This is a genomic window from Tenacibaculum pacificus (genome assembly GCF_027941775.1).
GTDB lineage: Bacteria > Bacteroidota > Bacteroidia > Flavobacteriales > Flavobacteriaceae > Polaribacter > Polaribacter pacificus_A.
Window position 1 is genome coordinate 1,315,001 of the sequence record NZ_CP115917.1, and the last position, 57,671, is coordinate 1,372,671.

At 29.8% G+C, this 57,671-nt stretch carries 37 protein-coding genes, 1 rRNA gene and 1 pseudogene (1 of these 39 cut by a window edge); 22 read left to right on the forward strand and 17 right to left on the reverse strand.

Annotation, left to right across the window (positions count from 1 at the left end; genetic code table 11):
* The 8 genes from PG913_RS05985 to PG913_RS06020 form a co-directional block, all read right to left on the reverse strand.
* Positions 1-984: ribosomal RNA gene (locus PG913_RS05985) — 16S ribosomal RNA — on the reverse strand (it extends 534 nt beyond the left edge of the window).
* Positions 985-1,605: 621 nt separating this feature from the next.
* Positions 1,606-3,612: a GTP-binding protein gene (locus PG913_RS05990; protein WP_271232054.1), complete on the reverse strand. Its 2,007-nt coding sequence runs from the start codon at positions 3,610-3,612 to the stop codon at positions 1,606-1,608.
* A 142-nt stretch (positions 3,613-3,754) separates the two neighbouring features.
* Positions 3,755-4,246 carry a tetratricopeptide repeat protein gene (locus tag PG913_RS05995; RefSeq protein WP_271232055.1) on the reverse strand — a complete coding sequence of 164 codons (492 nt, stop codon included), beginning with the start codon at positions 4,244-4,246 and terminating at the stop codon, positions 3,755-3,757.
* A gap of 103 nt (positions 4,247-4,349) precedes the next feature.
* On the reverse strand, positions 4,350-4,736 hold the full coding sequence (locus tag PG913_RS06000; RefSeq protein WP_271232056.1) for a peptide chain release factor-like protein: 387 nt from the start codon (positions 4,734-4,736) through the stop codon (positions 4,350-4,352).
* Positions 4,628-5,011: a hypothetical protein gene (locus PG913_RS06005; RefSeq protein ID WP_271232057.1), complete on the reverse strand. Its 384-nt coding sequence runs from the start codon at positions 5,009-5,011 to the stop codon at positions 4,628-4,630. The genes PG913_RS06000 and PG913_RS06005 overlap by 109 nt, the downstream gene beginning before the upstream one ends.
* 1 nt (position 5,012) lies before the next feature.
* Positions 5,013-6,404, reverse strand: a complete 1,392-nt coding sequence (locus PG913_RS06010; protein ID WP_271232058.1) for an RtcB family protein — start codon at positions 6,402-6,404, stop codon at positions 5,013-5,015.
* 761 nt (positions 6,405-7,165) lie between these two features.
* Positions 7,166-7,462, reverse strand: a complete 297-nt coding sequence (locus PG913_RS06015) for a hypothetical protein (protein ID WP_271232059.1) — start codon at positions 7,460-7,462, stop codon at positions 7,166-7,168.
* 180 nt (positions 7,463-7,642) lie between these two features.
* Positions 7,643-8,980 (reverse strand): RtcB family protein, encoded by a 1,338-nt coding sequence (locus tag PG913_RS06020; RefSeq protein ID WP_271232140.1) that lies wholly within the window; start codon positions 8,978-8,980, stop codon positions 7,643-7,645.
* Between the two features lie 268 nt (positions 8,981-9,248).
* Between PG913_RS06020 and PG913_RS06025 the strand changes: the two genes are divergently transcribed.
* From PG913_RS06025 to PG913_RS06035, 3 genes are all read left to right on the forward strand, one after another.
* Positions 9,249-9,662 carry an HD domain-containing protein gene (locus tag PG913_RS06025; protein ID WP_271232060.1) on the forward strand — a complete coding sequence of 138 codons (414 nt, stop codon included), beginning with the start codon at positions 9,249-9,251 and terminating at the stop codon, positions 9,660-9,662.
* Between the two features lie 205 nt (positions 9,663-9,867).
* Positions 9,868-10,887, forward strand: coding sequence for a helix-turn-helix transcriptional regulator (locus tag PG913_RS06030; protein WP_271232061.1), 1,020 nt, complete (start codon positions 9,868-9,870; stop codon positions 10,885-10,887).
* A gap of 73 nt (positions 10,888-10,960) precedes the next feature.
* Positions 10,961-13,942, forward strand: coding sequence for a DEAD/DEAH box helicase (locus tag PG913_RS06035; RefSeq protein ID WP_271232062.1), 2,982 nt, complete (start codon positions 10,961-10,963; stop codon positions 13,940-13,942).
* Positions 13,943-14,369: 427 nt separating this feature from the next.
* Here PG913_RS06035 and rocD read toward each other — a convergent pair whose 3' ends face one another.
* The gene (rocD, locus tag PG913_RS06040; protein WP_271232063.1) at positions 14,370-15,647 is read right to left on the reverse strand and encodes an ornithine--oxo-acid transaminase; all 1,278 of its coding nucleotides are present in this window, start codon (positions 15,645-15,647) and stop codon (positions 14,370-14,372) included.
* A gap of 336 nt (positions 15,648-15,983) precedes the next feature.
* Here rocD and PG913_RS06045 point away from each other — a divergent pair, with 336 nt between their 5' ends.
* The 10 genes from PG913_RS06045 (at position 15,984) to PG913_RS06090 (ending at position 24,347) form a co-directional block, all read left to right on the forward strand.
* Complete coding sequence (locus tag PG913_RS06045) at positions 15,984-17,144, forward strand: mechanosensitive ion channel (protein WP_271232064.1); 1,161 nt, start codon at positions 15,984-15,986, stop codon at positions 17,142-17,144.
* Between the two features lie 235 nt (positions 17,145-17,379).
* The gene (rlmD, locus tag PG913_RS06050) at positions 17,380-18,831 is read left to right on the forward strand and encodes a 23S rRNA (uracil(1939)-C(5))-methyltransferase RlmD (protein ID WP_271232065.1); all 1,452 of its coding nucleotides are present in this window, start codon (positions 17,380-17,382) and stop codon (positions 18,829-18,831) included.
* 6 nt (positions 18,832-18,837) lie between these two features.
* Positions 18,838-19,314, forward strand: a complete 477-nt coding sequence (locus tag PG913_RS06055; RefSeq protein WP_271232066.1) for a DUF6452 family protein — start codon at positions 18,838-18,840, stop codon at positions 19,312-19,314.
* Positions 19,295-20,014 carry a DUF6048 family protein gene (locus tag PG913_RS06060; RefSeq protein ID WP_271232067.1) on the forward strand — a complete coding sequence of 240 codons (720 nt, stop codon included), beginning with the start codon at positions 19,295-19,297 and terminating at the stop codon, positions 20,012-20,014. The genes PG913_RS06055 and PG913_RS06060 overlap by 20 nt, the downstream gene beginning before the upstream one ends.
* A 59-nt stretch (positions 20,015-20,073) precedes the next feature.
* On the forward strand, positions 20,074-21,021 hold the full coding sequence (locus PG913_RS06065; RefSeq protein ID WP_271232068.1) for an isopenicillin N synthase family dioxygenase: 948 nt from the start codon (positions 20,074-20,076) through the stop codon (positions 21,019-21,021).
* 4 nt (positions 21,022-21,025) lie between these two features.
* Positions 21,026-21,349, forward strand: a complete 324-nt coding sequence (locus tag PG913_RS06070; RefSeq protein ID WP_271232069.1) for a translation initiation factor — start codon at positions 21,026-21,028, stop codon at positions 21,347-21,349.
* Positions 21,350-21,492: 143 nt separating this feature from the next.
* Positions 21,493-22,434: a DUF1835 domain-containing protein gene (locus PG913_RS06075; RefSeq protein ID WP_271232070.1), complete on the forward strand. Its 942-nt coding sequence runs from the start codon at positions 21,493-21,495 to the stop codon at positions 22,432-22,434.
* Positions 22,435-23,304 (forward strand): nucleoside phosphorylase, encoded by an 870-nt coding sequence (locus PG913_RS06080; RefSeq protein ID WP_271232071.1) that lies wholly within the window; start codon positions 22,435-22,437, stop codon positions 23,302-23,304.
* Positions 23,305-24,165: a substrate-binding domain-containing protein gene (locus PG913_RS06085; RefSeq protein ID WP_271232072.1), complete on the forward strand. Its 861-nt coding sequence runs from the start codon at positions 23,305-23,307 to the stop codon at positions 24,163-24,165.
* A gap of 20 nt (positions 24,166-24,185) precedes the next feature.
* On the forward strand, positions 24,186-24,347 hold the full coding sequence (locus PG913_RS06090) for a lipoprotein (protein ID WP_271232073.1): 162 nt from the start codon (positions 24,186-24,188) through the stop codon (positions 24,345-24,347).
* Positions 24,348-24,406: 59 nt separating this feature from the next.
* Here PG913_RS06090 and PG913_RS06095 read toward each other — a convergent pair whose 3' ends face one another.
* Positions 24,407-25,048, reverse strand: a complete 642-nt coding sequence (locus PG913_RS06095; RefSeq protein ID WP_271232074.1) for a protein-L-isoaspartate(D-aspartate) O-methyltransferase — start codon at positions 25,046-25,048, stop codon at positions 24,407-24,409.
* Between the two features lie 268 nt (positions 25,049-25,316).
* On the opposite strand from PG913_RS06095, the gene PG913_RS06100 reads away from it, so the two are divergent.
* The 3 genes from PG913_RS06100 to PG913_RS06110 are packed head-to-tail and all read left to right on the forward strand — an operon-like array spanning position 25,317 to position 29,048.
* Entirely contained in the window at positions 25,317-26,282 is a 966-nt protein-coding gene (locus PG913_RS06100; protein WP_271232075.1) for a Gfo/Idh/MocA family protein, read from the forward strand.
* An 18-nt stretch (positions 26,283-26,300) separates the two neighbouring features.
* On the forward strand, positions 26,301-28,133 hold the full coding sequence (locus PG913_RS06105) for a fibronectin type III domain-containing protein (RefSeq protein WP_271232076.1): 1,833 nt from the start codon (positions 26,301-26,303) through the stop codon (positions 28,131-28,133).
* 27 nt (positions 28,134-28,160) lie between these two features.
* A complete protein-coding gene (locus PG913_RS06110; protein WP_271232077.1) occupies positions 28,161-29,048 on the forward strand; it encodes a 3-hydroxyacyl-CoA dehydrogenase family protein in 888 nt (295 codons plus the stop codon).
* A gap of 78 nt (positions 29,049-29,126) precedes the next feature.
* Here PG913_RS06110 and PG913_RS06115 read toward each other — a convergent pair whose 3' ends face one another.
* The 4 genes and pseudogenes from PG913_RS06115 to PG913_RS06130 all read right to left on the reverse strand — a co-directional run bounded on the left by PG913_RS06115 (position 29,127) and on the right by PG913_RS06130 (position 38,808).
* Positions 29,127-29,552, reverse strand: a complete 426-nt coding sequence (locus PG913_RS06115) for a hypothetical protein (RefSeq protein WP_271232078.1) — start codon at positions 29,550-29,552, stop codon at positions 29,127-29,129.
* Positions 29,553-29,760: 208 nt separating this feature from the next.
* Positions 29,761-31,226 (reverse strand): annotated as a pseudogene (locus PG913_RS06120) (FAD-dependent oxidoreductase).
* Between the two features lie 124 nt (positions 31,227-31,350).
* Positions 31,351-33,132: a chondroitinase-B domain-containing protein gene (locus tag PG913_RS06125; protein WP_271232079.1), complete on the reverse strand. Its 1,782-nt coding sequence runs from the start codon at positions 33,130-33,132 to the stop codon at positions 31,351-31,353.
* Between the two features lie 186 nt (positions 33,133-33,318).
* Complete coding sequence (locus PG913_RS06130) at positions 33,319-38,808, reverse strand: alpha-2-macroglobulin family protein (protein WP_271232080.1); 5,490 nt, start codon at positions 38,806-38,808, stop codon at positions 33,319-33,321.
* A gap of 190 nt (positions 38,809-38,998) precedes the next feature.
* Here PG913_RS06130 and miaE point away from each other — a divergent pair, with 190 nt between their 5' ends.
* The 3 genes from miaE to PG913_RS06145 all read left to right on the forward strand — a co-directional run bounded on the left by miaE (position 38,999) and on the right by PG913_RS06145 (position 40,601).
* Entirely contained in the window at positions 38,999-39,580 is a 582-nt protein-coding gene (gene miaE / locus PG913_RS06135; RefSeq protein ID WP_271232081.1) for a tRNA-(ms[2]io[6]A)-hydroxylase, read from the forward strand.
* Between the two features lie 2 nt (positions 39,581-39,582).
* Positions 39,583-40,020, forward strand: coding sequence for a DUF4268 domain-containing protein (locus PG913_RS06140; RefSeq protein WP_271232082.1), 438 nt, complete (start codon positions 39,583-39,585; stop codon positions 40,018-40,020).
* A 92-nt stretch (positions 40,021-40,112) separates the two neighbouring features.
* Positions 40,113-40,601, forward strand: a complete 489-nt coding sequence (locus PG913_RS06145; RefSeq protein WP_271232083.1) for a CAP domain-containing protein — start codon at positions 40,113-40,115, stop codon at positions 40,599-40,601.
* Positions 40,602-40,634: 33 nt separating this feature from the next.
* Here the strand turns inward: PG913_RS06145 and PG913_RS06150 are convergent, their stop codons facing one another.
* Genes PG913_RS06150 through PG913_RS06160 form a run of 3 tightly spaced genes read right to left on the reverse strand, consistent with a single transcriptional unit; the run spans position 40,635 to position 53,185 of the window.
* Entirely contained in the window at positions 40,635-42,518 is a 1,884-nt protein-coding gene (locus PG913_RS06150) for an OmpA family protein (RefSeq protein ID WP_271232084.1), read from the reverse strand.
* 10 nt (positions 42,519-42,528) lie between these two features.
* Positions 42,529-43,467, reverse strand: a complete 939-nt coding sequence (locus PG913_RS06155; protein WP_271232085.1) for a PorP/SprF family type IX secretion system membrane protein — start codon at positions 43,465-43,467, stop codon at positions 42,529-42,531.
* Between the two features lie 10 nt (positions 43,468-43,477).
* Positions 43,478-53,185: a T9SS type B sorting domain-containing protein gene (locus PG913_RS06160; RefSeq protein WP_271232086.1), complete on the reverse strand. Its 9,708-nt coding sequence runs from the start codon at positions 53,183-53,185 to the stop codon at positions 43,478-43,480.
* A 613-nt stretch (positions 53,186-53,798) separates the two neighbouring features.
* On the opposite strand from PG913_RS06160, the gene mnmE reads away from it, so the two are divergent.
* From mnmE to PG913_RS06175, 3 genes are all read left to right on the forward strand, one after another.
* A complete protein-coding gene (gene mnmE / locus PG913_RS06165) occupies positions 53,799-55,193 on the forward strand; it encodes a tRNA uridine-5-carboxymethylaminomethyl(34) synthesis GTPase MnmE (protein ID WP_271232087.1) in 1,395 nt (464 codons plus the stop codon).
* 267 nt (positions 55,194-55,460) lie between these two features.
* Positions 55,461-55,823: a helix-turn-helix transcriptional regulator gene (locus PG913_RS06170; protein ID WP_271232088.1), complete on the forward strand. Its 363-nt coding sequence runs from the start codon at positions 55,461-55,463 to the stop codon at positions 55,821-55,823.
* Between the two features lie 12 nt (positions 55,824-55,835).
* The gene (locus tag PG913_RS06175; RefSeq protein ID WP_271232089.1) at positions 55,836-56,930 is read left to right on the forward strand and encodes a site-specific integrase; all 1,095 of its coding nucleotides are present in this window, start codon (positions 55,836-55,838) and stop codon (positions 56,928-56,930) included.
* Positions 56,931-57,671 lie beyond the last annotated feature (741 nt).

The following is a 57,671-nucleotide window of genomic DNA, read 5'->3' on the forward strand; positions in this document are numbered from 1 at the left end:
CATTTAAGCCCTGGTAAGGTTCCTCGCGTATCATCGAATTAAACCACGTGCTCCACCGCTTGTGCGGGCCCCCGTCAATTCCTTTGAGTTTCAGTCTTGCGACCGTACTCCCCAGGTGGGATACTTATCACTTTCGCTTAGTCACTGAACCGAAGTCCAACAACTAGTATCCATCGTTTACGGCGTGGACTACCAGGGTATCTAATCCTGTTCGCTCCCCACGCTTTCGTCCCTCAGCGTCAGTATATACGTAGTAGACTGCCTTCGCAATCGGTATTCTAAGTAATATCTATGCATTTCACCGCTACACTACTTATTCTATCTACTTCCATATAACTCAAGTCAATCAGTATCAAAGGCAGTTCCATCGTTGAGCGATGGGATTTCACCTCTGACTTAATTGACCGCCTGCGGACCCTTTAAACCCAATGATTCCGGATAACGCTCGGACCCTCCGTATTACCGCGGCTGCTGGCACGGAGTTAGCCGGTCCTTATTCTTACAGTACCGTCAAGGATCTACACGTAGATCGGTTTCTTCCTGTATAAAAGCAGTTTACAACCCATAGGGCAGTCATCCTGCACGCGGCGTGGCTGGTTCAGAGTTGCCTCCATTGACCAATATTCCTCACTGCTGCCTCCCGTAGGAGTCTGGTCCGTGTCTCAGTACCAGTGTGGGGGATAATCCTCTCAGACCCCCTACCTATCGTTGCCGTGGTAAGCCATTACCTTACCATCTAGCTAATAGGACGCATAGTCATCTTGTACCCATAAATGTTTAATGCAAAAGAGATGCCTCTTCTACACATTATGGAGTGTTAATCTTCATTTCTAAAGGCTATCCTCCTGTACAAGGCAGATTCTATACGCGTTACGCACCCGTTCGCCGGTCGTCAGCATAGCAAGCTACCTGTTACCCCTCGACTTGCATGTGTTAAGCCTGCCGCTAGCGTTCATCCTGAGCCAGGATCAAACTCTTCATTGTATATTTTAAATAATATTAATGAATAAGTTTCAAAAGAATTTAACTTCGTTAGAAGTTGTGGTTATTCTACTCTTATTTACGCTGTCAATTTCAATATTTTCAATGAACCTAGTTTTCTTTTTAAAAAAAACCAGAGATAAGAATAATCTTATCATTTTTTGTAGAAACGTTAGAATCGAACTAACTGACTTTATATTGTCATTTCCAAATTTTCTTGATCGTTACGCTTTCTGAAAGCGGTTGCAAATATACATTCTTTTATCGGTTGCAAACAAGTTAAACTTAACTTATTTTTAAATAATTTAAAAACGGCATCTAAATGAACTACCTACACTAAAACAACCTATTAACGAGCTACAAATATAAGACTCTTTTCTGTATTTTTAAGCTTTTTTATTCATTAATTTTCAATTAAGTTAAATAACAACTGATTATCAATTGATTATTTACTTTTTTCTTTAAAAAAAGTATTTAATTATATGTCTGAAATTTAAAAATTAGTACAAATGTCTAGCCCTGATTGAAGCATTTGTTTGAGCTCTTTTTTATTTTTCTTTTGAAAAAATAAAAAAAGCGAGTGCGGAAAGCAGGAAATTGCTTCAAAAATTTTTATAAACTTAATTAAATCACTCGTTCATCAGCTTTATAAGCACCACGCCTGTGTAAAATCCATTGTGCTTCATCCAATGGATTTACACCTTTATAATCTCGGATTGCACCTTGATTTTTAGGACAAGCATCATAACCGTAAAACTGCAAACGCAAACGTAATTTTCCGCTAGATATCGTATTTAACTTGATACTAAAATCCAACGAAGTAGCTACAGGAATTTTTCCTTTGAGACTAAAAACATCACCTGTAAATTTTGGCGTATCAAAAGTAGCTCTTCTAGTACTTAATTCAGATGCTACTTTTCCTAATAGCGCTTCATTCGCTTTTATTTCAAAACTTAAAATTGGCTCTAGTAAATGTGTACCTCCTTTTTTTAAACCTTGCATAATTCCCATAGGAGTTGCTAAATTAAAATCACCCGGGCGAGAATGGATATTATGATCCTCACCTTTTATTAAAGTTATTTTCACATCAGTAACCTCCCACCCTAAAATTCCTTGTGCCAATGCTTTTGGAATGGTACGTTCTATTTCATTTTGATATTTAATATGTACATCGTTTTGAGAAACTATAGAACTATAATTAATCCCCGAATTTAACGGAGCAGGTTCAATTAAAAAAGTCATAATTGCCCAACAAGGTTTTGGCATCCAATAACGAATATACCCTTCAGCCTTTTTACTAATCGTTTCTTTATAGACTACCTGTGGCTCGGTAAAAGTTGCAACAATATCAAAACGTTCTTTTAAAACATGAGATAATATTTCAATTTGCATTTGTCCCATTAATAATAACTGTAATTCTTTTTCAGCACGAAACCATTTAAAATTTAAAGAAGGGTCTTCTCTATCTAATTGTTCTAAGGCTTTTGCTAAGTCATTATAATCCGCATTATTTTCAGGGATAACCTCGACAGTAAGTACAGGAATATGTAATTGAGGAAGTATAGGAATTCCATCAGGACTTCCTAAAACATCGCCTGCTTTTGTTCCTAAAACACCTGTAATAACGCCAATATCACCAGCAGATAAGATAATGTTATCAACATACTTTGTTTCTGATAATTGCTTAGTCTGATTTATTTTAGTTTCTAATTGCTGTGTATGATTATATACCGTAATTTTAGATGATAATTCTCCTGAAAACACTTTTACATGTGCCATCATACCAAAAACTTTATGATGTTCTAATTTAAAAACATATGCCGAAAGGTCTTTTGTTTTATTTATTTTAGAAGTAGGGCAAAAAGCAATAAGTCCATCTAATAATTCTGTAACACCAATATTATTTTTTGCAATTCCTGTATAAATAGGCGTAATTTTAGTATCAATAGTTAATTTACGGATACTTTTCAAATACCTTTCATCAGTAATAACTTCTGAATTTAAAAAGGATTCTAACAGTTCCTCTTCAAAATCTAATAAATGTTCTATTGTTTTCTCTCTAACCTCATCAATTTCAGAATCTGGTTCATTAACTTCATTAATAGGATTAAAAACAGATACAATATTAGCATTCGGAAGACCATCATTTTCAGAAGCATATAAAACTACAGGTTTTGCTTTTAAATCGGTTTCCAACTGTTTAATTACCGATTCTGTATCAGCTCCTTGTCTATCTATTTTATTGATAAAAATAAAAGTTGGTATTTGTAGTTCTTTTAATGAATCCCAAATATTCAATGTATGAGCTTGCACACCTTCTACAGCTGAAACAAGTAATATAACAGCATCAACCACACATAAAGCACGTTCTACTTCACTTGAAAAATCAACGTGCCCTGGTGTATCTATTAAATTTATTTTGGTATTTTTCCAATCAAACGACGTTGCTGCTGCTTTTATAGAAATACCACGTTCTTTTTCAATATCTAAGCTATCAGTACTTGTTGAACCTTTATCTACACTTCCAAGAGTTCTAATTGCTCCTGAATTATATAAAAAATGTTCTGTTAAGGTTGTTTTACCTGCATCCACGTGCGCCAAAACTCCAATATTTATAGTTGGTTTATTCATTAAATTTGATGTAATTTTTAAAAAGCACTTATTATTTTAGTTTCATAATACCTAAAACTATTTTTTAATTATTCCGATTGTGCTTCATTTTTATCTTCTATAATTTTCTCTGTTATTTTTGATGTTTCTTTTTTAACAGATTTTATTTTCTTTTTTTAGGCATCTTATCTTTAATACGTTTTTTTTGTTCGGTAATTATTTCCATAAAAGCTGTATTAAAAGTATGCTCTTTAGCTTCTTTGATAAAGTACAATGCCTTTTTATACTTTTTTAATTTTTCATACAATACTGATTTTTTGCTATATAAAACCGCCTTATCAGCACCTTTTACAGTTAACGCAAAATCTATAAAATCTTCAGCTTCTTTCATATCTTCATTCCATAATAAAGCATTTATAAAATGCTCATAGACTTCAAAAGCATTTATTTTAATCGCTAATACTTGTTTAAAATATAAAATACCTTCTGTATAATCATATAATTTTTCACTATATACACGTCCCATTAACGTTAATGCCATTGTGTTTTCAGCATCATAAGACAAGGCATAATTTAAAGCCACTACGGTTTCTTCCGTATCGTAATGAAAAGAATCTAATGCTTTAAAAACGTAGTTATTTGGTACTGTTCCCATTTTATTTCTTATTTATGTTCATTCAAGTAAAAAATTCAATTGAAAAAATATCACTCAAACGAACACTTATTTAATTATTCTAATTGTTTTCGTAATTCAGTTTTTAATTGATTTCTTTTTGATTTAAAAGATGCTTCTTTTTTTGATTTTTAAAATCAACACCTGCAAAGATACGCACAGGATTCCCTCTTTCTAAATCTAAATGATTTTTCCATGCGATTTTTACAGCAGATTTTAATTCAATTGTGCTATGCTCTTTAATTTTCTCTTTTAATCGTTCAATTGCTATTTTTTTATTTTGATGTTGTGAACGACTATCCATTACCAAAACCTGAATACCACTTGGTATATGTTTTGCTCTTATAGCAGAACTTACTTTGTTTACGTGTTGTCCACCTGCACCTGAACTTCTAATTGCTTGAAATTTAATTTCAGTATCAATAATTTTTTTTGCTGATACTCCTCTAATTCGTAACAACCAATAAACCAATTTTTACGTTTATGAAATTTTCTAATTGTAGATGTTCCAACCCATTGAATAGTTCCTAACCAATCTTTTAAAAATACGGAAAGTTCTTTTCCTTTAATTTCGATACTTACTGATTGTACAGTACCGTTTTCAATACCATCCTCTTTATGAAGAATTTGATACGTACATTTAGTACTCATCAACTCTTTTAAAAACATTTTTAATACTTTTGCAACTACCCATGCACATTCAGCAGGACCTTTTGCAGCAGTAAATTGTATTATTTTTGTGTCCATATTATTTATCCATTCTTACAATTTTCGGTGTAAATGTTCCTAACACCTCAACTAATTCTTGTTGATTATTCATTACTTTTTCAATATTTTTGTACGCCATCGGTGCTTCATCAACTCCGCCACCAATAAGACTCACTCCATTATTTTTCAACTGTTGCTTCACCTCGCTTTTTGTAAATTTCTCTTTACACTTTCTACGAGAAAACAAACGCCCTGCACCATGAGAAGCCGAATTTAAACTTTCACTATTTCCTAAACCTCTAACGATATAACCTGGTGCAGTCATCGAACCAGGAATAATTCCTAATTGTCCTTTATTTGCAGGAGTAGCTCCTTTTCTATGCACAATTAATTCCTGTCCATTTATTTGTTCTTTCCATGCAAAATTATGATGATTTTCAATTGTAGCAATCGCCTTTGCTCCTAACAACTTTGCGATACGCTTATGAATATTATCATGACACGCTTTCGCATAATCACCCGCTAAATTCATTGCCAACCAATACTCTTGCCCATCGTGTGTATTTAAATCTAACCAAGCTAAATGTTGCACATTTTTTGGTAATGGACATTGCTTTGTGGCTAAATATGTATAGTGTTTTGCGATATTTGCGCCTAAACCACGGCTTCCACTATGCGTTAATAAACCAACATATTCGCCAAGCGGTAAACCGAAATTATTTTTTTCATCTGTAATTGTTACAATTCCAAATTCTACAAAATGATTTCCTCCTCCCGAAGTTCCTAATTGTTTGTATGCTTTATTTTTTAAGCGTTTTAAAAGCGGAATATCCTGAAATTCTGAACGTTCAAATATTTCGTGATCATGTTTTGTATTATGAGTTTCATACATTCCGAATTTTGTATGTTCAGATAATATATTTTCTAACTGATGTACTTTTCCTTTTAAGTACGAAGCCTTTACAGGATATACCGTTAAACACATTCTACAACCAATATCTACGCCAACGCCATACGGAATTACAGCATTTTCTGTAGCTAAAACTCCACCGATAGGCAAACCATAACCAGCATGTGCATCGGGCATTAAAGCACCTTGTACAGCTATTGGTAATTTTAAAGCATCATATAATTGATATTTTGCAAGCTCATCAATTTCATTTTCACCGTAAATAGAAAAAGGCGCTCGGGTATTTTTTAGTTGATGAAATTTTACATCAACAGGTTTTATTAATCCTTCTACCACTTTTCCCCAAATTGCATTTCCTTGAAATTTTTCAGGCGATAAAAGCACCTCCTTAGCTTCTTCTAAAATACGTTCTTTCTTTTCTTTTTTACGATATCTATTTATTTGACCTAATGCAATGTTGATACTATTATTCTTTGGAAAGCCTAATTTTATAAGGTCTTTTCCTTTTAACTTATTTCCCATTATTTAATTTTGAGATGTTTTTATTTAGAATTCAACTTTTGGTTGATTTCTTTAATAGTTTTCTATTTTTAATAGAAATATAAACTTCGAAAAATCTCTAGGAAATAAACTCCATAAAAAAAGTCCGAAATTTTTAAACTTCGGACTTTTCATATATATAATAGTATTTGCTATTTATAACAGTGAAGAAAGTCGCGAAGTAAACAAGAAAAAGAACCTAGTTCTCTTTGTATGTTTTTATTTTTTGAATATTTAAACATTGTACTTCGTTTTTTTAATATTAAAACCTCTCGTTGGTAAATCATTAGTTAACGATTCCTAAAAGTTTTATTTCAATATTTATTTTGTTGCATAATTGCGGTACAAACTTATAATGATTTTTTGAATCACACAAATAAAAATAAATATTATTTACCTGTAAATCAACCAATTAAACACAAGTAAATTAAAATCAAACACTAGTTTCCCTCTCCACTTTTTGCAGATTATTTAATAGACTGATACCTTGTTATGTATGTTTTTACTAGACTATTTTAAAAGAAGAAATTCAGGATAAAATTTTCCATAAAAAAAACGTCCAAAAAATTAATTTTGGACGCTTTTACTATTATTTAAAAGTTATATACCTAAAACATCAACTTAAAAAGTCGCAGTTTAGCGCCCGATTTATGTGATTTGAATAAGTTCATAGGTTTAGTTTTTTTATTATTTTTATTTATAAAATATAAAAGAGCATTTTACTGCCCTGTTTTTTTAATGTTTTATGACATTGTTAGTATTGCTACTACTTTTCCATATACATTTTTAGTCCATCCATTTATTCCTCCACGATTATTCCCTATTTGTAAACCTCTTTTATCATTTTTACCTTTTACAAGATGTGTAAAGCAGTTTCCACGAACTTTACAATAAACAATATCTCCAACTTCGCAGGCTTCCCAATTGATGGGTTGCAATTTTACGGGTTGTTTCGATTTTAATAGCGGTAACATAGAATTACCAGGTTCTTTTGAAATAATGGTTTCACCAGCGTTTAATTTCTGAATTTTCCAATTCATATTTTTATATTTTATAAATTATGTAACTCAAAATTGAATTACATATCTCATAATATAAAAAGAACCTTTTTTTATAATGAACTACTGCAAAGATGCGATAATTAACCTATTACCTCCAAATTTAATTTTTAAGCGTTAAAAAAAAATTAATAAATTACCTGCCTCTGTACGGGATATGATTTAACGTCTTCTTTTTTTCCAAGGCGCATTTTTTTGCCAATTTCCCGCCATAATACAACCATACGGCAATACCTCATCAATTACTTCACCTAAACCAAACTCTTTCATTTGCTTACGTACTGTTGTAGCGTTTTTATATGCTGATGGCAATTCTGTAATATCAATTTCATCAGAAAAAAAACGAACATCTAAACCTTTTGTTTCTTCATCAAAAATTTCTTGAACTGTACCTATTTTGCTTTTTTTATGTTCGGTTCTACTTACATTTCTTCCTGCTCCGTGTGGTGCAAATCCTAAATTATTTTCGGTTGTATTTCCTGATACAATTAAAACTGGCTCACTCATATTTAACGGAATTAAACGAGGTCCTGTAATATCGGGCATAAAAGAAGCATCTAACGGAGTTGCACCTTTTGCATGATAAAATAAATCACCCTTTTTAAAAACAAAATTATGTTCGTTCCAAAATCTGTTTTCTTTTTTAATATTTAATTTTTCTAAAGTTGCGTTATGTAATACTTCATGATTTAACTTCGTCCATTTTCTGATGATTTGCAACGCCTCCCAATAATCTTTACCTTCTTTGGTATCAAAAGGAATCCACGCATTTTGTTTTAAAGTTTTTGGTGATATTTTTTTTCTGAATTTTTCAGCAACCTGCATTCCATTACGATATAAATTAGCTCCAAAACCTCTACTTCCATGATGTGTTACCAACATAGTATTTCCTGTTTTTTTCGATTTCCCGACAAACAAAAAATGATTTCCATCTCCTTGCGTTCCTAAATGACTTCGAGCCACTGAAATAGCTCTTTGAGTATTTAAAAATGAATTTCCTTCAATCTCGGCTAATAAATCCATCGGAAAACGAAATTGAGAATCTCTATCTCTTCCTCCTGCTCCAAAATGAGTAATTGAATGTGCTGCGTCTAAAACATCCTTCGGATTTATCTTTCCAAAATCTGTAAGCATTACCGAACAACAAACATCTGCACTATGCATTCCTGGATGAATAGCATTTTTAGCCACCGCAACACCACCTACAGGAATTGTTCCTGTTCCGCCAGTAGGACAAGCATCTGGCATAATAACAGCATTTACAATAGTAGGCGTTTTTACTAAGGTTTCCATAGTGTTAACTACTTTTGCTACGTTAATTTCTTCCAATTCGTTTTCTGCTTTTATATTTATTTTAACAGCAACAGGATTTTCTAATAATGGAATTGTTGGAGGTGCTTTAAACTGCTCTAAATAAGCTACTACTTCTTCTTCTGATAAATTATTAATATTGATATATTCCATAGCTTCGGGAAACCATTTCCCTGAACTAAATCCCATTTCAATTAATTTTTTTCCTGTAATTTTCAATGTTTTTTATTTATTTTGATATTATTCAAATCAACTGATTTATATTCTTTTTATATCTTTTTCTTAACAACACTGCAAATGTTACACACAAATGCGCATTCTTTTTGCGCAGTAAATATTATTTGCTATTTTTATTGAATATTTTTATATAAATTTTATAAAATGGACTTAAAACAACGATTTTATCAGCTTGTTAACAGTTATACAAAAAATCAAGATTTAATTAATAATTTATGGAGTGCTATTTATTCGGTATGCCGAAAAACATAGAACGTATCATAACTTAAACCATATTACCGAAATTTTTAAAGCTTTTGATACTTACAAATCAAAATTAGAACATCCTGACATTATTGCTTTTTCAATTTTTTATCATGATATTATTTACTGTGTTTATAAAAAAGATAATGAAGAAAAAAGTGCGCTTTTTGCCTTGCAAGAATTAGCATCGTTAAATTTTTCATTAAATACTTCTCTATATAATAATGATACTTTTTTAAATGATATAAAAAATCAGATTATAGCTACAAAAACACATACAGCATTAAATTATGATACAAAATGGCTCATTGATTTTGATTTAGAAATATTAGGGAAATCTTCAGAAATATATAAAAATTACAAAAAAAAATTAGAGAAGAATATAAATTAATACCAACTATATTATATAAACAGGGACGAAAAAAAGTATTGCAACATTTTATTGACAAACCTTTTATATATAGTACAGACACCTTTAGAAACTTATATGAAAAACAGGCAAAATTAAATTTAAGTAATGAATTACAATCATTGTAAATTAATACGTTGACAAAAATCATCTTTAAAAATAAATTCAGAAAAAATAACAATAAAAAATGGCTGCAAATAAAAATGCGCTTATCAGATATAAAACAATTGACGAATGTTTACGAAACAATATGAAACGCTGGACACTAGTCGATTTAATTACCGCTTGCTCCGATGCTTTATACGAATATGAAAACAAAGATGTATACGTAAGTAAACGAACTATTCAAGCAGATATTCAATTAATGCGAAGCGATAAATTAGGATACAACGCACCTATTGAAGTATATGAACGTAAATATTATAGGTATGCAACTACAGATTATAGTATTAAAAATATTCCGATTACTGATACCGATGTAAAAATTATGAATGAAGCAATTCAGGTATTACGTCAATTTAAAGATTTTTCATTGTTTAAAGAAATGGACGGTGTTTTACAACGTTTAGAAGACTCTGTGTATGCTTCTCAAAAAACAAATAAAGCTATTATTCATTTAGAAAAAAACGAAAAATTAAAAGGTTTAAAATATATTGACCCTATTTATAATGCGATTCAAAATAAAAAAGCATTAAATATTACGTATAAATCATTTAAAGCTTTAACAGAAAGCAAAATGACTTTACATCCGCAATTATTAAAAGAATATAATAATCGTTGGTTTGTTTTATCGCTTTATAAAACAAAAAATATAACCTTAGCTCTCGATAGAATTTTAAATATTACCATTGCAGAAAATGACAGCTATAAAGATTTAAAAATTAATGGCGATACCTATTACAAAGATGTAATTGGTGTAACAGTTTCAAATACCCGTGCACAACGTGTTCAATTTTGGGTCGATGCTATAAATGCACCTTATGTAATCACCAAACCTTTCCATAATAGCCAACGAATAATTAAATATACCGAAGATGGCGGTGTTATATTTAATATTTTAGTTCAAATGAATTACGAATTAGAACGTTTAATTTTAGGATTTGGCGATGCTATTGAAGTTCATAAACCTATTTTTTTGCGCAAACGAATGATTCATAAATTAAAAAAGGCTAGTAATAATTATATCGAAAATAATTCTAGTTATTAGATTCATAATAAATTAATGTAATTTCGTTGATTATTTATCACATAATTTATAAACTCCGTACTTCTTCACAAGCGTGAATAACGAAAAAAATTGGTTACAATATTATAAAAACAGTTTATCTGATAGCGAAAATTTAGCAATTGATATTGATAAAATCAAAAACTTATTTCAACAAGAAACAACTGATTTAAGTAATGGACTTATCAATTCAAAACAAGCCAATGAATTATTAGATATTGAAGAACGTCGAATTAATCGAATAAAAGGTGTTAGCAAAAAAGACGACCCAAAATGGTATAAAGTAGAAGAAACAAAAATAGTTTTATCTCCTTTTCATTTAACATATCAAACTAACGATGATTTAAAACACAAACCACGAGATATTTATCCATTTTGGATAATTGCAATGGTAAATCGTTCGGGAGAATTAAAAGCACCTAAAGAATTATTTCCGTTAATTGTACGTAATTATTTAACGCCAATTGCTGACATCAAAAATGATTTTATTTTTTCTGAAATTGATACCGTTTTAGATGCTAAAGATATGGAAGAACCTCAAGCTGATTATGAAGATGAAACAATATCTTGGGGTGAATATTGGGCATATATAAATGATGTATTTTCACAAATCACCACAAATAGCTTACAAAGTTATCAAGTAGAAAAATATACTACACAATATCAATTGACTTATTTTGCTCTTAGTTCAAAAATTTCTACGGCAAAGAGTATTCTTTTTTTATATGAAAACTTATTAAAAAACACTGAAGAAATTCCTATTTTATCAAAAATAATAAATCCATTTGCTAAGGATAAAAAAACACCTGTAACAGATGCTGATTTTTTAAATTACAATCAATTGCATTTAGGGCAAATGTCTAATAAATTTCCGTTATCTATAAGTCAACGTAAAACATTATTATCCTATTTAACTTCCGAAGAAAATGCCATTACTGCCGTAAATGGTCCTCCTGGAACGGGTAAAACAACACTTTTACAAAGTTTAGTTGCTACTGAATTTGTAAAATCCGCTATTGAAGGAAAAGATGCGCCCGTAATTTTGGCGTGTTCTAACAATAATCAAGCGGTTACTAATATTATTGATAGTTTTATAAACTCTAAAAGTTCGTTAGAAGAATTATCTGCTCGTTGGATTCCAAATTTTAACGGATACGCAACTTATTTACCTTCAAATTCTAAAAATGAAAAATCTTTAAAAGATATTAATTTTTTAAAGGGAAATATATTTGGTAATGAGGGAACTTTATGTGATTTAGAAAATGAAAAATACTTAAATGAAGCTGAATATTATTTTTTAACTAATTATTGTCATTATTTTAATGCCGAAACAAATTCGTTAGAAGATGTTTGCGATTATCTGCAAGACGAAATAATTACCATTGAAAATACTTTAATTGAAGGCACCAATTTTTCAAGCGATTATATTAATAGCATCAATTATATTAATAATATTCTTTTAAATAAAGATGATTATATAAAAAAAGATATTTTTAAAATAGCAAAATTAAAAGAATGGCGTACTATAATAACTCGTTTAAAATCTACGATAAAACAAAATGATTTTTATCAAAAAATAACTCAATATTTTAAAATTGATACTGATATTTCTGAAAATAATTCAGAAGTTATTTTTAAAATATCAGAAAAAAACATTGAAAATTATGATAACGCTATTTCGTTTATAAAAGAATGTATTGCCAACTTAAATATGGCTTTACAATCAAATTTACAGCTAAAAAATTGGAAATCTGAAAATAACATCAAAGGATTTCCATATATTTCTGAAACTCAAATGTGGAAAAATGAATATGAGAAAATAAATTCAAATAATCATACTCCACGATTTTTTTATGATGAAATAGATATGGAACTACGTCATAAATCTTTTTTATTCGCTGTTCATTATTGGGAAGCTCGTTGGTTAATTGCTACAAAATATGCGCTGAATAATGACACCGAAAAAGGTACTGGCGAAAATTCGATTAAAAATAAATGGAAACGAAGAGCAATGCTAACGCCTTGTTTTGTAGCTACTTTTTATATGGCTCCTAGTCATTTTTTATACAGTCAATTTTTGGGTGAAAATGAAAATGGAAAACCTGATTTCGACTATTTACCTTTATACAATTTTTTAGACCTTTTAATTGTTGATGAAGCTGGACAAGTAACTCCAGAGGTAAGTATTCCAATGTTTTCTTTAGCTAAAAAAGCATTTGTTATTGGCGATTTAAAACAAATTGAACCTATTTGGTCTATTCCTAATAAAATTGATATCGGAAATTTAACTACGCTTAATATGCTTCAAAATGAAGAAGATGAAGCATATTTAAAAAACATCGGATTTTTAGCTTCTAACGGAAGTATTATGAAAATGGCACAAAATGCTTGTGAATTTGAAACTCCTTTATCCGAAGAAAAAGTACAAGGATTAGTTTTATTAGAACACCGAAGATGTAACGATGAAATTATTAATTTCTGTAATGAATTAGCCTACAACGGTATTTTAAAACCAATGAAAGGAAAAGCTAAAGAGAATCAAATTTTCCCGTCAATGATGGCGTATCACGTGGCAGGAATTAGCGAACGTAAATTCAATAGTCGCTGTAATATTAGCGAGGTAAAAGCAATTATTACTTGGTTACAACAAAATAAAGAAAAAATTCAAGAGGCTTATAAAGTTGAAAACATTGAAAATATTTTAGGAATTATTACGCCTTTCGCTAGTCAAAAAGGAGAATTATCACAAGCTTTAACCCAAGCAGGTTTTAAAGTTAATAACATCAAACTAGGAACAGTTCACGCCTTACAAGGTGCTGAGCGTAACATTATTTTATTCAGTTCGGTGTATTCTAACGAAGATGAGGGAACTTTATTTTTTGAAAAAGATAACAAACCTAACATTTTAAATGTAGCGGTTTCCAGAGCAAAAGATAGTTTTATTTTATTTGGTGATACTCGAATTTTTGATGAAACAAAAAATACGCCGTCTGGAATTTTAAAAAAACATTTAAATATTTATGAAATGGAAAAGTAATATTTAAGAACCTGTTTAAATTTCATTTAAAAATGTTTTATAGCTAAAAAAACGAATCCGTCAAACTGAATTTATTTCAGTTTCGCATCCTGATTTATCTTAGTTATTAACTTTATGCGATGCTGAAATAAATTCAGCGTGACGTTTGAATATTAAAAACACACACTTTAATTAAAGTTTAAAGAGGCTATAAAGCTGTTATATTTTTTTGAAGCAATTTCCCGCTTTCCGCACTCGCTTTTTTTTGAAGAAAAATCAAAAAAAGAGCTCAAACAGATGCTTCAATCGGGGCTAGGCATTTTTACATTATTTTTTATTATTTCAATATTGAATAATTATTTCATCCGAAGAAAAAAACAAAAAAATTACGCACAAAAAAAGGAACGATTAAAAACCGTTCCTTTTATATATTAAAAATTTCAGAAGCTTATTTTTTAAACTCAGAAATAGTTTTCTTAATAATAGCGATACAATCCATTAATTGCTCTTCAGTCATAACTAAAGGTGGTGCAAAACGGATAATATTTCCGTGTGTTGGTTTAGCTAATAATCCGTTATCACGTAAGTTCATACAAATATCCCAAGCAGTAGAACTATCTTCAGTATCGTTAATTAAAACAGCGTTTAATAAACCTTTACCTCTTACAGATAAAACTAAATCAGTAGTTTTAGCAAACTCAGCTAATTCAGCTCTAAATATTTCACCTAAACGTTCAGCATTTTCAGCTAATTTTTCATCTTGTACAACTTCTAAAGCTGCCATTGCTACAGCTGCAGCTACAGGATTACCACCAAAAGTAGAACCATGATTTCCAGGTTTAATAACATTCATAATACTGTTATTAGCTAATACAGCAGAAACAGGATATGCTCCACCAGAAATAGCCTTACCTAAAATTAAAATATCAGGTTTAGTTTCAGGAGAACCTGAACAATTTTTATCAGCACAAGAACAGTTACCACAAGTAGCTAATAAACGACCTGTACGAGCAATACCTGTTTGAACCTCATCAGCAATAAATAATACATTATGTTTAGCACATAATGCTTTTGCTGCTGCTAAATATCCTTCAGTTGGCACGTAAACACCTGCTTCACCTTGAATTGGCTCTACTAAGAAACCTGCAATATTACTATCACTTTCTAAAACTTCTTCTAAAGCTTTTAAGTTGTTGTATTCTATTTTAATAAATCCGTTTGTAAATGGTCCAAAATTTGTACGAGCTACAGCATCATTAGAAAAAGAAATAATAGTTGTAGTACGTCCGTGGAAATTATTTTCACAAACAACAATTTTTGCTTGATTTTCACTAAGTCCTTTTACTTCGTATGCCCATTTTCTACATAATTTTAAAGCAGTTTCTACCGCTTCAGCACCTGTATTCATTGGTAATATTTTATCAAAACCAAAAAGCTCAGTAGCAAATTTCTCATATTTACCTAACATATCGTTATGAAAAGCACGAGAAGTTAAAGTTAATGTTTTTGCTTGGTTTACCATTGCATCAACAATTTTCGGATGACAATGTCCTTGGTTTACTGCCGAATAAGCAGATAAAAAGTCATAATACTTTTTTCCTTCAACATCCCATACATGTACACCTTCACCTTTACTTAATACCACTGGTAACGGGTGATAATTGTGTGCTCCGTGTTTGTCTTCTAATTCAATCGCTTGTTGCGAAGTTAATTGGTCTAAAGCCATTTCAAAATAATTTTTAATTAATAAAAAACTATTCCTGTTCACCTTTATCCTTTCGAAAAAAATCGAAAATTCAGCGTGGGAAAGAAATCATCCCTAAAAAGTGTTGCAATTTACTAAATATTAAGGTTCTTTTTAAAGCTGACTCTTAATTCTTATAAAGAATTAATAAACTTAACAAGTTTTAAATTGTTAAGTTTTTCATCAAGAATAATTAATTTAATTTTATTAATTACCTATATAAGAAACATCTAAATATTATTATTTTTTTTATATAATAATGAGTGACTAAACAATTAAATAAGTGTCTTAATTATATAACTAAAAAAACAAATAAACATGAATGAGATTTTAAATACATACAACCAACTTACTGGCAGCTTTGGCAAACCTATTAGTGCATTATTAATTATCATACTAGGATGGTTAGTTGCTAAATTAATCAGAACACTTATCAATAAAATAAGTGACAACAGTGGATTAAACAGTAAATTAAGTAATAGTAAAATTAGTTTTGGTGATTTAATATCAAAATTAGTTTATTATTTAATAATGATTTTTGTTTTTATGCTAGCACTAGATAAATTAGGAATGACAAGCGTTTTAGAGCCTATTAAAGGTTTATTAAATGGTTTTACTAAATTTATTCCAAATATTGTAGGTGCAGGTCTTGTTGCTTACATCGGTTATATGTTGGCGACTATCGTTTCAGAATTAATTGGTTTATCAGGAGGAACTATTCAAAAGTTTACACCAAAATTAAACCTTCCTGAAAATATTAATTTAGTTACTATTCTTAAAAAAGTAGTTTTTATCTTTATTTTTATTCCACTTTTAATAGCTGCTTTAAATATCTTAAATATTAGTTCGATATCTGAACCTGCTACTAGCATGTTAGAAAGTTTTTTCGCTGCTATTCCTAAAATATTAGTTGCTACTTTAATATTAATTATTTTTGTTGTTGGTGGTAAATTTTTAAGTAATTTAATAAAAGATTTATTAGATAGTTTAAATCTTAACGAAATTTTAAAGAGTGCTAATTTAGACTCTTTTACAGGTAAAACAAATGTTGAAAAATTAATTGCAAATATTGTTTATGCTTTTATTGTATTATTCGGTTTAATGACTGCTATTGATAAATTAGAATTCACAAAGCTTTCTGAAATAATGAATACAGTTGTTAACCTTGCCGGAAACATCTTATTCGGACTTGTTATTTTAGCTATTGGAAATTGGATTGCTTCTATTGCATCTAAAAACTTTATAAAAAGTGATGACAATAAATTTGTCGGAGGAATTATAAAAGTAGCTATATTAACTGTATTTTTAGCAATAGGTTTACGTAGAATGGGTATTGCTGATGATATTATCAACTTAGCTTTTGGTATCACTTTAGGAGCTGTTGCTTTAACAGTTGTACTTTCTTTTGGTTTAGGTGGTCGTGAAGCCGCTGGTAAACAAATGGATAAGATATTAAACAAATTCAATAAAAAAGAATAACCTCTATAAAGTATATAACATAAAAAAACACCTCTTTTTAGGGGTGTTTTTTTATTTAAAAAACATCTCTAAAATATTTTTCATTTTTAGGTAGAACATAAAAGCATATAATGAAGAAATGATTCAAGAAGCTAATCAATAAACAAGATAATAAAGTTACTCCAAAATGAGTAGTCTTTTTTGTATTATCAAACCATAACTTTTCATAATTTTGCAAACCTATAAATAACAGAAAATGCCACGTAGAGAACGAAATAAATTTGTACACAAAAATCAAGTTTTAGAATTAAGAATTGAAGATTACGCTTTTGGAGGAAAAGGAATCGCTAGAATAAAATCCGAAGAAGGTAGTTTTGTAGTTTTTATTCCTAATACATTGCCTGGTCAGTTAGTAAAAGCTCAAATTAGTAAATCGAGTAAAAAATATGCCGAAGCAAAATTAATTGATGTTTTAGAACCTTCTGAAAATGAAGTTGAAGTTCCTTTTCAAGATATTCCTGGAGCTCCTTATATTCAATTACCTATTGAATTACAACATCAATATAAAAAAGAAAGTACCTTGTCTTTATTTCAAAGAATTGGGAAAGTAGAAAATATTGATGATTTATTTGATGAATTTATCACTTCTCCTAATGTATTTCATTACAGAAATAAAATGGAGTATGGTTTTTCTGCTATTGGTTACGATAGAGTAAATAAAACAGATGCCGATTTTTTCACATTAGGATTTAAACGTCGTGGAACTTGGTGGATGGGTGATAACCTAGATAAAGATTCTGGTTTATTTGATGCTCAAGTTGAAGATAATTTAAAAGTAATTCGTGAATATTGCGAAAAAACAGGATTAGCTCCTTGGCGTGGACCTAGAAGAGAAGGTTTTTTCAGATATTTTGTTGTTCGTAAATCGTACAAAACAAATGAATTATTATTCAATTTAGTTACAACTTCACCTGATTTACCAAATTTTGATATGCAAGCTTTTGCTAGTTTATTAAAAGATATTTTTGGTGATCGTTTAGCTGGTTTATTACATACTATAAATGATGAAGTTGGTGATAGAACTATCGCTACATCTGGAAGTATAAAACTTGTTACAGGGAAAGATAAAATTGTAGAAGAGTTATTAGGTTTAAACTTTGAAATAAGTATGAAAAGCTTTTTTCAAACAAATCCTAAATCCGCAGAAAAATTATATACAAAAGTTGTTGATTACGCTTTAGAAAATAAAGAAGCTGTTGACAATACTGTGGTTATGGATTTATTCTGTGGAACAGGAACTATCGGACAAATTTTAGCTTCAAGAAGTGAAAATGCAAAAATAGTTGGTGTAGATATCGTAGCTTCTGCAATTGAAGATGCAAAAGAAAATGCAAAACGAAATAAAATTGAAGGTTTACAATTTTACGCTGCTGATGTTGGTAAGTTCTTATTAGAACATCCTCAATATCAAAATAAAATAAAAACCATTATTTTAGATCCTGCTCGTGCTGGTATTGCGCCTAAAACATTACGTAAAATTATCAGATTAAATGCTGATAGAATGGTATATGTTTCGTGTAACCCTGCAACTCAAGCTCGTGATACTGAAGAATTAATTAATGCTGGTTATAAACTGAAAAAAATTAGTTTAGTAGATCAATTTCCACACACAGCACATATAGAAACTGTTGTTTTATTCGAAAAATAAATTTTAATGAAAAAATATATCCTTCTTTTGTTTAGTTGTTTTATAGGATTTTCTTCTTGTGAAAAAGATGATTTCTGTGTTCAAAACCCTGTAACACCTAATTTAGTGTTGCGTTTTTATGATAAAAATGATACTTCTGAAAAAAAGAAGGTTAAACGTTTTTCAATTATAGCACAAGGTAAAGACAGTCTTTTTGTAGGTAAAGAAACTGATTCTATAAATATTCCTTTAAATACTTTAACTAAAGAAACTGTTTATACTTTAAAAATGAATGCTACAGATAATTTAATTATCAATAATAAAATAGCGACATTAACTATAAAATACGATACCGAAGAAGCTTATGTTTCTCGTTCGTGTGGTTATAAAGTTATATTTAATGATGTAAACTTAGCACATACAGGTTGGATTAACAGCCTGTCAACTTCAGAAGTTAATACTATTGATAATCAAACAAAAGCACATGTACAAGTATATTATTAGTATCTGTTTATTATTTGTGTATGCAAATGGTTTTTCTCAAGAAAATCATCAGAAAAAAACCGAACCTAAAATTGAAAAAATCAAAAAAGATTCCATTATCTACAAAACAGGTTATGGTTTACGATTAGGAATAGATATTAGTAAACCAGCTTTAGCTATCGTTGATAAAAGTTATAGCGGATTAGAACTAGTTGGTGATTATCGTATTTCTAAAAACTGGTATGTAGCTACCGAATTAGGATTTGAAGAAGAAATAACTTTTGAAGAATTTACAAAATCAACATCAAAAGGAAGTTTTATAAAGCTTGGTGCAAATTACAATGCCTATAAAAACTGGTTAGACATGAATAACGAAATTTATGTTGGTTTCAGATATGGATTTGCTCTTTTTGATCAAACTTTAAATAGCTATAAAACAAATGTTGGTACGCCTTATTTTCCTTCAAACACAATAAAAACACCTGTTACCGAAACTGGACTTACAGCTCATTGGACAGAGATTCAATTAGGTATTAAGGTCGAAACTTTTAAAAATCTATTTTTAAGTGCAGGGTTTTCTTATAAAATAATGGTTAGTGTAGATGATCAAAAAAACTTTAAAACACTTTATGCACCTGGTTTTAATAGAGTTTTTGAAAGTAATACTGGCTTTGGATTTAATTATACAATTTCATATCTAATACCTTTTATTAATAAGTAATTTTATTGATTAAACTTGATTTTACTAACTTTACTTCTTAATAACTAAACTTATTAATAATGAATAAGATTCCTAGCGTAAATTTAGAAGATTTTTTATCTGATGATAAAAACAGAAAACAAAAATTCATCAATGAAATTGGTGACGCTTATGAAAAGATAGGATTTGTAGCTTTAAAAGGTCATTTTTTAGATGATAAATTAGTTGAAAATTTATATACTGAAATCAAGAATTTTTTCGATTTACCAACTAACGTAAAAGAAAAATATGAAATCCCTGGTATTGGAGGTCAAAGAGGTTATGTTTCCTTCGGAAAAGAAAGTGCCAAAGGAAAAAAAGAAGGCGATTTAAAAGAATTTTGGCATTTTGGTCAATACGTTGATGATGCTTCTAAATACGCTAAAGTGTATCCCGAAAATGTAACTGTTGAAGAACTTGCTAAATTTAACGAAGTAGGTAAACAAACCTATCAAATGTTAGAAAAAACAGCTAAGTATGTTTTACGATCGTTAGCATTACACTTAAATTTAGAGGAAAATTACTTTGATAAATATATCAAAAATGGAAATAGTATTTTACGCCCTATCCACTATCCTCCTATTTTATCTGAACCTAAAGGAGCAGAAAGAGCCGCTGCCCATGGAGATATCAACTTAATAACCTTGTTAATGGGAGCACAAGGAAAAGGATTACAAGTTCAAAATAATAAAGGAGATTGGATTGATGCAGTTGCACAACCAGATGAATTAATGATTAATGTTGGAGATATGCTCTCTAGACACAGTAATAATAAATTAAAATCTACCATACACCGAGTTACAAATCCGCCAAAGGAATCTTGGGGAACATCTCGTTATTCTATTCCTTTTTTTATGCATCCTATTTCTGATATGAAATTAGATGTTTTAGAAAATTGTGTTGATGACAAAAACCCAAAGCAATTTGAAGATATTACAGCCGGTGAATTTCTAGATGAGCGTTTACGTGAATTAGGATTAAAAAAATAATACCATGGATTTACAAGATCAATTAAAAAACTTATTTCCTGATCATCAAGAAACGGAAGTTGAACCAGAAAAAAAACAAGGTATTTGGCTACAAGACGATCCAATACTTTGTAAATACGAAAAGCGAAAAGGAAAACCAACTACTATTTTAGATGGATATACAGGAGCTACTGAAGATTTTAAAAAATTAGCCAAAGAAATTAAAACAAAACTAAGTGTTGGCGGTAGTTTTAAAGATGATAAAATAATTATCCAAGGTGATTATCGTGATAAGATAATGCAAATTTTAAAAGACAAAGGCTTTAATGTAAAACGAGTTGGAGGTTAAAAGATTAAAATGTCAAGAATTTAAACTCTTGGCATTTTTTATTTAAAAAAATATAATTCACTGAAAATTAACAAATTAACAATAATAACTGAAATCAACCGTTTATATTCTAAGAATTACCCCCCATTAATTCCATTTAAAATATGATTTCACTTAAACTACATATTACAAACGGAGATACCACAAGTAAAAAACTTGAAGAACTAAATTTTGAAGGTAAAAAAATTACATGGCGAGAAATACTCTGTGAAGGAAAAACAACAACTGATGTTGGTAGTAAAAACTTCTGGAAAAACCGTTTTAATTTCTTCAAAACATATTATAGAACATCTAAACAAAAGTTTCTAAACTACACCGTAAAAGAATACCGTGCACTTTGTAATGAAAAAAATCAAGATGAAATTGTCTTATGGTTTGATTATGATTTACTCTCTCAAATAAATATGATTGCCCTAGTTAGTTGGTTAAAACGCCATCGAAAAGGATGTCAAATATCATTAGTTTCTACTGAAAAAATCAATAATAAAAAATCAATAGAATTAAATACACTTTCTGATAATCAACTACGTCAACATTATATCAACAGAAGTATACTTTCTCAAAATGATATTGAATATGCTGATTATATTTGGCAATTATATTGTTCTGATAACCCGTTACAATTAGAAAATGCGGTTAAACTACATACAAATAGTACTTTTAAACACTTAAATAAAGCTTTAAAAAATCATTTACAACGTTTTCCTTCTCTAAAAAATGGGTTAAATCTTATCGAAAACAGTATTTTAAAAACGATTAACAAGAATGAATTTAAAAATAAAAACCAACTTATTAATAATTTATCAATAAATCATAAAAACTACGGATTCCTTAATAATCAATACTTTAACAAGATGAAAATATTGCATAAATTATTTACATCTTTAAATCCTATAACATTAACAAAGGCAGGAAAAGGAGTCTTAGCGCAACAAACCAATTATTATGGTAAAATACGTACTGATTTTTCGTATCTTGGAGGCGCTAAAAAATACAGCTATTTATATGTAAATTCAACTGATAAGCTGTTAAAAATCACATCATAAATGAATATTGAACATTCTGAACTTATCTTAAATACAGATGGAAGTATTTATCATTTAAATTTAAGCCCAGAAAATGTAGCTACTGATATTATATTTGTCGGTGACCAATATCGTGTAGATAAAGTAACTCAGTATTTTGATTCGATTGAATTTACAACACAAAAACGTGAATTTAAAACTACCACAGGTACTTATAAAGGAAAACGTTTAACAGTAATTTCTACTGGAATTGGTGCAGATAATATTGATATTGTTTTAAATGAATTAGATGCGTTATTTAATATCGATTTAAAAACACGAAAAATAAAAGAGATACATACCCAATTAAATATCATCCGTATAGGAACTTCAGGTTCTTTACAAGCTGATATTCCTGTAAATAGTTTTTTACTTAGCACACATGCTTTAGATTTAAACGGAATGTTACATTCGTATCAAATAACCGATATTTCACATCCTGTAATTGAAGAAGCTTTTATAAAACATACAAATTGGAGTATTAAAAAACCAACACCATTAGTAATAACTAATAGTAAAATTTTAGAAAAAAAATTAACGTCGAATACTGTTTATAAAGGAATCACTGCTACGGCAGCTGGTTTTTATGGACCACAAGGACGTATACTTCGTTTAGCATTACAAGATGCTAAACTAAATAAAAAAATAGATAGTTTTAATTATAACGAAAACAGAATTACCAATTTAGAAATGGAAACTTCTGCTATTTATGGATTATCAAAATTATTAGGACATAATGCAATTTCAATGAATGCCATTATCGCTAACAGAGCAAATGGTACTTTTAGCGAAAACCCTAATAAAGTGATTTCCGATTTGATTATATATACATTAGATAAATTAGTTGAGTAAATGTTAGATTTAAAAGTAGGTGGTGTACCTGAACACTTTAATTACCCATGGTATATTACTTTAAAAAATAAAGAATTCACTAACCAAGGAATTAATTTGCGTTGGCAAGATTTCCCTGGTGGTACTGGTGAAATGTGTAAAGCCTTGCGTTCTGGTGATGTAGATATTGCTATCGTATTAACCGAAGGAATTATTAAAGACATTAATAATGGAAATCCTTCTAAAATTACACAGACTTTTGTTAAAAGTCCTTTAATTTGGGGAATTCATGTAGGTGATAAATCCAAATTCAAAAAAATAGAAGACCTAGAAAATGCAACTGTAGCTATTAGTCGTTTTGGCTCTGGCTCGCATTTAATGGCAATTGTAAATGCTCATAATAATGGATGGGATATTGACAAATTAAAATTCAAAGTTATTGGCGATTTACAAGGTGGTATCGATGCTTTAACAAACGGAGATGCTGATTATTTTATGTGGGAACATTTTACCACAAAACCATTAGTTGATAATAATACTTTTAGACGTTTAGGTGATTGCCCTACTCCTTGGCCTTGTTTTGTAGTTGCTGTTAGAAATGAAGTGTTGGAAAACAATTTTGAAGAAGTAAAAAAAGTATTAGATATTATTAATGATTGTACTAGTAATTTTAAAGATACTCCAAATATTGATAAAATATTAGCACATAGATATGAGCAACAATTAGAAGACATTCAAAAATGGTTATCAATAACCGAATGGAATGACGGTGAACCAGTAACTGAAAATTTAATTACCAACATACAAAATAAAATGGTTGGTTTTAACGTTATTGATTGTAAGAAAGATTCAGCTGAGTTAATCAGAAATATGTATATTTGATTTTTAAAAAAACATAAAAAATGAAAAAAGTAATATTTATTGCGGTTTGTGTTGTTAGTTTAGTAGGTTTTTCTTCTTGTGGAAGTACAAGTCCTTGTGGTTTAGCTAAAACTGATCAAACAAAACAAAATCAACATCAATCAGAAATCATTGTTGCCGATGCAACTGAAATTACTGAATAAATAATTTGATATTTTTTTATTCAAGTTAAAAAAATCCGCTTTTAAAAAGCGGATTTTTTTTAATTTTTCTTTTCTAACATTGGTACAAACTTAAAATCTCCTAATTCGTGTTTCTCAAATTCTTTTGGAGATTTTCGTATAAATAAAGTCATTACTTGATTTTTATCTCCTACAGGAATCAATAACCTTCCTCCTACTTTTAACTGACTTAATAAGGGTTTTGGTACAAAAGGAGCTCCTGCGGTTACAATAATTTTATCAAAAGGTGCTTCTTCAGGTAAACCTATATAACCATCACCAAAAATAAAACGCTTTGGTCTATAGCCTATTTTAGGTAAAAATAAAGAAGTCCTTTTAAATAATTCGTGTTGACGTTCTATAGAATATACTTTCGCTTTTAATTCTAATAATACAGCCGTTTGATAGCCTGATCCTGTACCTATTTCAAGTACTTTTTCTCCTTGTTTTATATCTAAAACTTGAGATTGGAACGCTACCGTATATGGATGTGAAATTGTTTGTTCTGCAGCAATAGGAAATGCTTTGTCTTGATATGCATGTGCCTCGAAACTACTATCAATAAATAAGTGCCTCGGAATTTTACGAACTGCATTTAATACATTTAAATCTACAATACCTTTGGCTTGTAAAACTGCTGCTAACTTATTTCTTAATCCTTGATGCTTGGTGGTGTCTTTCATTAAATACTGCTATAAAAAATACTAAGCTACACTCAAAAATTAATTTACATTAGTACTCTTTTTTAACAAGTAACTACTATATCGTATCGAGTAATAGTAAAATTTCAACATGTCAAAAGTACTCATAAATATGTATAAAAGTGTATCTTTGTTTACATTGCTTTTATGGTTAAAAAAAAAGCATTAAATAAGTTAAAAATAATGTTATTTTAAAATGTAAATTTAAGTAATTTTATTATTAAAATAACCATACAAAATCAAAAGTACTATGTTAAAAGCTGGAGTTTTAGGTGCAGGTCATCTAGGAAAAATTCACTTACGTTTATTACAACAATCTGAAAAATATGAATTAGTAGGATTTTATGATCCTTTTACCGAAAATGCTGAAAAAGTAGCCAAAGAATTTGGTTATAAATTATTTAACTCTGTTAAAGAATTAATAAATGCAGTTGATGTTGTTGATATTGTAACACCTACATTATCTCATTTTGACTGTGCTAAAGAGGCTATTCAAAAAGGAAAACATATTTTTATTGAAAAACCAATAACAAATACTGTATTAGAAGCTGAAGCTATTAGAACCTTAGCAAGTCAGTATCATATAAAAGGACAAGTTGGGCATGTTGAACGTTTTAACCCAGCTTTTACAGCTGTAAGAGATATGATAGACACACCTATGTTTATCGAAACACATAGATTAGCTGAATTTAACCCAAGAGGAACAGATGTGCCTGTTGTTTTAGATTTAATGATTCATGATATTGATATTATTTTATCAGTAGTAAACTCTAAAGTTAAAAGTGTACATGCAAGTGGTGTTTCAGTTATTTCTGATACTCCAGATATTGCAAATGCACGTATTGAATTTGAAAATGGCTGTGTCGCAAACTTAACATCGAGTAGAATCTCTATGAAAAACATGCGTAAAACTAGGTTTTTTCAGAAGGATGCTTATATTTCTGTTGATTTTTTAGAAAAAAAATCTGAGGTTGTAAAAATGAAAGATGTTCCTGAAAACCCTGATGAATTTGCAATGATTCTTCAAAATGCCGAAGGTGTTAAAAAACAAATTTATTTTGATAATCCTAGTGTTATTGAAAACAATGCTATTTTAGACGAATTAGAATCGTTTGCCGATGCTATTATTAATAAAACAACGCCTATAGTATCTTTACGTCAAGGAACGGAAGCTTTACGTGTTGCTCATATGATTATTGATTGTTTTAATAAATAATTACCTTAATTATAAAAAATGAAAAAAAACTTAACATATAAATACACATCGCTTTTATCAATAGTATTTTTGATTTCTATTACTTTTTCATTATTAACTTCTTGTTCTGAAGATGATGAAGAGCCTGAAGATCGTTCTATATATATCAATAGTATTGATGCTGAAAACATTCAATTTAATAGTGCAACTCTTAAATGGTATCCAACTGTTTCTGGAGAAAAAACTACATCAACTTTTGATATTTATTTAAATGATAAATTAATCGAAAAAGAAACTGAAAAAATTAGTTTTGAACTTACTAATTTAACACCAAACACTGAATATTCAGTGAAAATTATCGGAAATACAAATTACGATACCGAAGTTGAAAAAACATTTAGTTTTACAACTGCTGATTATCCTGAACCTTTAGGTTTTGAAGTTTATTCAACTGAAATAACTTCTGAAAGTGCAGTTATAACTTGGGTTACTCCTGAAACTTTAGACAAAGAATCTCTAACTTATAGTGTTTCTGTTAATGGTGAAATTAAAAAAGAAAATATCGCTGAAAATGTAGCAGGAAACTCTTACAAGCTTTCTGATTTAATTCCTTATAAAGAATATATTATTCGAGTTATTGCTACAACAAGTAAAGATAAAAACACTTTTAAAGAAATTAGTTTTAGTGCTTTACCAACTAGTTTTAACGAGCTTAATGTAACATCTAAAGAAATTACACAAAGTTCAGCAAGTATTGATTGGAATATTACTACGATAAATGATTATGTAGATCTTAATACAATTACTTATGATATCTATTTAGATGGAACTTTACTTGTAGAAAATACAACCGAAACTTCGTATATTTTACAAAATTTAGTAGCCTACAAAAATTACACGGCTAAATTAATTGCTAAATTAGCAAACGGTGATTCAAAAACTAAAGAAATTCAGTTTAAAACATTAGGAACACCTCCTTCTGATTTTACGGTATCATTAAAAAGTGAAGCTCAAGCAAATTGGACAGAAATTGAATGGACTATACCAACCGTTACGGACAACTCTTATGTTAAATATAATCTTTATTTAAATGATGAAATTATTGAAGAAGATATTTTATCATTCGTAAATAATCGTACACTTTCTGAGTTAGAAGAAAATACAAATTATAACGTTAAATTAGTAGCATTTTCAGATAATGGGACAGAAACTTTTTCAAATACTGTTAGTTTTAAAACGATAACCTATCCTAAAATAGATGGTGATTTTACGCTTGACTTTAGTAATGTTTTAGGAACTTCTGCTATTGCTTATTGGACGCCAGCTAGCTATACTCATAATAATGAGAATAAAACAGTTGGTTATGACGTATCAATAAAAGAATTAGATACTTATAGTAATTCTACTATTGGATTAAGTACTAAAATTTCTAGTTTAGAGCCAAAAACAACGTATACAGTTATTATAAATGCTTATGTTTATGATTCTGGTTTTAATAATTATACTCCTTCAAAAACCATTGAAAAAACCTTTACAACAGCTGATAATTACCCATTACATCCAACAATAGAAATTACGGAAGCTATTTTATATCATAAAAGTAGCACATATTTTCCAGGTCAAATTGTGGTTAAATTTTCAGAAAACATAACCAATGTTGATATCGATACTTTTTTTGCATCAACTATGTTTATAAATAATTTTCAAACTTCTTCTTCTTCTATTTTAAGTAACAAATTATCTGACACTAAATATGATTATATCGTAAATAATTTTGGTGGCGATGTTATTGTAAATGAAGGATATGTTATATTTAATGAAAATGGAAAAACTTATAGAAGTCCATTTAATTTTTCAATTCAAAGTAATTAACAACAACTAATCAACAAAAGAAATAACATGAAAAACATCGCTATAATAGGAGCTGGTACTATGGGAAATGGTATTGCACACATCTTTTCACAATTCGGTTATACGGTACATTTAATTGATATTTCTCAAAATGCACTTGATAAAGGAATGGCAACTATTGCCAAGAATTTAGATAGAATGGTGTTAAAAGAAAAGATATCAGAAGAAGATAAAAAAAATACCTTAGATAATATTTCAACTTATACTTCTATTGAAAAAGGTGTTCAAAATGCTAATTTAGTTATAGAAGCTGCTACCGAAAATGTAGCTTTGAAATTAAAGATATTTAAAAATTTAGATGAAATCTGCCATAAAGATACCATTTTAGCAACCAATACTTCTTCTATTTCGATAACACAAATTGCGACGGTTACTAATAGATCTGAAAAAGTAATTGGAATGCATTTTATGAATCCTGTGCCAATTATGAACTTGGTTGAAATTATCAGAGGTTATAACACCTCTGATGAAGTCATGAGTTTTACTGTTGATTTAGCAAAAAAAATAGGTAAAACTCCTGTTGAAGTAAATGATTATCCTGGTTTTGTAGCGAATCGTATTTTAATGCCAATGATTAACGAATCTATTGAAACTTTATACAATGGTGTTGCTGGTGTTCCTGAAATTGATACTGTAATGAAATTAGGAATGGCACATCCGATGGGACCGTTACAATTAGCTGATTTTATTGGTTTAGATGTATGTTTATCAATATTAAATGTATTATACGATGGTTTTAAAAACTCTAAATATGCGCCATGTCCATTATTAGTAAACATGGTAAATGCAGGTAAATTAGGTGTTAAATCTGGTGAAGGTTTTTACGATTATAGCGAAAACAGAAAAGCAGAAAAAGTAGCTAAAATGTTTTCTTAATATTTTATTTTTTACAGATAAAAACAGCGAATGTTTCAATTGAAATATTCACTGTTTTTTTTTATGATTAAAGGTATCTTAATCTAACTTTTTATAGACTTCAATATTTTGATAAATAGTATCGTTATTTTTATAAGTATTTATCTGTTTGTATGTTTTATAACCATGTTTTACAGGGATAATATATTTATTAACATCACTTTTCATAGATTTAGACATTGATGTTAATATTTCGATAACAGTATCTTTTTTGTAAGTATACGTACCATATCCATGCCATTCAGAAGAATCTGATGCAGGATTTGTATTCCACATAACATAACCATTTAAGTAAATTTTATGTTGCACTTTATTTTTATCAGTAATAAGTGTATCACCATTTTTAAGGTGATGAAATTCTGTTAATTCCCAAACCCCTTCCATTGGATCTAATTTTTTATTTTTTTTATCATTTAATTTAGATTCACAAGAGAAATAAAACACTAAAATTAGTGTTATAAACACTAATTTTATAATAGAAAATTTCTGTTTTTTAAAAGTGATTTTTTTTTCATATTTTTTTGGTTTATTTTAAAAAAATGAAGTGCTTCACTCTTTTACTTTTAAGTATAAATCAATAAATTAGTTATTAAGATAACTATAATTATTCAACTATCACCCTAAAAAACAATCACATATAGTTATTAGTTTAAAACCTCATCAATAAAAACATTTATAACATCTTTTTTTTATTCAAATCACGTCCTCTAGGTTCATTTCCTTCTTGAAGCACAACATCAGAATGTAAAAATTTTACTGCATCAGCAGAGCCTTTTACTTTAGAAGCACTTCGAGCTAACATTTCCGTTTCAAACTCAGTTAATACATGTTTTCTAATTCCGACTTTTCTCCATTCTGATAAAGTTCCACATTTTTTTGATATTGTTCTAGCCAATGACAATGCATCTAATAACGCTTGATTTGCTCCCTGTCCTTTAAACGGACTCATCGGATGTGCTGCATCTCCAATAAGCGTTATTTTATTTCCTTTTTCTAATAATTCTGAACTTAGTAATTCTCTATCATACACAGGATATCCAGAAACTTGAGTATCCAGCGTAGCTGATAAAATCTGAGGAATAGGATGATGCCAAGGTGTTCTGCGACAAGCTTCTTCTTTTAAGGCTTTAGCTCCTTTTTCACTTAAAGCTTTTGCTGATGTTTCTGACATTGGAAAGCTTAATTGCCACATTACAGAATCGGATGTATAAGGCATCATATAAATTCGCTCATTTCCATTAGCTGTTTGAAACACTGTTGCCGAATCTAGCAATAAACTATCAATATTATCAAGAGCATCTAAAGGACAAATACCTAATATTACGATACAACCTAAATATCGCAAAGGAGTATTTTCGTCACCAAATAATAAGTTACGCACCGAACTACGAATACCATCTGCACCTACAATAATATCTGCCTTAGCATTTTTAATTTCTCCATTTACTTGAAAATCTAATGTAATAGCTTCGTTTTCATCTTCCTTAAAATCAACTAACTGATATCCCCATTTTACAAGATCATTACTCCCTAACTGCTCAAGTAAAGCAAATCGTAAAGATTGCCTTGCAATATGTATATTGGTACGTTTACCTGTTTTTTTTTCTTCGGATTTAGATGTTGAATCTAACCATTTTCTCATTCCCCACTCCCCGATTATTTTTCCATCAGTAGTATGAATAATATGTTTTGTAGAAACAACCCCTTCTTTTAACTTAAAAATGCCCAATCCTTGAATAGCTTTACTAGCTTGTTGTAAAGTCAATCCGTAACCTTGAGAACGGGCATCGAAACTGTTATCTCTCTCATATAATGTAAATGGAATTCCTCGATGTAAACAAGCCACCGCAAGTGCTACACCACCAATACCTCCGCCAACAATAGCAATATGTGGATATCTATATTTATCTACTAAAGGTGAGCTATCTGACTGTAATAAACCTGAGCCACTACAATTTAAGCAAGTATATAATTCTCCTTTAGGTTTAATTGGTGCTATACCTATTTTATTGTTTTTATCAAATTGAACTAATTCATTTTGATAACGAATACGTACTTTTTTACTAATTTTTCTACTTTTTTTCCTCTCCCTTTACATTCTTTACAAATAGTCCAATTAGTTCCTAAATTATTCTTCATATTTTTAATTACGACTTTATTTTTATCAATAATAATTTACAAATAAAAAACTACTTTACAATATAGTAAAGTAGTTTTTGGTATATAAAATTTAACTATTTTGATTATTTATTAAAAAATAAAATTAGCGTACTATCAAATTTTTTGTTATCGTTTTATTAGGAAATTGAATCTCTAAAATATAAGTTCCAGAAGCAAGAGTAGAAATATCTAATTCATATGCCGAATTTTGATATTTAAAAGAAATAGATGCTATCAAAGTTTGCATTTTATATGCATTTATAGCTTTTACTAAGTTAGGTTTTGCTCTAAAATATACAGAACCCGATGCTGGATTAGGATATAAAGCATGCTTTACTTTATTTGCTTGTATTGGATTAGTAGGAAAAACTGCCGTATTACTTCTCGGTCCTGTAGTTAATAACGTCATTTCTGGAATTTTTCTACTAGATTGAGGGTTGAAAGCTACTGCTCCTACATGATCTGTATCTTTTAATTTTCCTAATACATCTCTTCTTACTATTGTAGCTTGCTTAGCAAAAGTGTGTATCTGAGGTAAATTAACAGGTTCATTAACATTGTTTTCTAATAAAGGATTTGCTATTGGGGTATAAATTCCTAAAGTAGCATCTAATTGCATTGCTACTGATGTTGCTGTATCTAAACCTGTTGCAGGCGTATTAATCCCCAAATTTTTATTTCCAAAAGAAAAATTATCTTTAAAAACTAGCCCCGTAACATCTGGTACATTTGAAGCTTCTGATAAATTACGAAATGGTATTTGTTTTTTATCAGAACGTTCAAAAAAGATATTATTTCTAATAGATAAATTATAAGGCGTATATTGTTTTTGTGTAGACCCGCCTAAATAATCTTCTGTAAAATCTAAAATCATTTCACTATTAGTAATAATAGTATTGTAGGCAAAAGTTACATCATGAGCTACAGGAAAAAAAGGAACTGTTGGTCTAATTGCATTTGGACCACTTCCACAATTAAAAGAAACTGCTGCACCTTGTAGTTTACCTCCAGTGTATTTATTAGTTGTTTTTACAGGTTTTAAATCTTCAAAATAATTATTTACGATAAAATGATGTTCACCCCAAATAGAAATCCCTTTGGTTTTTGGTACTGATTCACCAAAAAAGTAATTTCCATATACCACACAATGATCTCCATGTCGTAAAGATAACCCACCTTTAGAACGTCTAAAAGTGTTATATCTCAATAAATTATAATCATCTTTTACAGTAATAATTTCTCCCTCACCATCACTTTCAAAAAAGTAATTATATTCTACTAAATTATAAGTAGCGCTCAAACGTATTGCTGAACCTGAATTAGCTCCTAAAATAGGTCGTGAAAACCTATTTCTACTAATTTCATTATACGAACCAGGGTTTATAGTTATATTATTACCCACACTTTGCTTCCCTATAAATTCATTATAATAAATTTTATTATAATTTGCATGATATATATAAATATCAAAACTCGTTTTTGTTCTTGAAGGATCTCCTAAATTTAAAAAACTACAATCACTAACGGTATTGTAATCTCCTGTTATTTTTATTGTATGATCTCCTTCTTTAGCTGTTTTTCCATTCTGAAAAACAAAACCTTTGAAAACAATATGATTACCATTTAATTCTACCTTAATATTTCCTTCTATAAATACTTGTCCTGTATTTTCTGCACGAATAATTATAGGATTTGTTGCTGTACCTGAAGTGGATAAAATTAAATTAATATTTTGATAAGTACCATCTGTTAAAACAAGTTCATCTCCTGCTCTTAAAGTTGAAGCCTTATTTTCTAAATCTCTTATCGATGTTACACTTTGTTGTGCATACCCTACTAAAGCAGTAGTAGAAAGTAATGCTGTAGCTATAATATTACAATTCATTTTATTTATTTTTTGATTATTATTCCACCTTTAGTAGCTTTTTAAATAAAAACTTACTAATAATAATAAATAAACTCACAAAAAAAAATAAAGAATTAAAAAACAGATAGTTAAAATTAAAACAAAAAATCACTATAAATATTAAAAATATTTATAGTGATTTTTTCATTAAAAAACTCAATTATTTTACTTGATAACTTTAATCCAGTTTCCTTTTGTTCTGGCTATATAATCATTATCATACATTGCTTCTACTTGCACACCTGGTAAATAATAAGTTCCTAAATACGATGCGTTTAATAACACTGTAAATGTTTTTTTCTGATGCTCTTTTAACGTAAAATAATTACTAATACTAGCATCACGAATATCTGTAAAATCTACTTCTGAAGATGTTGTATTATTTCCAAATTCAGTAAAACGGGTATTTACAATTTCCCATCCTGACGGAATATATTGTGTTAAAGCTATATTTTCTACCTTATCATTTGTCATATTTTTTACAGTAACCTCAGCTACAAAATTTGTTCCTTGTGATAAATTATCTATAGATATCGTAGTACCTTCTTTCGTTTTATAAGAAACAGTTGTTTCTATATTTTTCTGAATCACTTTTTCTTTACCTACAGGTAAAATTCCTTTATTAAATACTCTAACATATAAAACACCTTTACTATTATTAGAAACAGTAATTGTATTTTCTTTGTTAACATCATTTAAATCATCAGTAAATAAAGCTTTAGAAGTATTAACATTTTCTGATTTTTTATTTAAAATATAAGTTGCATTAATACCTGAATTTTCGCCATTCTGTAAAGCATATTTACTCATTGACAATAAACTATATGATGTTGTTTGTGTACTCATCCATTTATCTCCAGATAAAATTTCAGAAATTTGTTTAGCTAATTTTATTCCTTTTATTTCATCATTTAATAAAATATAAGTTTCTAATGCCATGGCTTTATTGCGGGTTTCAGAACCATAATTTGAATAACGTTTTTTACTATAATCATTTACTCTTAACTTACTTAAAATACCTTTTGCAATTGATTTTTTACCAATTAATGCATATGCACTTGCTAATCTCATTTTTGCTTCATTAGAAGTACCACTTGTTTCACGCAAACGATTCATCGAGGCAATATCAGCACTATTTGCCAAACTCAATGTGTATAATCGGTACGCTTGTGATAAAGAATTGTTTCCGTAATAAGAATTATTTCGCCAATTACGTGCTTGTTGTTTTTGATAACTAATCCATTTCGATTTAAAACCAATAGGTAACGCATATCCTTTTTTAGATGCTTCTATCATAAAATGACCTGCATAAGATGTTCCCCAACTATTTGCCGTGCTATTTCCTTGCCAATAAGACAAACCTCCATTTGATAATTGAAAACCTGATAATCGTTGAATAGTAGCTTTTATATTTCTCTCAATATCTTGTTGTTTTTCTTCGGATAATTCAAATATCTCAGCCAAAAACAACTGAGGAAAAGCACTTGAAGTAGTTTGCTCTACACAACCATGCGGATATTGAATTAAATATTCCATACGTTTGGTAAAATTCATTGGAGGTAATGTAGATAATTCTACACTTGCCGTATTAGTGCCAGCACTACCAAATGTGATAAAATTAAGCGCACTTTTTTCATTTGATTTTAACACTAAATCTTTTACTTCTGTACTTATAGGATTCGGATTTAAAACATCTATTTCTACTTCGTAGGATGCTTTTTCACTTCCTGAAACTGCGTCTATTTCTACTTTTCCAATTCCTTTAAAATCATTTACTTTCAAGGTAAAATAAACCATTTTTTCATCAGGTTCATTAAAAGATAATACTTTTGTTTTATCACCCAAAATAGTAAATGATTCATTTGGCTGTACTGTAACCTTAACCTTTTTTATAGAAGGTAACATTGCAAATACGTTAACAGGTAATGTTACAGTTTCTTGAGGCGTTATTTTACGAGGTAATGATGCTAAGATCATTACAGGTTTACGTACTAAAGCTGTTTTTTCAACACTTCCGTAAGCGTTATTTTTAACATCGGCAGCAACTACCATGGCACGTACCGAACCGATATATTTAGGTATTTTTATTGTATGTGTTTTACTAGCTCCTTTTTCTAAATTAAAAGGACCTAAATAAGTTACCATTGGTTTAAATCTATTGGCTTTTTTATTTTTACTTCCCGCTTCTGATTCATCTCCTCCAATACTTAAAATCTGATTTACTTTTCCTCCGTAAGCACCTACTACATCATCAAAAACATCCCAAGTTTTTACTCCTAATGATTGACGTGCATAAAATGTATTCCACGGATTTGGTGTTTTAAATCGAGTTAAATCTAATAATCCATCATCAACCAAAGCAATTGTATAAGTCATTGCTTTTCCTTTTTCTTCTTTAACCTTTATTTTAGTTATTGATTCGGGTCTTATTTCATCTGCTAATTCAATTACTGGAGCTAATTTAGTTTCAGGATTATTTACTAACATAGGAATTGAACCATACATACGAATTGGTAAATCGTTAACCGTTTGACTATGTTTTTGTAATAACGAAATATTTACAAATACATTAGGCGTATAATTCGCTAATACAGGAAATTTAAATGCTGTTTGCTTAGCTGTTGTTTCTACCCAAAAATGATCTAAAACTTCTGTTCCATTTTCAATAGTAATTAAAGCTCTTCCTCCTTCTGATGATGGAAATTTTACTGTAGCAGTTTCATTTACTTCATAAGATTCTTTATCTGTAGTAAAAACTAGCATCGTTGCATTTGTTTTATCTTGATTTCCTCTTTTCTTTCCATACCAAGAAGGCCAATCAAAATAAACAACATTTGAAGTAACATGTTTACTTCTCTTATCTGTTACTTTAATAAGATAACGTCCCCAATCATTTTCACTTATATTTAAATCAAAATAACCTTTCCCGTTAGCATTTGTTTTTACTTGTAATGTTTTATATGCTTGATGATGACGTGTTCCATCATAATTAGAAAGCCCATTATCAGAAGTACTCCACCACCAACGCCAAGAGATTTTATATACTTTTACTTCTAAATTATTAGCAACTCCTACACCATTTTCATTTACTGATGCTACATTAAATGTATATTTTTCATCTGTAAATAAATAATTTTTAGATTGTTGTTCTGATGCGTTTAATAAACCAGCATAAGTTTTATAAGGTGATACTTTTTTAGAAAATACATCAGTACTAAAATCTCCACCATTTTCATAAACTTTTGTTATAAAACTAGCCTTTAACATTCCTGGAGCTTTACTTTCTAAACTTGGTGATACTGAAAAGCTTGTTTCACCATCGTTATTTAATGTTCCATCTAATACCTTAAAATCTTCTGTTCTAAAATTTCGAGTAATATCATCAAAATTATAACTTTTAAATTTTGGAAACTCCGTTTTTATCTGTCTAAATTTACCGTTAATATCTAACTTTAAATTTCTTGCAATTGCACCATGTAACCATTTTACTTCAACATCTCCATCAATATCTGTATCAGCTTTAATAAAATCGGCTGTGGTTTTTAACTTAATTTTTAAACGGTTTGGTTTTATAGTTTCAATTTTAAGTGTTTTATTAAAAACCGCACCACCAACGCTTACTCTTAATTTCCAATTTCCTGTAATTGCATCTTGACTGGTTTTCGGAGTATATCTATATACATTTATATTATTTTTAGAAAGTACTTTTCTTTCTGTAATTTTCCCTTGCGGATTAATCAGTTCAAATTTAATAGGATGCTTTTCTGGTATTGGATTTGCATTATCATTTAAAACAAAAGTCAAAAATAATTGATCACCAGGTCGCCAAACACCTCGTTCACCATAAACATATCCTTTAATTCCTTTTTGAAGTTTTGTTCCTGAAACATCAAACTTACTCATTGATAAAGCATTTCCATCATTTAACTTAATGTAAGTTGTATTTTCATCTTTAGTTACTTTTGCAAAAAATGCATTACTAATTCCGTTAAAATTAGCAATACCATCAGTATTTGTTGTTGCCGTTATAACAGCTTGTTGTTGCAAATTATATAAGGTTACAGAAGCATTAGCAACAGGTTTTGTTGTTAATAAATTAGTAACAGCAATAAAAGTAGTTTTGTTATTTCCTTTTTTAACAATAACTCCTAAGTTAGTCGCCAAAACATTAGTACTAATATTTTTATTATAAAAATACGAATCTGTACACGGATTTTCTCTGTCACTCCATCTATAACGATCATAATTATAATAATTAGGATTATCATATTCTCTTGTATCTACTTCTTTTTTACCATAAACAATAGTATTTGTATTAGTAGTTTCATCACAAGTGTAATTAGAGTATTTTTTATTGAATGAAAATTCAACTCTATACATTGCGCCATTTTCTATAGATAGAATTTCAGATAAATCTATAGCAAAAGCATTTTCTTTTGTTAAGTCAACACCTTTATCCGTAAGATTTACTGTATATTTAGCTTCAGGACGACCTACATAACGTAAATTACCTTGATTACTTAAATTATTATTTTGTAAAAACTGTAAAACATTATTTTTATATATTTTATATACCGAAACATCAACAGCTTTTAAATTAACAGCTTTAAAATTAATTTTTAAATTAGTTGAACTCGGAATTATAGTTCCGCTTTTTATAAAACTTACTAAAGGCTTTAATTGTTTAAAATGTAACGTTTGACTGTAACCATGTTTTAAAGAAAATCCTTCTGTATTTTTAATTCCTTTAAAAACTTGTAATTCTACTTTGTTTTTAAACGAACTCTTCGGATAAATAGTTACAATATTATTTGTTACTTTATATGTAAATCTTCTTTTTTGAGCATTTTTAAAAGCTATTAATCCCTGTAAATCTTGTGATTTTTTAATAGGGTCAGAAAAACTAACTTCAATATGTTGTTTATCTGTATCAATAACTTCAATACTTAATACTTTAAAATTATTTTTACCTGTTATTGTTAAAACACGTTCTCCTTTTGAACTAGAATTAATACTACTTCCATCCCAAATAACTTTTATATCTCTATCTTCTTCTAATCTTTTTAAATTTTTAATTTTAAAAAAAGCTTGAGAAACAAGTGTTTCTGATGTTTCAAAATTCATCGAAATATCAGAATTATTATACGTTGCTTTAACTAATTCTGATAATTTATCCGAAGCAATAACATCACTAATATTTACCACACCTTCTACAGCATATGTATTTTTACTAGAAACAATAGGTGCTGATAAGGTTACGTTAAAAAGTAGTTCTTTAGTTTTTACTTTTGTCGTAAAATTTTGTAAATCATCAGAAATATCATCATATAATTTTGATAAATGAAGTGTTACCGTATATTCTGTATTACTTTTTAATTTTTCTGAAGGAATAAAAGAAATTTTATTTCCATCTAAAAAAACCTCACCTTTCACCTGTGGATTTACCGTAATAACATCATTACTAACTGTAGTTACTTTAGGTGTTTTTTTTAATATAAATCTAAAATCAGCAACAGATGAAATTATTTCCTCAGGAAATACTGAAACATATTCCGTATAATTATCAACAGTACTTTTCTCTTCTACAGATTTTTCACAGGAATTAAACATCAATAGCAATAATGTTACTGCTATTATTTTCATAAAATTATTCATAATTAAGCATTTTTTTTGAAGTAGACCAAAGTTAATTGTTTTATCAATAAAATAGAACCTCTTTCTACTTTTTATCTATAAAGATTTAAAATGATAAAAAATTAAATAATTTGTAATAAATAAACACTACATATAATTATCTCTTACATGTAATAATCCTTAATTTTGCAATCTATATTCAATTTACAATATGTTAGGATTACAATTTGAAACCGAAACCTCTTGGGCAGATATTGCTAAAGACAACCTACAACAAATATTAACAGACCATGCTTTTTTAGAACAAAAAGCAGCTTCTAATGCTGTTTCTATAATTATTAATTATTCAGAAGAAACAGAACTTGTACAAAGTATGAGTGAAATTGCTATTGAAGAAATGCAACATTTTAAAATGGTTCATGATTTTATGGTAAAAAGAGGAATGGTTTTAGGAAGAGAACAAAAAAACGATTATGCTATTCGTTTGCAAAAATTTTTCACAAAAACAAAAGACCGTACAAATGCATTAGTACAACGTTTATTAATTGCTGCGTTAATTGAAGCAAGAAGTTGTGAGCGTTTTAAAGTTTTTTCTGAAAATATGGAAGATGAAGAATTATCTAAATTTTATAAAGATTTAATGATTTCTGAAGCAAACCATTATACTATCTTTTTAGGTTTTGCTCGTAAATATCAAGACAAAGAAATTGTAGATAAAAAATGGAATGATTTAGTTGCTTTTGAAGCCGAAATGATGAAAAATAGAGGTTCTGAAGCTAAAATACACGGATAAAAATGTTTAGCAAAGAAGAGTCAGCACAAATACGTCAAGAATTTTGGACAAGTTTTGGAAAATCTTTTCCAAGAAAATGGTTATTATATAATACAAAAATAAAAGGATTCGCTTTTAAATTTCAAGGAGATCGTAAAACAGCTTCGGTTTGTTTAGATTTTGAACATCTTGATGAAATTGCTAATGAATTATTATATGATAAATTATTATCGTTAAAAAATATTTTAGAAACAGAATATTTACCAGAAGTTATTTATCACGAAAACTTTGAATTAGATAACAGAAAAATTATTCGTCGTATTTATGTTCCTTATGATAAAAAATTTAGCATCCATAATAAAAATACTTGGAGAGACTGCTATGAGTTTTATGTAGCTACGATGGAACAGTTTGAAATGTTTTTCTACGAATATGAAGACATTATTAGAGACGCTATTTAGTTTATCTTTTCATTAACAATTCTTACTTATTTTTTTAAACGATTTTTTTAACGTATATTAAGGTGTTATTAACCCCCTAATACAACCCCCAAATGAATAACCGTCCCCTAAGGTTATTAGTAGTGCTGTGCGCACTAATTTTAACATCTTGCTCATCAAATAATGATATTGAATTAATAGAATTAGAAAGTTATAGTAAACTTAATGTAAAGACTATTGAAACAGAAATTCTAAGTCAAATTAATGACTATAGAATTAATAATGGATTCTCTCCTTTAGAAAAATCAGATACTATTAAATTACAATCAAAAAAACACACTGATTATATGATTGAAAAAGATATAGTTTCTCATGATTTTTTTAACACACGTAAAGAATACTTAAATAAAAATATAAATGCAATAAGTGTTGCTGAAAATGTTGCTTATGGGTATTCTTCAGCTAAATCTGTAGTAAATGCATGGATTATAAGTAATGGTCACCGAAATAATATTGAAGGAGATTTTACTCATTTTGATATTAATGCCGAAAAAAACTTAAAAGGTAAATGGTATTTTACTAATATTTTTGTAAAAAAATAATTAAGATAGCACTTATAAGTGCTATCTTAAATTTTAGTTATAATCATTTATAATAATAAATTTTGAACGTCTATTTTTTTGATGCTCTTCTTCTGTACAGATTGCATTATTAATACACTTATTTACTAATTGTTTTTCTCCAAAACCAATAGCGCTTTCTATTCTTGAAGATTCTATACCTCTTGATAAAATATAATCTCTTGTTGATTTGGCTCTTTTATCTGATAAAGTTTCATTATAATTATCATCACCTCTACTATCTGTATGAGATTCAATTTTAATTATCATTTTAGGATGATTTTTTAAAACTTTAACAACATACTCTAACTCAAATGCTGCATCAGATCTTATACTTGATTTATCAAAATCAAAAAATATTGGGCTTATCACTATTTCTTTATCTATAATTAAAGGAGTTAAATATAAGTTTTTAACTATTTCTTTATTTCTAATACTTGTAGTAATTACACTTTTAAAATCCTCTTTATAATCTTTCTTAGAACCTCTTAATTTATATTTACTATTACAATCTACCTCAAATGAATAAGATGCATCTAAACCTGTTGTAAAATTATTAATTACTTTTCCTTTATTATTTATTAACTCGACTAATGTATTTGTTAAAATTTCATCTGTTTTAATATCAAAAGTCTTACCCTTTAGAAGCTGTTTACATTTATAAGATTCAAAACCATAAATATCATCATGTCCTTTTCCTTTAGGTCTATTAGAAGAAAAATAACCTGTTTGATTATCTTTATTTATAAAAAAAGAAAAATCATCGTATCTACTATTAAATGGCGCTCCCATATTAATAACCTCTGATGAATTATTTTTTAATAAATTAGATTTAAATATATCTAAAAAACCTAGATTTTGATAACCATCAGATGAAAAGTAAAACACGTACTGTTTTGATACAAATGGGAACATTTCTCTACCACTTGTATTAATACTTTCCCCCATATTTATTGGCTCACCATAAGAACCATTAGGTAAAATAGCTGTTTTATAAATATCAGTTAAACCATAACCTCCAGGCCTATCTGAAGTAAAATATAACGTTTTATCATCTGGACTTAAAGCTGGATGACCATTTGAGTGTATATCATCATTTATAGGAAGTTCTTTTATATTAGTCCAATTACCATTAATTAAAGTTGCTTTAAGTATTTTTAAATGTGATGTTCCTTTTTTATCGTAATCTAATTTCTTTCTTTTTGTTAAGTTATTTCTTGTGAAATACATTGTTTTACCATCACTTGTAATAGCGATATTTGATTCATGAAAACTTGTATTTATTTCTGATGATTTTATAGGTGTAACATTTTTTATGTTTTTAACATCCTTAATGTCATCTATTAAAGCTTCATATAAATCTAGATAAGGCTCATTATTCCACTTATAGATTCTTCCTTTTTTATTTTTAGTTGAAGCAAATACAAATTTGTTATTATGTACGTACGCTCCAAAATCAGAATTTTTAGTATTTATAGCTAAATTACTAACTTTTACAGAATCTTTATTTAGTGTTTTTAGTTTTTCATAATCTATTTTGGTTGATGATTTTTTATTATTTGGTAACTTTTTCAACCACTCTTCAGCTTTATTATACTGTCCTGCACTTCTTAAAGATTGTGCGTATTTATAAATAGTTTCACTACTTAAGCCTTTATCAGTTTTAGCAGCTAATCGATACCACTTTGTGGCTTTTTCAGAATTCGAATTATTATAATAACAATCACCTAAACGAGTTAATACATACGTACTACTATCTCCTTTTTCAACTGCTTTTTCATAAAATTCAGCAGCTTTAATATAAGAGTAGTTTTTAAAAAATTTATCTGCAACTCTTTTTTGAGAAAAAGAACAAAGAACTAAAAAAAATAATATTAAGAATGTGATTTTTGTTTTCATATATATACGCTTAAAAATATCTTGGTGACCTTACTCTGTTAGAGCTATTTAACTCATACATTAATAATGCTTCATGAGTACCATTTGAAAATTGATTTATATCAGATAAAGGATACTCATAAGCGTAACCTATTCGAAAATCATCTGATATTTGAAAATCAATCAACGCGCCCAAGGCACCTGTATACTCATTAAATCTATACGAACCTCCTAACCAAAATTTATCATTAAAAAGAAAATTTGCTGTTACATCATATGATAAAGGAGCTCCATTGGTTGCTTTAATTAAAGTTGCAGGTTTAAATTTTACGTTATTATTTAATTCAAAAACATATCCCCCGGTCAAGTAGTAACTTCTTTTATCAAGAACACCATAATTAACTCCATCAACTGTTAAATCATTATGATTTACATTTATTAATCTTGGAGTAGATAAACCTACATACCATTTTTCTGTATGTAAAAATAAACCACTACCAATATTAGGTTCCCATCTATTACCTACTCCACTAACTGCAGGATCTAATCCTTCTGCAATTAATAACTCATCATCTAAACTATATTGGGTAAAACCTGCTTTTAAACCAAAAGCTAATTTCAAACCATAACTTAATTGAATAGTATATGAAAAATCTCCATATAAATAAGTGAATTTTTCATAGCCTAATTTATCATTTATAAATGATAACCCTACTCCTATTTTTTCATTTCGTAATGGTGCATTAATTGATAATGTTTGGGTTTCTGCTCCTTTTCCAAAACCCGCCCATTGACTTCTATGTAACCCCACAATACTTAATACTTCTCTACTACCTGCGTATGCCGGATTTACAGAAATTGTATTATACATATATTGAGTAAATTGAGGTAATTGTTGTCCTTGTATATTAAAAATTGATAAAATAAATAATACAAGAATTGTATATAATAATTTGTTGTTATAATTCATAGCTTATATATTACTTGGTTGCTAAATAAATTGCTCCTGTAAATGGTTTTAACCCACTATTCTCTAATATGACAATGTAATAATATGTTCCCGCAGGCAACTTCTCACCACTTCCAAAAGTTAGTCCTTCTGAGACTCCATTCCAATTATTAGTATAATTACTCGACTTGTAAACTCTTCCTCCCCAACGATTAAAAATCTTTACACTTACTCTAAATCCACATGATTCAGCTCCTGCTACTTTAAAATATTCATTCAATGAGTCACCATTTGGTGTTACTGCTTTTGATATCTTAATATCATCTTTACCACGTGGTAAAACAATACATTCATCATTTATATTTATAATAACCTGTGTAACGAGTATACAAAAATCATTAGAAACTGTGTAGTTAAAAATATAATCACCTAAAGAAAGATTTAAAGGATCAAAAACCCCATTTGAAAGCGATAAATTATCTCCTTTTACAAGAGTCCATTTACCTTTAGATAATGAAATATTACTATCTACTAAGTAATCATTTAAATCAATTTCACCATCATCAATACATCTCGAATCTTCTATTACACTTGTATTTTTATTAACCGTAACATTTATATTTTGTGTAAAACTAGTAGTATTACCACAAGAATCAGTCGCTATCCAATTTCTTTTAATTAAATAATCGTTACCTGTTCCATCAAATGTATTATCCTCTTCAAATTCAACCTTAATATTATTACTTGAACAATTATCTGTAAACTCTAAAGTAGGAACTTCTGGTATATTATCACACACTACATTAATATCATTAATATCATTAATATCTGTTACTAATTCTGGTACATCATCATCTATAACCATAATTTTTTGAGTATGACTAGAAGTATTACCTGCACAATCTTTAAGATTCCACGTTCTTATTATTTTATATTCTGAATCACATTGGTTAGGTATTCTTGTTATATTTTCTGTATAGACTAACTCTAAATCAGAAGAAAGACTACAATTATCTGATACTAATAAAATACCAACTTCTGGTACTTCATCACAACTCACAGTTATATCCTGTGGTAATTCACCTATAAAACTGGGCTTGATAGTATCTTCTATAATAATTGTTTGGTCTTTCGTTGTCGTGTTTCCACAAGCATCGCTTAAACTCCAAGTTCTCGTGATTACTTTTGAGCCATCACAAGTTCCTGCTGTTTCAACATCTGTAAAGGTTGCATCTAATGTGGTATCACAGTTATCTGACTCGTCAGTTACATCTCCTGTTTTGATTACCGATACATCAAAAGTACAGTTCGTCTCTGTTGATATTGTGATATCTGAAGGAACTGTAAATGTTGGCTTGATGGTATCTTCAATCGTAATTGTTTGGTCTTTCGTGGTAGTATTTCCACAAGCATCACTTAAACTCCATGTTCTCGTGATTACTTTTGAGCCATCACAACTTCCTACTGTTTCAACATCGGTAAAGGTTGCATCTAATGTGGTATCACAGTTATCTGACTCATCAGTTACATCTCCTGTTTTGATTACCGATACATCAAAAGTACAGTTCGTATCTGTTGATATTGTGATATCTGAAGGAACTGTAAATGTTGGCTTGATGGTATCTTCAATCGTAATTGTTTGGTCTTTCGTGGTAGTACTTCCACAAGCATCGCTTAAACTCCAAGTTCTCGTGATTACTTTTGAGCCATCACAACTTCCTGCTGTTTCAACATCTGTAAAGGTTGCATCTAATGTGGTATCACAGTTATCTGACTCATCAGTTACATCTCCTGTTTTGATTACCGATACATCAAAAGTACAATTCGTATCTGTTGAAATTGTGATATCCGAAGGAACTGTAAAACTTGGCTTGATTGTATCTTCAATTGTAATTGTTTGATCTTTCGTGGTGGTGTTTCCACAAGCATCGCTTAAACTCCAAGTTCTCGTGATTACTTTTGAGCCATCACAAGTTCCTGCTGTTTCAACATCTGTAAAGGTTGCATCTAATGTGGTATCACAGTTATCTGACTCGTCAGTTACATCTCCTGTTGCTATTACCGATACATCAAAAGTACAGTTCGTATCTGTTGATATTGTGATATCCGAAGGAACTGTAAATGTTGGCTTGATTGTATCTTCAATTGTAATTGTTTGGTCTTTCGTTGTCGTGTTTCCACAAGCATCGCTTAAACTCCAAGTTCTCGTGATTACTTTTGAGCCATCACAAGTTCCTGCTGTTTCAACATCTGTAAAGGTTGCATCTAATGTGGTATCACAGTTATCTGACTCGTCAGTTACATCTCCTGTTTTGATTACCGATACATCAAAAGTACAGTTCGTATCTGTTGATATTGTGATATCTGAAGGAACTGTAAATGTTGGCTTGATGGTATCTTCAATCGTAATTGTTTGGTCTTTCGTGGTAGTATTTCCACAAGCATCGCTTAAACTCCAAGTTCTCGTGATTACTTTTGAGCCATCACAAGTTCCTGCTGTTTCAACATCTGTAAAGGTTGCATCTAATGTGGTATCACAGTTATCTGACTCGTCAGTTACATCTCCTGTTGCTATTACCGATACATCAAAAGTACAGTTCGTATCTGTTGATATTGTGATATCCGAAGGAACTGTAAAACTTGGCTTGATTGTATCTTCTATAGTAATAACTTGGTCTTTTGTTGTGGTGTTTCCACAAGCATCGCTTAAACTCCATGTACGCGTGATTACTTTTGAGCCCTCACAACTTCCTGCTGTTTCAACATCTGTAAAGGTTGCATCTAATGTGGTATCACAGTTATCTGACTCGTCAGTTACATCTCCTGTTGCTATTACCGATACATCAAAAGTACAGTTCGTATCTGTTGATATTGTGATATCCGAAGGAACTGTAAAACTTGGCTTGATTGTATCTTCTATAGTAATAACTTGGTCTTTTGTGGTGGTGTTTCCGCAAGCATCGCTTAAACTCCATGTTCTCGTGATTACTTTTGAACCATCACAACTTCCTACTGTTTCAACATCTGTAAAGGTTGCATCTAATGTGGTATCACAGTTATCTGACTCGTCAGTTACATCTCCTGTTGCTATTACCGATACATCAAAAGTACAGTTCGTATCTGTTGATATTGTGATATCCGAAGGAACTGTAAAACTTGGCTTGATTGTATCTTCTATAGTAATAACTTGGTCTTTTGTGGTGGTGTTTCCGCAAGCATCGCTTAAACTCCATGTTCTCGTGATTACTTTTGAGCCATCACAAGTTCCTGCTGTTTCAACATCTGTAAAGGTTGCATCTAATGTGGTATCACAGTTATCTGACTCGTCAGTTACATCTCCTGTTGCTATTACCGATACATCAAAAGTACAGTTCGTATCTGTTGATATTGTGATATCCGAAGGAACTGTAAAACTTGGCTTGATTGTATCTTCTATAGTAATAACTTGGTCTTTCGTGGTGGTGTTTCCACAAGCATCGCTTAAACTCCATGTACGCGTGATTACTTTTGAGCCCTCACAACTTCCTGCTGTTTCAACATCTGTAAAGGTTGCATCTAATGTGGTATCACAGTTATCTGACTCGTCAGTTACATCTCCTGTTGCTATTACCGATACATCAAAAGTACAGTTCGTATCTGTTGATATTGTGATATCCGAAGGAACTGTAAAACTTGGCTTGATTGTATCTTCTATAGTAATAACTTGGTCTTTTGTTGTGGTGTTTCCACAAGCATCGCTTAAACTCCATGTACGCGTGATTACTTTTGAGCCATCACAAGTTCCTGCTGTTTCAATATCTGTAAAGGTTGCATCTAATGTGGTATCACAGTTATCTGACTCGTCAGTTACATCTCCTGTTGCTATTACCGATACATCAAAAGTACAGTTCGTATCTGTTGATATTGTGATATCCGAAGGAACTGTAAAACTTGGCTTGATTGTATCTTCAATTGTAATAACTTGGTCTTTCGTGGTGGTGTTTCCACAAGCATCGCTTAAACTCCATGTACGCGTGATTACTTTTGAGCCATCACAAGTTCCTGCTGTTTCAATATCTGTAAAGGTTGCATCTAATGTGGTATCACAGTTATCTGACTCGTCAGTTACATCTCCTGTTGCTATTACCGATACATCAAAAGTACAGTTCGTATCTGTTGATATTGTGATATCCGAAGGAACTGTAAAACTTGGCTTGATTGTATCTTCAATTGTAATAACTTGGTCTTTCGTGGTGGTGTTTCCACAAGCATCGCTTAAACTCCATGTACGCGTGATTACTTTTGAGCCATCACAACTTCCTGCTGTTTCAACATCTGTAAAGGTTGCATCTAATGTGGTATCACAGTTATCTGACTCGTCAGTTACATCTCCTGTTGCTATTACCGATACATCAAAAGTACAGTTCGTATCTGTTGATATTGTGATATCCGAAGGAACTGTAAAACTTGGCTTGATTGTATCTTCTATAGTAATAACTTGGTCTTTTGTTGTGGTGTTTCCACAAGCATCGCTTAAACTCCATGTACGCGTGATTACTTTTGAGCCATCACAAGTTCCTGCTGTTTCAATATCTGTAAAGGTTGCATCTAATGTGGTATCACAGTTATCTGACTCGTCAGTTACATCTCCTGTTGCTATTACCGATACATCAAAAGTACAGTTCGTATCTGTTGATATTGTGATATCCGAAGGAACTGTAAAACTTGGCTTGATTGTATCTTCAATTGTAATAACTTGGTCTTTCGTGGTGGTGTTTCCACAAGCATCGCTTAAACTCCATGTACGCGTGATTACTTTTGAGCCATCACAAGTTCCTGCTGTTTCAATATCTGTAAAGGTTGCATCTAATGTGGTATCACAGTTATCTGACTCGTCAGTTACATCTCCTGTTGCTATTACCGATACATCAAAAGTACAGTTCGTATCTGTTGATATTGTGATATCCGAAGGAACTGTAAAACTTGGCTTGATTGTATCTTCAATTGTAATAACTTGGTCTTTCGTGGTGGTGTTTCCACAAGCATCGCTTAAACTCCATGTACGCGTGATTACTTTTGAGCCATCACAACTTCCTGCTGTTTCAACATCTGTAAAGGTTGCATCTAATGTGGTATCACAGTTATCTGACTCGTCAGTTACATCTCCTGTTGCTATTACCGATACATCAAAAGTACAGTTCGTATCTGTTGATATTGTGATATCCGAAGGAACTGTAAAACTTGGCTTGATTGTATCTTCTATAGTAATAACTTGGTCTTTTGTTGTGGTGTTTCCACAAGCATCGCTTAAACTCCATGTACGCGTGATTACTTTTGAGCCATCACAAGTTCCTGCTGTTTCAATATCTGTAAAGGTTGCATCTAATGTGGTATCACAGTTATCTGACTCGTCAGTTACATCTCCTGTTGCTATTACCGATACATCAAAAGTACAGTTCGTATCTGTTGATATTGTGATATCCGAAGGAACTGTAAAACTTGGCTTGATTGTATCTTCAATTGTAATAACTTGGTCTTTCGTGGTGGTGTTTCCACAAGCATCGCTTAAACTCCATGTACGCGTGATTACTTTTGAGCCATCACAAGTTCCTGCTGTTTCAACATCTGTAAAGGTTGCATCTAATGTGGTATCACAGTTATCTGACTCGTCAGTTACATCTCCTGTTGCTATTACCGATACATCAAAAGTACAGTTCGTATCTGTTGATATTGTGATATCCGAAGGAACTGTAAAACTTGGCTTGATTGTATCTTCTATAGTAATAACTTGGTCTTTTGTTGTGGTGTTTCCGCAAGCATCGCTTAAACTCCAAGTTCTCGTGATTACTTTTGAGCCATCACAACTTCCTGCTGTTTCAACATCGGTAAAGGTTGCATCTAATGTGGTATCGCAATTGTCTGATTCATCCGTTACATCTCCTGTTACTATTACCGATACATCAAAAGTACAGTTCGTATCTGTTGATATTGTGATATCCGAAGGAACTGTAAATGTTGGCTTGATTGTATCTTCAATTGTAATTGTTTGATCTTTCGTGGTGGTGTTTCCACAAGCATCGCTTAAACTCCATGTACGCGTGATTACTTTTGAGCCATCACAACTTCCTGCTGTTTCAACATCTGTAAAGGTTGCATCTAATGTGGTATCACAGTTATCTGACTCGTCAGTTACATCTCCTGTTGCTATTACCGATACATCAAAAGTACAGTTCGTATCTGTTGATATTGTGATATCCGAAGGAACTGTAAAACTTGGCTTGATTGTATCTTCTATAGTAATAACTTGGTCTTTTGTGGTGGTGTTTCCGCAAGCATCGCTTAAACTCCAAGTTCTCGTGATTACTTTTGAGCCATCACAACTTCCTGCTGTTTCAACATCGGTAAAGGTTGCATCTAATGTGGTATCGCAATTGTCTGATTCATCCGTTACATCTCCTGTTACTATTACCGATACATCAAAAGTACAGTTCGTATCTGTTGATATTGTGATATCCGAAGGAACTGTAAATGTTGGCTTGATTGTATCTTCAATTGTAATTGTTTGATCTTTCGTGGTGGTGTTTCCACAAGCATCGCTTAAACTCCAAGTTCTCGTGATTACTTTTGAGCCATCACAACTTCCTGCTGTTTCAACATCGGTAAAGGTTGCATCTAATGTGGTATCGCAATTGTCTGATTCATCCGTTACATCTCCTGTTACTATTACCGATACATCAAAAGTACAGTTCGTATCTGTTGATATTGTGATATCCGAAGGAACTGTAAATGTTGGCTTGATTGTATCTTCAATTGTAATTGTTTGATCTTTCGTGGTGGTGTTTCCACAAGCATCGCTTAAACTCCATGTACGCGTGATTACTTTTGAGCCATCACAACTTCCTGCTGTTTCAACATCTGTAAAGGTTGCATCTAATGTGGTATCACAGTTATCTGACTCGTCAGTTACATCTCCTGTTGCTATTACCGATACATCAAAAGTACAGTTCGTATCTGTTGATATTGTGATATCCGAAGGAACTGTAAATGTTGGCTTGATTGTATCTTCTATAGTAATAACTTGGTCTTTTGTGGTGGTGTTTCCGCAAGCATCGCTTAAACTCCAAGTTCTCGTGATTACTTTTGAGCCATCACAACTTCCTGCTGTTTCAACATCGGTAAAGGTTGCATCTAATGTGGTATCGCAATTGTCTGATTCATCCGTTACATCTCCTGTTACTATTACCGATACATCAAAAGTACAGTTCGTATCTGTTGATATTGTGATATCCGAAGGAACTGTAAATGTTGGCTTGATTGTATCTTCAATTGTAATTGTTTGGTCTTTTGTTGTGGTGTTTCCACAAGCATCGCTTAAACTCCAAATTCTCGTGATTACTTTTGAGCCATCACAAGTTCCTGCTATTTCAACATCTGTAAAGGTTGCATCTAATGTGGTATCACAGTTATCTGACTCGTCAGTTACATCTCCTGTTGCTATTACCGATACATCAAAAGTACAGTTCGTATCTGTTGATATTGTGATATCCGAAGGAACTGTAAAACTTGGCTTGATTGTATCTTCAATCGTAATAATTAATGTATCTATTCCTATTTTACCGCAAGCATCAGTAACCTTAAAAGTTCTTAAAACTTTAGTTATACAACCATTATAAGAAATAATTTCATCTTTATATGTAATCGCAACAATATTTGTATCATCACTTACAGAATATCCTATAGTATTAAAATCAACAATATTAACAAGAACTTCTGTTAAACTAAATTTATACCTAGCATTTACTGAAGTTATATTATTTTGATTACATGTTTCAATAAGTAATGCATCTGGAACAATAATTACTGGTACTTCATTATCTAAAGAAATAAGTGTTGTTGAAATTGATTTTTCACAATCATTAGCATCAGTAACTGTAACTGTATATAAACCTGTGCTAAGATTATTAATATCTTGAGTTATTGCACCATTACTCCACAAATAACTATAGTTACCTGTTCCTCCTGTCACAGACAAATCAATACCTCCATCGATTCCGCCACAACTTAAATCACTCCCTAACAAAGATAAAGATAACTCATCAGGTGAATTAATTGTATACTTTTCATTAAAAGAACATCCTTGCTTATCGGTAATAACAACCGTATAATCTCCTGCTCCTAAATTTGATATATCTTTAGTTCTAGATCCATTACTCCAATTATATAAATAATCACCATAGCCTCCTGAAACCGTTAATTCAATACTTCCATCATTACCATTATAACACTTAGTATTATTTATTAACTCTACAACTTTTATTGGATCTGCTAAAGCAATCGATTTTTCTTCTTTTCCTGATGACAAAGTACAACCTATGGCTGGATAAACCGAGCCATATTCTAATTCAGCTCTAAAATCACCTGTAAAATCATCACTTCCTGTATAATTAAACACTCCATCTCCAGTAGATGATGTACCTACTAAAACATTATTTAAAAAAAAATTCCATAAATAAGTTCCTGTAACACCTCCACAGGAATCTCCACTTAAGCTAAAAGAATAATTAATTGAATTTAAACATTTTTCTCTATTAATTTCAATATTCTTTACAGGACAAGGTATACATATGTCTGGATTATCAAAAACTTTAGTAGTTTCAATACAATCTGAATTTATATATTTTAGAGTAGATACACTTTGAGTAACATTACCACAGTAATTAGGATCTGTTGCTAGTATCGAATATTTTAAAGTAAGTGTTTCGTTTAATACTTTATCTATTTCCCAATTGATAGTATTATTTACAAATGAACCTGTGCCTTTATCTATATCTAAAGTACTACTTGAAGTTAAACTCCCAGGTATTATTTGATATGCATCAGCTACTATATCTTTAACTAAAGGTTCACCAGGTAAAGATACAGCTGCAGGTATTAATTGCCCTAAAATTGTACTATAAATACTAGTTAAATCTGCTGCATTATCTGTGTAAAAGGCACCACTATTCTGTATATTATCTAAAGTATACTTTGAACTATTTTTTTCATCAGGATTTAACGTACCTCTAAATCCTACTGTAAATATAGATTGATTATAAGTAACTCCTTTAACGGTAGTTGTTTCAACTTCTTTTGCTGCTGAAATAGCTTGTCTCTGACAATCAGTATCAATAGCCACAGAAGGACAATATACTGAAGAAGGAGGGTTATTATAAGAATTAGGAACACCATCTGTTAACAACACAATACTTCTTGTTGTTTTACACTTAAAAGTATTATTTCCTTTAGAATTAGAAAACACCTCGCCAGCTTTCAGCAAAGCATCCTGCATATTAGTACCTGTCGTTGGTAATAGATTATTAATAGTAGCTTCTAATACAGCTTGGTTTGAAGTCAATGTAGTTAAAATAGTTGCATCATAATTATAACTAACTATAGATATTTTATTCTTTCCTGTTGGATTATTTATAGGAGAAAGTAATTTCGCAACAAAATCTCTTGCGGCATCCTTTGCGAAGTCCATAATAGGCTTCGTATTTCCCGTACCATCATCTACCGGATGTTGCATACTCCCTGAAACATCAATAAGTAAAACTACTTCTTGAGGTGCTTCAGGTGGAGTTCCTTTTATAGTAAGTGTAACGTCAAATTGCTTACAGTTTGCTGGATTATTTGCTATTTCTTTAGATATAAAAACATCTTCTTGAGCACTTAATATCTGTAATGAGAATAGTGCTAAAATGTACATTAAATTAAATTTCATAATAAGGTGCATTACAATGTTAAATTAAAGTTAAATATTAATGAACACATAAATAAAACAAACTTATTCACTTTTACCCTACTTAAATTTAAATCTACAATAACATAATTCAACTTAACTATAATACTCTCTACCAATAAGTTACAATAAAAAATATTATTTTTTAAAAGTGTTACAATAGTTTTTATCTTTCTTTTTTTTCAACAATTAACCCAGTTACACATTTCTTAAACTTAATAAAATATAAGTTTTGTGTATTAGTAAATGATGCTGTATTAATACACAAACATAAAAAAGTACTCATTTTTTCCATAGTTTTTATTTATCAAAATTTTAAACCCTTATAATAAAATTACAGAGTTTATAGGGGACATATAAAAGGGTGGGGGAAATTTATTTTATAACACTTTTTTAAGGGGAGGGGTATTTTTTAAATACAAAACATAAAGCTATCAGCAAAAAAGCTCAAAGTCAATGAGTTACACACAAAGGACAAATATAAACTTTTTTTTAAAAAAAATTTTTCACTAAAAAAAACATATTCACTTTTTTTGTAAAAAAATTACTATAAATAATTTATGTTTTTTTAATAGCTTATAGCTAATTTTGTAACATGATACAAAATGATACTATTATTGCTATGGCAACTCCATCAGGTATTGGAGCTATTGCTGTAATTAGACTTTCTGGTGAAAAAGCTATTGAAATAGTGAATACTTTTTTCAAATCGATAAAATCAAAAAAATCTTTACTTACTCAAAAAACACATACCTTACACTTAGGACACCTTATAGATAATGGAATTATTTTAGATGAAGTATTGATTTCTATCTTTAAAAATCCAACATCATATACTGGCGAAAATGTCGTAGAAATTTCGTGTCATGGTTCGGTATTTATTCAGCAAGAAATTATTCAATTATTTTTGAAAAATGGTTGTAGAATGGCTGATAATGGTGAATTTACCATGCGTGCTTTTTTAAACGGAAAAATGGATTTAAGCCAAGCCGAAGCCGTTGCCGATGTTATTGCTTCTAATTCTGCTGCAAGTCATCAAATGGCTATTCAGCAAATGCGTGGCGGAATTACCAATGAATTAAAAGACCTTCGTGTAAAATTATTAGATTTTGCAGCTTTAATTGAACTAGAATTAGATTTTTCTGGAGAAGATGTAGAATTTGCTGACAGAACTAAATTTAAAGAATTAGTCGTTAAAATCACTTTTGTTTTAAAACGATTAATTGATTCTTTTGCCTTCGGAAACGCTATGAAAAATGGAATTCCTGTAGCAATTATCGGAGAACCAAACGTTGGAAAATCAACTTTATTAAACACACTTTTAAACGAAGAAAAAGCCATCGTTTCAGACATTGCAGGAACTACTCGTGATGCCATTGAAGATGATTTAATTATTGAAGGTGTTGCCTTTCGTTTTATTGATACTGCTGGTATTAGAGAAACTGAAGACATTGTTGAAAACATCGGAATTAAAAAAACCTACGAAAAAGCAGAAAATGCACAATTAATTATATTTTTGATTGATGCAAATAAATTCTCATATGCAAGTGAAGAATTTTTACAAGAAATCGAAACTATAAAAGAACGTTTTCCTAACAAACGTCTGTTAGTTATCGCTAATAAAATTGATACTTTATCCTGTCATGACACAGCTATTTTAAAATCAGCTATTGATCCTTTAATTTTATTATCAGCAAAACAAAAAACAGGAATCATAGAATTAAAAGCAGAATTAACATCTTTAGTCAATACAGGTGCTTTAAGTAATAACGAAACAATTGTTACTAATTCACGTCATTTTGAAGCATTAAACAATGCTTTAACTGCCATTACTTCTGTACAACAAGGAATTGATTTAGAAATTTCTACGGATTTATTCTCGATTGATATTCGCGAGTGTTTACGTCATCTTGGAAATATAACTGGTGAATATGATGTTGACAAAGATATTTTAGGACATATTTTTGGTAATTTCTGTATCGGAAAGTAAGTACACAAAACAAAGAAGTACCAAAACACAACAAACCGCATAAAACCCTCTATTTTAGAGGGTTTTTCTATTTCTACTTAATATCTATTTATTGTTATTATCTGTTTATTACGTAAATATTTGTACCTTATTTGTACCTTTGAGTAATTCGAGGTACAAAAATAGAGTTTGAGGTACAAATATTAGTACTTTTTATCGGTAATGTTCCCCTATTTTGTCGCTTAACGATACTTAAAACTATTAAGAACTATTTAAAGCTATACTTTTATGAGTAGTAATATTAGAGTACAAAAAGTTTGTTTAAACTGTAATATTGAATTTACAGCGAAAACCACCGTTACTAAATATTGTTCCAATAAATGTGGAAAAAGTGCATGGAAAAAAAGAAAACAAGCCGAAAAAGTTCAAAAAGTAAATAAAGCCACTAGAAGAAAAATAACAGCTCCAAAAATTGAAGTCAATATAAAAGACAAAGATTTTCTAACAGTTAAGGAGGTTGCAATATTATTGAATTGTACCAACAGAACTATTTATCGCTTAATTAATACAAAGAAAATAAAAGCCGTTAATCTAGGTGAAAGAATTACTAGGATAAAACGCAATACTATTGACAAACTTTTTACCAACTAAAAAAACAATACTATGACAAAAGTAACATTAAGACAAAAGCCAATCAGCAAAGGGCGTAACAGTTTGTATTTAGATTTTTATCCACCATTAGCAATAGCAGGAACAGAAAAAACAACTAGGAGAGAATTTTTAGGCTTGTTTGTACTTATTGATAAAACAGCCTTTAAAAAAGAACTTGAAGCAATTGAAAATAAAGAATTAAAAAACAAAGGCAAATTATCAAAAGCCACACTACAAAAAAAAGAGTTGTTAAAAACTTTAAAACCATTAACAGCAGTACAAAAAAATACAAATAGAGAAACACTCGCAACAGCTGAAATTATCAAACAGAAACGAATTAACGAATTAAATAAACCTGAAATTTATACTGCCTTTGAATTGGAACAACGTAAAGCAACTGAAAAAGGTAAACTATCTTTTATTACTTACTTTGAACAACAAATGGATAAAGCCAAGGGAAACAATTATAATGTTTGGTTATCAGTTTATAATTACCTTAATGAATACACCAAAGGCAACTTATTATTTATTGATTTGAATGAAAAATTTTGTAATGATTTTAGAGGTTATTTACTTACTGCTAAAAGCAAAAGAAGTACTACTTCTACTCTATCACAAAACACTGCAAAAACCTATTTCAATAAATTTAAAGCCACGTTAAAACAAGCGTATAAAGATGACTTCATTTCTTATGATTTAAATGCTAAAATTGATACGATTAAAGAAGCTGATACAAAAAGAGTATTTCTAACAATTGAAGAACTTAACAAATTGATACAAGCTGATTGTGTAAACCCTATTTTAAAACAAGCCTCTTTATTTTCAGCATTAACTGGATTAAGATTTTCAGATATTGAAAAATTAAAATGGTCGGAAATTACACACAATAAAGAACAAGGTTATTTTTTAGAGTTCAAACAACAGAAAACCCAAAGTAACGAGTATCTGCCAATATCTGAACAAGCTTATAATTTACTAGGTAAACCAAAAGAGCCACAACAAAAAGTGTTTGAGGGTTTGAAATATTCAGCACATCAAAATACATACTTGTTAAAGTGGGCAATTAATGCTGGAGTTCAAAAGCATTTAACGTTTCAATGCTTTTAGGCATACATACGCAACTTTACAACTTACAGCAGGAACTGATATTTATACAGTATCAAAAATGCTAGGGCATAAAGATTTAAAAACTACTCAAATTTACGCAAAAGTTGTAGATGAAAGTAAAAGAGAAACCACCAATAAAATAAACCTGAAATTTTAACAGCGTAAAAATAAGTTTTTGTTTAGAGGTACATTTGCTACATTAGCTACATAAATAAAAATTAACCAACTTTAAATTAACACATTAACTTTTCTAATAAAATCCATACTACTCTACTTTTTTCTAAGTAGTACGAATAATAAGTTTTTGTTTTTAGCTACATAAATTTATTTTCAATGTAAACCACGTTACCATATTTTTTACGCTGAACTACAAAACTGTTCTTTTTTAATCTAATAGAAAATGATTATATTGATATTTTCAATAATATTCATACATTATATACGCGCGCGCGTTCTTATTAATATATCTAAATAAAATTACAAAAGCCCAACTTTCAGATATTTTAAATAACGTAGAATATAAACGATTCCAAAAAGTAACTTGGCTAGTTGTTTCTAAAAACAGAAAACGTTCAATCAATGAAATTAAATACATCAAAAATTTAGATGATAGTGAAGTCAATGCTATTTTGAAATACTTCAAAAAAGAAGTTGATATAAACGAAGATGAAATTTTTGTTTAAGGTAGTGTTTTTCGTCTTTTTCAGTTTTTTCTCTTTTTTCAGGAAATTCAGGAAACAC

What these genes read in the sequence shown, in the direction of transcription:
- PG913_RS05990 (WP_271232054.1), bottom strand. Translation starts at nt 3,612, where the DNA reads ATGAATAAACCAACTATAAATATTGGAGTTTTGGCGCACGTGGATGCA.
- PG913_RS05995 (WP_271232055.1), bottom strand. Translation starts at nt 4,246, where the DNA reads ATGGGAACAGTACCAAATAACTACGTTTTTAAAGCATTAGATTCTTTT.
- PG913_RS06005 (WP_271232057.1), bottom strand. Translation starts at nt 5,011, where the DNA reads ATGGACACAAAAATAATACAATTTACTGCTGCAAAAGGTCCTGCTGAA.
- PG913_RS06010 (WP_271232058.1), bottom strand. Translation starts at nt 6,404, where the DNA reads ATGGGAAATAAGTTAAAAGGAAAAGACCTTATAAAATTAGGCTTTCCA.
- PG913_RS06015 (WP_271232059.1), bottom strand. Translation starts at nt 7,462, where the DNA reads ATGAATTGGAAAATTCAGAAATTAAACGCTGGTGAAACCATTATTTCA.
- PG913_RS06020 (WP_271232140.1), bottom strand. Translation starts at nt 8,980, where the DNA reads ATGGGATTTAGTTCAGGGAAATGGTTTCCCGAAGCTATGGAATATATC.
- PG913_RS06030 (WP_271232061.1), top strand. Translation starts at nt 9,868, where the DNA reads ATGGCTGCAAATAAAAATGCGCTTATCAGATATAAAACAATTGACGAA.
- rocD (WP_271232063.1), bottom strand. Translation starts at nt 15,647, where the DNA reads ATGGCTTTAGACCAATTAACTTCGCAACAAGCGATTGAATTAGAAGAC.
- PG913_RS06045 (WP_271232064.1), top strand. Translation starts at nt 15,984, where the DNA reads ATGAATGAGATTTTAAATACATACAACCAACTTACTGGCAGCTTTGGC.
- rlmD (WP_271232065.1), top strand. Translation starts at nt 17,380, where the DNA reads ATGCCACGTAGAGAACGAAATAAATTTGTACACAAAAATCAAGTTTTA.
- PG913_RS06055 (WP_271232066.1), top strand. Translation starts at nt 18,838, where the DNA reads ATGAAAAAATATATCCTTCTTTTGTTTAGTTGTTTTATAGGATTTTCT.
- PG913_RS06060 (WP_271232067.1), top strand. Translation starts at nt 19,295, where the DNA reads ATGTACAAGTATATTATTAGTATCTGTTTATTATTTGTGTATGCAAAT.
- PG913_RS06065 (WP_271232068.1), top strand. Translation starts at nt 20,074, where the DNA reads ATGAATAAGATTCCTAGCGTAAATTTAGAAGATTTTTTATCTGATGAT.
- PG913_RS06070 (WP_271232069.1), top strand. Translation starts at nt 21,026, where the DNA reads ATGGATTTACAAGATCAATTAAAAAACTTATTTCCTGATCATCAAGAA.
- PG913_RS06075 (WP_271232070.1), top strand. Translation starts at nt 21,493, where the DNA reads ATGATTTCACTTAAACTACATATTACAAACGGAGATACCACAAGTAAA.
- PG913_RS06080 (WP_271232071.1), top strand. Translation starts at nt 22,435, where the DNA reads ATGAATATTGAACATTCTGAACTTATCTTAAATACAGATGGAAGTATT.
- PG913_RS06085 (WP_271232072.1), top strand. Translation starts at nt 23,305, where the DNA reads ATGTTAGATTTAAAAGTAGGTGGTGTACCTGAACACTTTAATTACCCA.
- PG913_RS06090 (WP_271232073.1), top strand. Translation starts at nt 24,186, where the DNA reads ATGAAAAAAGTAATATTTATTGCGGTTTGTGTTGTTAGTTTAGTAGGT.
- PG913_RS06095 (WP_271232074.1), bottom strand. Translation starts at nt 25,048, where the DNA reads ATGAAAGACACCACCAAGCATCAAGGATTAAGAAATAAGTTAGCAGCA.
- PG913_RS06100 (WP_271232075.1), top strand. Translation starts at nt 25,317, where the DNA reads ATGTTAAAAGCTGGAGTTTTAGGTGCAGGTCATCTAGGAAAAATTCAC.
- PG913_RS06105 (WP_271232076.1), top strand. Translation starts at nt 26,301, where the DNA reads ATGAAAAAAAACTTAACATATAAATACACATCGCTTTTATCAATAGTA.
- PG913_RS06110 (WP_271232077.1), top strand. Translation starts at nt 28,161, where the DNA reads ATGAAAAACATCGCTATAATAGGAGCTGGTACTATGGGAAATGGTATT.
- PG913_RS06125 (WP_271232079.1), bottom strand. Translation starts at nt 33,132, where the DNA reads ATGAATTGTAATATTATAGCTACAGCATTACTTTCTACTACTGCTTTA.
- PG913_RS06130 (WP_271232080.1), bottom strand. Translation starts at nt 38,808, where the DNA reads ATGAATAATTTTATGAAAATAATAGCAGTAACATTATTGCTATTGATG.
- miaE (WP_271232081.1), top strand. Translation starts at nt 38,999, where the DNA reads ATGTTAGGATTACAATTTGAAACCGAAACCTCTTGGGCAGATATTGCT.
- PG913_RS06140 (WP_271232082.1), top strand. Translation starts at nt 39,583, where the DNA reads ATGTTTAGCAAAGAAGAGTCAGCACAAATACGTCAAGAATTTTGGACA.
- PG913_RS06145 (WP_271232083.1), top strand. Translation starts at nt 40,113, where the DNA reads ATGAATAACCGTCCCCTAAGGTTATTAGTAGTGCTGTGCGCACTAATT.
- PG913_RS06150 (WP_271232084.1), bottom strand. Translation starts at nt 42,518, where the DNA reads ATGAAAACAAAAATCACATTCTTAATATTATTTTTTTTAGTTCTTTGT.
- PG913_RS06155 (WP_271232085.1), bottom strand. Translation starts at nt 43,467, where the DNA reads ATGAATTATAACAACAAATTATTATATACAATTCTTGTATTATTTATT.
- PG913_RS06160 (WP_271232086.1), bottom strand. Translation starts at nt 53,185, where the DNA reads ATGAAATTTAATTTAATGTACATTTTAGCACTATTCTCATTACAGATA.
- mnmE (WP_271232087.1), top strand. Translation starts at nt 53,799, where the DNA reads ATGATACAAAATGATACTATTATTGCTATGGCAACTCCATCAGGTATT.
- PG913_RS06170 (WP_271232088.1), top strand. Translation starts at nt 55,461, where the DNA reads ATGAGTAGTAATATTAGAGTACAAAAAGTTTGTTTAAACTGTAATATT.
- PG913_RS06175 (WP_271232089.1), top strand. Translation starts at nt 55,836, where the DNA reads ATGACAAAAGTAACATTAAGACAAAAGCCAATCAGCAAAGGGCGTAAC.